This is a genomic window from Flavobacterium reichenbachii, assembly GCF_002217435.1.
Classification (GTDB): domain Bacteria; phylum Bacteroidota; class Bacteroidia; order Flavobacteriales; family Flavobacteriaceae; genus Flavobacterium; species Flavobacterium reichenbachii.
Map to the genome: position 1 here is coordinate 346029 of NZ_MUHF01000019.1, position 57457 is coordinate 403485.

The following is a 57457-nucleotide window of genomic DNA, read 5'->3' on the forward strand; positions in this document are numbered from 1 at the left end:
TCGCAGCCATTCAGTTAACAAAAGACAAAGAATATTTTTTTACCGTGAACAGCGACGACTGGATCAACAGAACAAAAACAGACGGATCTGCAGCAACTTATCCTATTGTTGCAGGAAATATAACAATTACAGGATACGCTTATATCTCAAGCACTGCTTCAGAAACTATTTTTCCAACCAATGCTCGTAACACCTATTACGCAGGAGATATGACTTTTAAATTTCAACAAACTGAATAATTTTATTTTTGGATAGTTTGAATTAGTAAGTGGAAAAAGGTTTGGCAAAAGTCAAGCCTTTTTTTGTTGTTTAAAGCTGAAAAGTTTTTAAAAGCTATTAAGCTTGCGTCAAAGTAATTCGGGAATTCATGGAAAACTTTTTAGAATGGACGTTTTTTTCTATTTTTAACGAATCTTATATTCTCCTAAATATGAAAATCAGTTCCAGCTTTCTTGTCTTTTTTATGTTGATTACAATCGGTTATTCTCAATCCAAACCAAAAGAAAGTGTTATTTTAGAAAATGGTGTTTCAGAAGCATTGGCTCAATTCCGCAAAAAACAGATTTCAGAAGTTCGATATGATTTGTCCTTTGAAATTCCGAATCAGAAAAATCAAGATATTAATTCTCAACTGACCGTAAATTTGAATTTGTCAGATTTAAGCCAGCCCTTAGTTTTAGATTTTAAAGAGAAAACTTCCAACATAAAATCTATTAAAGTAAACGGAAAAAATGCTGAAATTCTTCATGATAAAGGACATGTTGTTATTACACCAAAAGATCTTATTTTAGGAAAAAACAGCATTTCGATTTCTTTTATTGCCGGCAATTTATCATTAAATAGAAATGATGATTTTCTATATACACTTTTAGTTCCCGATCGCGCCAGTACATTGTTTCCTTGTTTTGATCAGCCGGATATAAAGGCAACTTATAAATTGAGTCTTTCTGTGCCAAAAGATTGGTCTGTTTTGGCTGGAGCCGATGTCAAAGAGAAAGTTGAAAAAGGTGATTTTACTTCTTATACTTTTGGAGAATCAGACAAAATGAGCACTTATTTGTTTTCGTTTGCTGCAGGGAAATTCAAAAGCGTTACGCAAAAACCGGGCTTAGAAATGACAATGCTGTATCGCGAAAATAATCCTGAAAAAATTCAAGTCAGCACCGATACCATCTTCAAACTGCATCAGCAATCTTTAGATTTTTTAGAAAAATACACCAATTATAAATTCCCTTTCCAGAAGCTTGATTTTGCTTCGATTCCGGTTTTTCAGTATGGCGGAATGGAACATGTGGGCGCGATACAATACAGAGAATCGACTTTGTTTCTGGACAACAGCGCAACCGACAGCGAGAAATTAAACCGTGCAAAACTTATCGCACACGAAACTTCGCACATGTGGTTTGGCGATTTGGTCACCATGAAATGGTTTGATGATGTCTGGATGAAAGAGGTTTTTGCCAATTTTATGGCCGATAAAATCATGAATCCGATTTTTCCTAAAGTCAATCATAATCTGCAGTTTTTTACCGCGCATTATTCCAGCGCTTACGCGGAAGACCGATCGTTGGGAACACATCCGATAAAACAAAAACTTGCTAATTTAAAAAACGCAGGATCGCTTTACGGAGCTATTATTTACAATAAAGCGCCAATCATGATGCGTCAGCTTGAAGCTTCGATGGGAAAAGAAGCTTTCCAGAAAGGAATTGAAAAATACATTAAAAAATACGCCAACGACAACGCTGACTGGAATAATCTGGTAGAAATCCTGGATGCAGAAACACCTTTAGATTTGAAAAAATGGAGTGAAGTCTGGGTAAATAAATCTGGAAGAGCAATTTTTACAGATAAGATAAAATATGATTCTAAAAACAGAATCGAAGCTTTTGAAATTCAGCAAAAAGCAGAAGATAAATCAGGCAATATCTGGCCTCAGATTTTTCAGATTGGTTTGGTTTATAAAGATAATGTAAAGGTTTTAACAGCAAATATTAAAGATAAAAGCCTTATTTTAAAAGAAGCCGTTGGACTCGAAAAACCGTTTACTATCATTTACAATTATAATGGATTTGGATATGGTGTTTTTCCGCTTGACGGGAATAATTTAGATGTACTTTCAAGTTTAAAAGATGAGGTGGCAAGAGCATCTTCTTATAGTAATCTTTATGAAAACACGTTGATTGGAAATGTTTCTCCGAGCAAAGCTTTTGATTGTTTTGTAAAAGCAATTCAATCGGAAGAAAATGAATTGGTTTTGCGAACGGCCTCAAATAATCTGAATACTATTTATTGGAGATTTTTTACCGAAAAACAGCAGAATAAAGTTCAGAAACAGCTTGAAGACCTGCTTTATAATCGTTTACAAACAAATTTATCGGCCAATATCAAAAAGACACTATTCGGATTGTTCAGTTCAATTGCCTATTCTGATTCGGCGAAAGCCAAATTGTACCAGATCTGGAATAAAGAAATTGTGATTTCAGGTTTAAAACTGAACGAAGATGATTTTACGAATATGGCGATGAATCTTGCTATTTTTAAACATGAAAAGGCAGATGAAATCTTAGAAAAAACCAGAACAACGATTGCAAATCCAGACAAAAAGAAACGATTTGAGTTCCTGCTTCCGTCATTATCAAAAGACGAATCGGTTCGATCTGCGTTTATGGAATCTTTAAAAGACGACTCGAATCGTGAAAAAGAATCGTGGGTTTCTGTTGGTTTAGCCAATATTCATCATCCGCTTCGTCAGGAAAGTGCGCAGAAGTATATCAGATTTTCATTAGATTTGACAGAAGAAATTCAGCGTACGGGAGATATTTTCTTTCCAAAAGACTGGCTGGACAATACAGTTGGGAGATATTCGTCTAAATATGCTTTTGATGAAGTACAGCGATTCTTAAAAGAAAACCCTAATTTTAGTCCGATCTTGAAGCGTAAATTATTTATGGCGGCAGATTTGCTTTATAAAGCACAAAATAGTAAAAAAGAAACCGAATGAAAATTGAGTCAGAAATAGAGAAAGTTTCCAGTTTTCAGCATCTCGAAATGCTGGCGAATCAAGTTGTAGAAGGTTTTATATCCGGAATGCACAAAAGTCCGTTTCATGGATTTTCTGCAGAATTTTCGGAACATAAAGTATACAATGCCGGCGAAAGCACCAAACATATCGATTGGAAATTGTTTGCCAAAACCGACCGTTTGTATACCAAACGATTTGAGGAAGAAACCAATATGCGCTGTCATATTATTGTCGATAATTCGTCGTCGATGCATTATCCTGAACTAAAATCGAATCAGCCGTTTTACGAAAAGAAGATTGGTTTTGCTGTTTTGGCTTCGGCAGTTTTAATGAATATTTTAAAGAAACAGCGTGATGCAGTCGGTTTAAGTGTTTTCTCAGATAATTACGAATATTACGCTCCAGAAAAAGGAAGCGATCGCCATCATAGAATGCTGCTCAACAAATTAGAGCAATTATTAGAACAGCCAAAAGTCAAAAAAACGACCGATACCATTACTTATCTGCACCAAATCGCAGAAAAAATGCACCGCCGTTCGATGATTATTTTGTTTACCGATATGTTTCAGTCTGCAGATGACGAGAAATTGTTTAGTGCCCTGCAGCACCTTAAACATAATAAACATAAAGTCGTACTATTTCATGTGGTAGATAATAAAACAGAACTTCAATTTGATTTTGATAATACACCGCGTAAATTTATCGATGTAGAAACTGGAGAAGAAGTTTCTATTTATGCCGATAATGTTAAAGAAGAGTACGAGAAACGAGCAGAAGCGTACTTTAAAAATTTAGCTTTATCCTGCGCAAAGAACCAGATTAAGTACGTTTCGGTAAATGTGGGCGATAATTTTGAAAAAATATTGACGACTTATTTGGTTGAAAAACAAAACTTTGGGTAATTTTTTAAAGAAAAATTTCATTTTTTTTATAAAAACACTTGCAGAAACGAAATTCTGTTATATCTTTGCAACCGCAATAACGCAGAGGTTTGGTAGTTCAGTTGGTTAGAATACATGCCTGTCACGCATGGGGTCGCGGGTTCGAGTCCCGTCCAGACCGCAATATTGGGAAAAGCCTTTCTTAACAGAAAGGCTTTTTTGCCCAAATACGGTATCTAAGATTAGTTGTGTTGTTTTGCTGCGACTTTGTAACTCGCAGCTGGTTTAGTAGTTAGACCAATGAAAAGCTTTCCACTTTTGTGGATGGCTTTTTTGATTTACGACACTTTTGATTTTTTGTATTTAACCGCAAAGAACACAATCCCGAAGTCTCGGGATACGCAAAGTCCGCAAAGTTTTTTTAAGCTTTGCGGATTTTTTGTTTACAATGATTTTTGAATTGAATTTTAAACATAACCCTTGGTCTCAACCACGGGTTTACGGATTGTGATTTGTATGGTTATTATGATTGTGCCCCCGTGGTTGAAACTATGGGCTATGTTTGACAAGAAGATTTATTTTTTTTCTGTACGAAAAACCTTTGTCAAAGTTCGAAACTTTGACAAAGGTGTGCATATTTAATCTAAATTTCAGATTTTAAAATATTGGCATTTAACCAATTAAAAATTTCTTAAATTTTATTCCTAAAAACCCTTGCAGAATCCAAGTTCTATTGTATTTTTGCACTCACAATAACGCAGTTGGTTTGGTAGTTCAGTTGGTTAGAATACATGCCTGTCACGCATGGGGTCGCGGGTTCGAGTCCCGTCCAGACCGCAATATTGGAAGAAGCCTTTCTTAACAGAAAGGCTTTTTTGTTTTTTGGTCTAACCGCAAAGAGCGCAATCCCGAAGTCTCGGGATACGCAAAGTTCGCAAGGTTTTAATGCAGCTTTGCGAACTTTGCGCTTTTACCTTGTGTGGTTTGCGGTTAAATTTCTTTCTTATCTTTATAGTACGAATCATCGTATCACTTCAATGGAACAATCAAGTTTTAAAGTAGACCAATATTACATTACCAAAGTAGATGCCGATAAAAAGAGCATTTATTGCCATCATGATGTTATGGGCGAATTACTGGTTCCTACTCATAAACACGATAAAGCACAAATGCTGTATGCAGAAGGTGATGTGGTTTTTGTGACAACAGAGACTAAGACTTATTTTTTGCCGGCGAGACATTTTATCTGGATTCCGAGTGGAGTCGCACACAGTATTCATCCCAAATCTGAGAATGTGATGATGCGAAATTTATATTTTCCAGTTGAAAAAAATGAAGATGAATTTTATCAAAGCGAAGGCATTTATCCGGTAAATAATTTACTTCTTCAAATGATGCTTTTTACAAATCAGTGGAATGGAGATTTGAAAAAGGGTTCTCCAAATTTTGTAATTGCTAAAGCTATAAAAGCGATTCTTCCTCAAATATGCTTAACAAATCTTCCTTTAGAATTGCCTCTGCCAAAAGATGCACGTTTGGGAAAAATTTTGCGTCATGTCGAGAATAATCTCGGAGAAACAATTTTGTTTGCCGATGTAGCGCATGAATTTGGTTACAGCGAACGTTCTTTATATCGCTTGTTTCAAAAAGATCTTAAAATGTCTTTTATTCAATATTATACTATTCGAAGAATCTTAAAAGCGATTGAACTTTTATTAGAACGAAAACTTTCGGTAAAAGAGGTAGCCCAGGAAGTTGGTTATAATAGTGTTCCCACTTTTAGTAATACGTTTTTCAAAATTTTAGGACAAAGACCTTCCGATTACTTAAACGGTGAAGAAATTTTAGAACGAAAATGATCTGTTTTTCTCTCGCAGATTTAGCAGATAATTTTAACACATAGAAACATAGTTTTTCGTTGCGTTAAAAGGCGTTTCACTTTGTATTAATGCACATAGCTGTGTGTAAATGATGTGTCATTTATTTTAATCTTTTATCCAATTAAAATAAACCTATGTTCCTATGTGTTAATAATATTTATTTTGCATAGAAAAAATATAATCTGCGTTCATCTGCTTAAATTCTTTTAAATCTGCGTGAAACATCTCAGATCAAATCAATTTTATAATAAATTGTTTTTCAGTGTTTTAATATAACGTTTTCGGAAAATGCAATTTTAACATTTGTCCGAAATGAATATGTCATTGACTTTTTAGAATTATCAGTCAACAGAAAAATGCAGGAACTTTGCAGTATAAATTATTTAATATTCATGTTCCTTAAAACAACACATTCTACAGAAAATTGTTTTCTCAAAATCCTACTCTTATTTCTAATCGCCTTTGCATTCAATAATGTACAAGCTCAGGAAATTCATTCGGTTTCGTTAAAAGAAGCGGTGAAATTGGCGAAAGAAAACAATAAAAAAATCCTTAGATCTCAACTAGAGGCTGCGCTTTCTGAGCAAAACATCAAAGAGAGAAAGGAACTCCGTTTGCCGGATATCGAATTAAACGGCGAATATTCCAGAATTACCAATATAACGGAATTTAAAGGAAACGGTTTCTTAAACGGAAAAGAAGTAACGAAGGCTATTCCAGAAATCTATAATGTTAATTCGGCCTTTAAAATGCCAATTTATGCTGGAAACAAAATTAATAATGCCATTAAAATTGCGAATCAGGAAAGTGAAATTGCGAAAATAAGAACTGAAAAAACTCAAAATGATGTTGAGCTTGAAGTTGTCGCAAATTATCTGGCGATTTATAAAATGATGGAACTTCAGAAAATTTTTGAAGAAAACATTAAAGAAGAAAAAAACCGCTTGAAAGAAGTGCAGTCGCTTCAGAAACACGGAACAATTACTAAAAATGAAGTTATTAGAGCCGAATTACAGCTTTCGGATCGTGAATTAAATGCGCTTACAAATTCCAAAAACATTAAAATTGCGCTTCACGATCTGAAAACTTTAATTCAACTTCCGGAAAATGAAGAAATAGCAATTGATACAACTTCCAGTCTGGACGAAATGAACGGTTTGGATCCGTATGATTTTTATTTAGAAAAAGCTTTCGCTAATGAAGAAATGCGAATCGCAAGTCAGGAATTAAATATCAAAAAAACAGAACTGCAATTGGTTAAAGGAAATTATCTGCCAACGGTAAACTTCTTTGGTAACTATGGTTTTTATTATCCAAACTATAAATTTTTTCCGCCAAATCCGTATTTGTACACTTTAGGGCAAGTAGGCGTTGAAGCGAGTTTTGATATTTCGGCTTTATATAAAAACAAAACCAAAGTACAGCAGGCCAATACCAAAATCGAATGGCAGAAAATGCAGTCTGAAATTATAAAAGATGAAATTCAGGATCAGCTTTTTAAGGAACATACCCAATATCAGGAAATCCTTGAAAAATTTGTGGTTGTCGATAAAGCCTTGGATTTGGCCAATGAAAATTACCGAATTGTAAAGCTGAAATATTTTAACCAACTGGTTTTAATAACCGAAATGGTTGATGCAGATAATGCGTTGCTTCAGGCAAAATACAATAAAATTTCTACCCGATTGGATGCGGTTTTAAAACATTACGAATTGCTTCATACAGCTGGAATACTTCCGCAGAGTTAGATTTTTAGAAGTTAGAAGAAAGAGGCAAGAAGAAAGAGGCAAGAAGCAAGAGGCAAGAAGAAAGAAAATAGAATATAGAGAATAGAAAATAGACAAAAGATATAAAGTTTATGGTTAAGATAAAAAATGAAACTAGAGCAAACAGATCGTTTCATATCATAATAACAATTATTGCGTGTGTGCTTATAGTAAGCGGGATCACTTTGGGAATTTGGTTTTATGTATTCAACAGAAATCACGAAGAAACCAATGACGCGCAGGTAGAACAATATGTTACGCCAATTATGTCCAGAATTACGGGTTATGTTCAGGATGTTCGTTTTGATGAAAATCAGTTTGTTCATAAAGGTGACACTTTGGTTGTAATTGATAATAGAGAATATCAGTCGAAACTAAATGTGGCGCTTGCAGATGTTCAAAGTGCGAAACAAAGCAGTGTTGTGGCTCAGAAAAATGTGGCTACAACAGCAAGCTCAACCGCAATTGGAGAATCACAATTGGCTGGTGCAAAAACTAATCTTTGGAAAACAAAATTAGAATACGACAGATACAAAGCTTTGGTAAAAGAAGAAGCAGCGACTTCGCAGCAACTTGAAAAAGTAAAAGCCGATTACGAATCAGCGCAAGCTCATTTTCAGGAAATGCGAGACAGAATTCAGTCTTCAAACTTGAGTACTTCTCAGGCTCAGGCAAATGTTCCCGCGATGCAGACCAATATTGCGGCTAAACAAGCTGTGGCAGATAATGCGGCTTTATTTCTTTCGTACACCATAATAACTGCGCCTTATGATGGCTGGATTGGAAAAAGAATCCTGCAGCCGGGACAAATGGTAAAAGAAGGGCAGTCGTTACTTTCGATAGTAAGTAAAGAAAAATGGATTACGGCCAACTTTAAAGAAACGCAATTGCAGTATTTAACAGTTGGTCAGGAAGTTAAAATTCATGCTGATGCAATTGACGGAAAAGAATTTAAAGGAATTGTAATGTCATTGTCTCCGGCAAGCGGCGCAAGGTTTTCGTTATTACCTCCGGATAATGCAACAGGAAACTTCGTCAAAATCGAGCAAAGGATTCCGGTTAGAATTCAATTAAAAGATACCGACAAACAGGCTGATTTTTTAAGAGCCGGAATGAATATTACCGTTATTGCCGAACACCAATAAAATGGAAGATAAAAGTATTTTTAAATCCTGGGTTCCAAAATGGGCAATCATTATTATTTTGTTTGTCTGCCTTTTACATTCCATGATTTTATTGGGAGTTTATACGTCAAACGTAACGTATGCAGCAAGTTTTCTGGATATCGAGCCAGAAGATCTGCAGTTTGCAATGTGCGTAACCTACGGAACTTTACTCGCAACGATTTTGATAGAAAGCCGATTTTCGAGTTTTTTCCCTGCCAAAAATTATCTGATGGCAGTATATTCCCTAATCGGAATTACAATTATTTCATCGGCTTATATTACCAATTTTTATCTCTTTTTATTACTGCGAGTTGCCGAGGGAATTTTAATGGCGCTTCCGGTAATCACAATCAGACAATTATTGATTGAGCAGTTTCATTCTAAAAATGCCATTATAATTGGTTTTTCCTTCTATTACGGTTCGTTGTTATTGTCAACACCTTTTATTATGAATATTGCGGTTTGGTTTCTGGATCATTACGATTGGAAATACATGCTGTATGTTTCGGGCGGATTGCAGGTTTTGAATGTTTTTTTGATTTTGGTGACTTTTCGCGGACATAGAATTACAAAGAAAATTCCGCTGTATCAAATCGACTGGATCAGTTATATTTTGGTTTTAACGGCGATTCTTTGCGGCGCTTACTTTTTTGTTTATGCCGAAAAAAAGTATTGGTTTGAATCTTCTCATATGGTTGTAATGCTCATGATTGCGCTGATTACGGGAGGTTTATTTGTTTTTAAAGAACTCTTGGTAAAAAGGCCGACTTTTAATTTTGAAGTTTTTAAATATGCCAATCTGCGCATTGGGTTTTTATTGTTTTTTCTTTTTTACATCAGCAGAGCCACGCTGAGTCTTTGTCATTCGGCTATGTTTTCCATTTGGAATTGGGATCCCTCGCGTCTTGCGGGCGTGCAATACATAAACGGATTAGGAAATGTAATTGGATTAATTTTAGCTGCATTTTTTCTGATGAAATCCGTTTCGACGAAAATCATTTTTATCATTGGCTTTTCGTTGATTGCGTTATTTCATTTTTGGTTTACCTTTCTTTTTGTGCCCGATGTGGCTTTATCAGATATTATTATTCCATATATTTTACAAGGCATTGGAGTTGGATTTTTATTTGTGCCTTTAATATTATTTACAACATCTTCGGTTCCGGCAAAAATGGCAGTTTCTTCTGGAATTGTTGGTGTTTCCGGGCGTTTTTGGGGAAGTACAATTGGGTTTTGTGTGATGCAGAATGCGACAGTATTTTTAAATAAAAAACACTTCTTAAAACTAAGTCAGTTTGTAACCGGCGAAAATCCCGAAGCACAGCAAACTATTGCCTCTACAGCACAGAGTTTTATAGCAAAAGGATATTCGGCAGATAATGCGAATACCTTGGCTCTAAAAAAAGTATTCGGAACAGTGGCCAAACAAGCCACTTTATTGGCCGATATGGAGATTTATACGATTGTTGGTTATGGTCTTGTGGTTTTAATTATTCTAATTGCGTGTAATCAGCATTTAAGACAAACGATGACTTTGGTAAAAAGTAAAATTTGGATTGGCTAGAACCAAAATTCCAAAAATGGATTGTATTTAATCCCGAAAAAGGCGAAAATTTATTCTCTCGCAGATTTGACAGATTAAGCAGATTTAATTTTTTAAAATATGATAATAATAATCCGCATAATCTGCCAAATCTGCGAGAGTAAAAAAAAACCTTAGCGAATCTCTGCGAAAAATCTCCGAGCAACTCTGCGGAAAAACTTATCTTGCGACCGTTAAAAAAACAAAAATAAATAATGAAACAGCAATGTGTAATTTTTGATATGGATGGCGTGATTTCTCACACTAATCCGCATCATGTGAAGGCTTTTGAGGCGTTTTTCGATAAATATAATGTCCCTTATACCAATGAAGAGTTTGAAGAACATATGTACGGAAAACATAACAGCTATATTATGACGCATTTTTTTAAGCGTCCAATTGAGGGAGAAGAACTTCTAAAACTCGAAGACGAAAAAGAAGGAATGTTTCGCGAAATTTATAAAGACAAAGTCGATACGATTCCGCATTATTTGGATTTTTTAAGCGAATTAAAATCTCGCGGATTCAAAACGGCTGTTGCCACATCAGCGCCGCGTGCAAATTTAGATTTGATTGCAAACGCCTTAAAAATCTCAGACAAAATGGATTCGATGATGTCCAGCGAAGACGTTACGTTTCATAAACCAAATCCCGAAGTTTATCTAAAATCGGCAGAACATGTTGGCGTTTCTCCGTCTGATTGCGTGGTTTTCGAAGACTCTTTTTCGGGCGTTACAGCGGGACTAAATGCAGGAATGAAAGTCGTTGGTGTTTTGAGTACGCATACAAAAGAACAGTTGCCGCCATGTGATTTTTACATCAATGATTACAGCGAAATCAATGTGGATAAGATAATTGAGTTATTAAACAGCTAGGATTTTTAAACCATATAAGTGATATAAGTTCATTTAAATACAGCCTTTGTCAAAGTTTTAAACTTTGACAAAGGTTTTTTCATATTATAGTCGCAAAGTATTGTCATTTTTAGGAAGGAGAAATAACAAACTAATGAATTGCCTCCAGTTTTAACTGGAGGTTTTTAATTTTTTCTTAAGAAACAAACCGTTGTCTCCTATTGCAAATACCACATTATCTTTGGCAATAATTTTTACGATTGGTTGAGTAGTTTTATTGTAAACTATTTTCCAATCTAAGCCAGCATTTGTAGTTTCTAAAATCTGCCCGTCATAGGTTGAAAGGTATCCCGTATTTTCATTAATAAAACAAACAGATAATGGAGAACCAGTCAAGTTTGATATTTTTGTCCAACTATTAGAGCCGTTAATGGTTTTGTATAATTCGTTTTTAGCATTAATGTAATAACCAATATTATCTGATATAAAGGAAATTGATAAAATGTTTGAATTTGAATTCAATATTTTAGTCCAGGATTGACCACCATCTGTAGTTTTGACAATTTCACCTGCATCTGTATTGTCATAGGTAGCTCCGCCTGAAGCGTATGAAACCAAATCCGAAGTTATTTGTAAATTTTTTAAAGAACTGAAACTTTCATTATTGTACTTTTCTGTCCAATTATTTCCAGAATCGGTTGATTTTAAAATTGAATTTCCTCTTAATAGTAATCCCTGAGCAGGATTATAAAACTTAATGGCAAAAATACTTGAGCCGCTTGAGAGATTTTCATTTTTTTTAAACGCAGTACCAGAATTTGAAGTAGCAAACAGGTCAAGTCTTGCGGTGTAGAAATTTTGTTCGTTTAGCATAAAAGCACTCATAAATGTTTGAGTAGTTCCTACATCTAATTTATTCCACGTTTTTCCTCCATCATTAGTTTTTGCCAAAAATCCTATACTGCCGCAAATTATTCCTTGATTTTTATTTATAAAGGAAATGTCAGTTAAGCTTTGAGTGGTATTGGTATCCATTTTTTCAAATGCATCTACAATTTTATCTTCATCAGAAGAACAGCCAAGAATTCCTAAAGTTAGAATCAAAAAGCAAATCAATTTTTTCATAACAATCTTTTTTAAGAAGATGATTGATTATCAAAACGGTTGCGTAGAATTAGGAAGAATTTTTTTGTTTAAATACTATTTCGAGATATTTTTTATTCTAATATTTTTAAAATCAATCGGTGAACGCTCATAATTTAAAGAGATTTTGCCTTCTGTCGAAGAAGCTTCCGTGCATTCGTTTACTAATTTCCCGTTTAAATACTGCGTGATTTTTCCGTTTAAGGATTTAATGACAATCGAATTCCATTCGCCATACGGATTTTCATTTTCTAAAAATTTAGGAGAAACCACACTGGCACCGGCTTCAACCAATTTTCCGTTTACTTTTGCCGTTACTTGATCCAAAAAGATAAAATCTCCTGTAGTCTTTTCTTTTATTTGAAATTGAATTCCTTTTGGCCAGATTTTGTCAGAAGCGTCTAACGGAATATTATACATTACACCGCTGTTTTTGGCGCCTTTTGTTTTGTATTTCTCTTCAAGATTCCATCTGTATTCTAGAGTAAGTTCAAAATTTTTATAGCTTTTATTCGTCATCAAACAACTTTGATCTTCTCCGTGCATGCGAATGATTCCGTCTGCAAATTCATACACGTTTGACGGTTCCTGCTGCGCTGTATTTGTTTTCGAAAAAGCATACCAATCGTCTATTTCTAAGCTTTTTGGTTTAATAGCACATGAATTTAAGACAACAAGAAAAACAATGGCAAAAGTTGATTTTTTGAACATGAGTATAAGTTTAAAACAAAGCCGATTAACCTGATTGAGATTTATTAAAAAGTAAAAATAATGATACAGGTTAATATAAAAAATAGGTAATTCTGGTTTTTTGTTTTGAAATTTTTAAACACTCAGTTATTTATGAAAAACGAAAATGAAAAGGTGAGATTTTAAACCATATAAGAAATATAAGTTCATTTAAATAAAAGAACATAATTTGAATAGGCTTTAGTTTTAACTTGAGGTTTCAAAGAAAGTCTTTCGTTGAAATTTAAGATTATCTGTTCTTTATTTTCAAAAAAACATTGTTTCTAAACCAATTTTCATCTTCTGTAGTTTCAAAAATTCGTTTTGGAAGAAAAAGTGTCTGACCTTTAGAAAGGTATAAAAGATAAAGATCTTTTAACTCCAAAACTTTTATGAAATTCTGTACAGCAATTGTGCTTTCTGATATTTCACCCATATTAGTAATTATTCTATCAGGGAAAATTTCGTGTTGTCTTTCGTTGTAAATAATCTTGTTTTCATTTGAATTTGCAAAATTCCAATATTTATAAATAGTAAGAATAGGATATATAAATCCAAGAACTATAATAAAAACGCTAAGAGAATCATTCTTTCCGGTAAAAAGAACTACAGAAGAAAACATCCACATAAAAGCAAATAACCATCCTCGTCTTTTTAATTCAAGTCTAGTAAGGAACATGAAATATTCTTTTTTGGTAAGTTGAAATTTTTTGGTTTTAATCATTGAAGGTTGTTGAAATTGGATTTAAGTTTTCTATTTCAAAGGAAAATCAAGCAATTCTTTAGGTTCAATATCTAAAGCATTTGCAATTTTTACAAGAGTTTTTACACCAGTATTTAATTTAGCTACTTCTATTCTTGCTATTTGAGATTTAGTAATATTACAATCATCGGCTAAACCTTGTTGGGATAAGCCTTTCTTTTCACGTAACTGTCTAATGTGAATTCCGAGATTTACAAGAAAAGTTTCTTCTGAAATATTCATATTTCAAAAGTCACAAGATTTATTTTGTTCATGTAAGCAAATTTGCCTACAAATTATTATATTTGAAGAATATAAAAAATAAGACAATGACTACAGAAAGCTTTTCAAAAGAGGTTGAAACAAGACTTAAAGATTTTTTTATTGATGTTATGGATCCCAAAGATATGGCAAAGACAATTCGACAAGTAAATTATGTTCTTTCTTTATGTTTAATGCGGGGCTGCGAAACTGCAGAATCTGAAATAAAAAATATTGAAGATAATTTTTATTGGCTCAATAAATTAGCTGAAGTCTTAGATCCTTATTTGGATGTTGATTAAATAGAAGATTTGGTTTTCTGTAAAGTTTGTCATTTCGACCGAAGTATTCTAAACCCGACAGGTTTTTAAAACCTGTCGGGTTTGATGCAAGCTTATCACTTCTATAAATTGCGATATTGTGATTACCTTGCGCTTCAAGGGATTGAAATCCCTTGCTACAAAATAAATCATTCCTTCGGAATTTTACATTTAGCGTTACGTAGGAACAAATTATATTGTAGGGATAGATTTTAATCCATCTGAGCAATCAGAATCGTCATTCCAACTAACGAGCGTACAGTATTTTTTGTTTTAAAGATTAGTAAAATCTAAATTGTTTCAATCGATTTAAAATGTAGTAACATTTGATAATGTTCATTTTCTTGCACGGGATAAATTATATATTGGAATTCATCTACTCTTTTTGCTTTTGGAGCAATATATTTAATGAAATCGTCAAAAGCTACTTTTACAATTGCTTCATTTTTTTTAATCAAAAATATATAATCAGCTTTAGGTAATAAAACTTTAAAGTTCGCAGGAAATATAGTTATTGATTTTTCTTCTTTTTCATCTGGAAAATCCATTATGCGTACAGAAGGAAACTCTATGTCATTTTCTTGGTCTTCTAAGTATTGAATTTTTCTGATTTCTTCTATCAATCTGTCATTTAACATTTCTGGAGAATGAATATTCTGAGAAAGTTTATTAATTATGTAGTCACCGGCATAATAATGTCTTATGCATCCCATAAAAGTTAATGCTCCACCAGTTTCTTGTATCATGTGGATAAAACTTTCCATTGATAAATGCTTTACTTCTTCAATCCATTTTTCATTGTAATTTTTTTCAAATTTATCAAGAGAAATTTCATCATCAAATTCCGGTTCTATTGTTGAGTCATTAATTTCTCCCAATGCTAAAGAAATTTTAACGGCCAATCTCCAATCATCTTTTGTTGCTCCAACATTAACTTCAACATCATATTTATCAGGATTTGTTGTAACGGCAACTCCTCTTGAAGATAGTTTTGGCAGATAAAACTTTGAGTATCCATCTAAAGGTTCTTGAGGATTTATTCCAAATGAAATTTTAGTTTCGGCTGGTAAGTGTTTATTATTTAATAGTTGATCGTACTTAATTTTTTGTTTGTTCTTGATGTAAATATGGAAGCTCATTTTTAATAAGATATAAGATAATTGATTTTTACTTTAGCTAAAGAATCAAATATAAAAAATTTCTTAAAACGGATAAAAGAGCTTTTGTCTGTTTAAGATTTTTATAAAAGAATAAGTAGTAGATCAAATAAAAAATACTCAAAAACAAAAAAGCTTCTGATTTCTCAGAAGCTTTTTTCAGTGCGGATAATAGGACTCGAACCTACACGCCTTGCGGCACCAGATCCTAAGTCTGGCATGTCTACCAATTTCACCATATCCGCGTAATTGTGGGTGCAAAGATAAGCATACTTTCGAATATTCAAAGAAAAATATCAAAAAAAATATTAATTCTCTTTTTTGTACATTTGGGTTTGTATAAAAATAATTTAAATGGAAAATATTAAATCCTACGTTCAACAACATAAAGATCGGTTTATCAACGAATTGATCGAATTATTAAAGATTCCGTCGGTAAGTGCCGACACTGCATACTCACAAGATGTTATCGATACTGCCGAGGCTGTAAAAGAAAGTTTATCAAAAGCAGGGTGCGATTTAGTAGAAGTTTGCGACACTCCGGGTTATCCAATTATTTATGGAGAGAAAATAATCGATCCAAATCTTCCGACGGTTTTAGTTTACGGACACTATGATGTGCAGCCGCCAGATCCTTTAGAATTATGGACTTCACCACCGTTTGAACCTGTTATTAAAACTACAGATATTCACCCAGATGGTGCAATCTTCGCCCGCGGTGCCTGCGATGACAAAGGTCAGATGTACATGCACGTAAAAGCGCTTGAATATATGGTACAGAACAATGTTTTGCCTTGTAACGTAAAATTCATGATCGAAGGAGAAGAAGAAGTTGGTTCGGCAAGTTTAGCGTGGTTTGTAGAACGCAATCAGGAAAAGCTAAAAAATGATGTAATCCTGATTTCAGATACTGGAATGATTTCTAATCAGCAGCCGTCAATTACGACAGGTTTGAGAGGTTTGAGTTATGTAGAGGTAGAAGTTACGGGGCCAAACCGCGATCTGCATTCTGGTTTATACGGCGGAGCAGTGGCGAACCCAATTAATATTTTGGCAAAAATGATTGCTTCTTTGCATGATGAAGACAATCATATTACGATTCCGGGATTCTACGATAAAGTTCAGGAATTATCTGCCGAAGAAAGAGCCGAAATGGCAAAAGCGCCTTTTAGTTTAGAAAAATATAAAAAAGCTTTAGACTTAAACGATGTTTACGGCGAAAAAGGATATGTAACAAACGAACGTAACTCCATCCGTCCGACATTAGACGTAAACGGAATCTGGGGTGGTTACCAAGGCGAGGGAGCAAAAACAGTAATTGCAAGCAAAGCTTTTGCTAAAATCTCAATGCGTTTGGTTCCAAATCAGGATTGGCATGAAATTACCGATTTGTTTACAAAACATTTCACAAGCATTGCGCCAGCTGGAGTTACGGTAAAAGTAACGCCTCATCACGGTGGCCAGGGTTACGTGACGCCAATAGACAGTATTGGTTATCAGGCAGCAAACAAAGCGTATACAGAAACGTTTGGAGTTCCTGCAATTCCGGTTCGTTCTGGAGGAAGTATTCCAATTGTGGCTTTGTTTGAGAAAGAATTAAAAAGCAAAACAATTTTAATGGGATTTGGTTTGGACAGTGATGCAATTCATTCACCAAACGAACATTTCGGAATCTTTAATTACTTAAAAGGAATCGAAACTATTCCGTTGTTTTACAAATATTTTGTAGAATTAAGTAAATAAGTTTTTTGCTCTCAAAGGCAAAAGGCCGCAAAGTTTAATTTTTAAGATATAGAATCCGTTCAGAAATGAGCGGATTTTTTTTGTTTACTATCGAAGTAATCTCTTTAGTTTAATTTAGTATTTTTATCACAAAACAACCCAAAAACCATCATTATGCTTTTTAAAATTAATTCAGGATTTAAGATTACTATAGTTCCAATTTTGGTTTTACTGCTTCTGTTTAGTTCCAAAAGCTTTAGCCAGGAAACAAAAATATTAGAGACTTATTATGCCAAAACTACTTTTAACATTAAAGATGAAAAAGGCGATATCACAGGCGAAAAAAGATTTGATGCTCTCACTATAAAAGAAATAAAAACGCTCCAAAATATTTTCTATAAGGATATTGACGAAGTTAGAAAAAGTGTATTGCATTCAAATAAAGGGATTGATAAAAAGATTGATGAAAAGATTAATGAAAAGATTGCTAAAAAGATTAAAGATGGAGGACCAAATGTTGTCGAAATAGACGTTTATAAAATAAGAAAAGGGTTTGATGCTGTAAACGGAGTATATCCTGCGGGAAATCTAACAGTGAAACCAACATATCCGGGAGGAATGGAGGAGTTTTATAAATTTGCTGGTCATTTTTTTAAAGTTCCTAAAACCCCTGACGGTGTCTTGCTAAAAGGAAAGATATATGTCACTTTTGTGGTAGAAGAAGATGGTTCTCTAACCGGTTTTAGAGTCTTGCGAGACTTAGGTTACGGAACAGGAGAAGAAGCATTGCGTATTTTGCGAATGTCTCAGAAGTGGATTCCGGGAGAAATACACGGCGAAATAGTGGCAGCTCAATATACTTTGCCTATAAGTATTCAGGATGCTAAATAAATTTTTTTAAAAAGGGGCAAAGGTGCAAAGTTGCAGAGGGACAAAGGTTTCAAAATAGTTTTTTTTAGTTTAGCTAAAGACTATTTCGAAACCTTTGCTTTAAAAAAAAAACTATGAACCTTTGATTCTCTGCAACTTTGCACCTTTTTTTTCCTTTTTATTTGTTTATTAAAAATTAAACTCTACATTTGTAGAACAACATCTATAAATGTAGAGTAAGAAATGAAAGACCTTTTTTTAATATTGTTTTGCGGGTTATTGCTTTTGGGATGTAAAAGCAAACCGATCAATCAGAAAATTGATCATAAAAAAGAAGGTGTCTGGATTGATAATTATACACAAGACAGTACCAATTATAAATCTTACGAATATTATAAACATGATGTTCCGGTAAAAAAGTGGAAATCTTATATTAATGGTAAAATCTACAAAACAGAGAAATATAAAAACGGAATCTGTATTGTAAAAAGTTATTACGAAAATGGAAAACTAGAATCAAAAGGAAAAACAAAATTAGAAACAAATTCGGTTGAGACCCATTGGTTTTATTTTGGAGAATGGAAATTCTATTCAGCAAAAGGAAAATTAGTCGAAATTAAAAATTACAATAAAGGAGAATTAGTCTCGGAACAAGAAATAAAACATTAGCTTTAAATTTATGAGAAAAATAATTGCTTTCTTTTTTATCGTAATTAATATTAGCTTCTTACAAGCCCAAAGTTATAAAGACTGTGTTGCAAAAGCAGATTCCTGTTATAGGGCAGGGAACTATAAAATGTCTGTTAGTTATTACGAAAAAGCCTTTAAAATTGAGCAAAAATCATCAAAAGATTTTTACAATGCAGCATGTTCCGCATCTATGGCTAAGGAAAATGAAAAAGCATTTAAGTGGCTCAATCTGGCAATTGATAACGGATATGAAAATATCGCACACATACAAGTTGAGAGTGATTTGATGTCTTTGCATACAGAAAAAGAATGGAAAAAGACAATTGATAAACTGCAAGAAAAAGCAGATAATCTTAGTGCGGATTTTGATAAACCGCTGCAAAAGGAACTTTTAGATATTTATACAGATGATCAGAGCATTCGTGGAAAATTTATGGATGTTTATAAAGATCCTAAATCAGATAAAAGGAAAATTGACAGCATTGGTCAATTAATGAATAAACAAGACAGTATAAATCTCATTAAGGTGATGAAAATACTTGACGAAAAAGGCTGGATTGGAAAGGATGTTGTGGGTGCGGAGGCAAATAAAACCATATTTTTGGTTATTCAGCATTCTCCTTTAAAATATCAGCAAAAGTATTTACCTATGATGAGAGAGGCGGTAAAAAAGGGAAATGCAAATAGGGTTAACTTAGCCTATTTGGAAGACAGAATAGCTTTAAGGGAAGGAAGGCATCAAATTTACGGAAGTCAAACAGCAAAGAATAGAATAACGAATAAATGGTATGTATCGCCTTTGATAGATCCGGATAATGTAGATAAGAGGCGTGCTGAGGTTGGACTTGGTCCTATGTCCGAATATGCGGCAAAAATGAATATCGAATGGAATGTGGAGGCTTATAAAAAAGAATTGCCTGAATTAGAAAAACTTGAAAACATTAAAGAATAAAGAATAGATTTTATTATTCAGGAAAAAATAAACAGGAGAGAAAACCTGAGACCCTTAGAATCTTAGCAACTTAGAACCTTAAAAAAATGCAACTGTCAAACTCAGAAGAACAATTAATGGAGCATCTTTGGAAGCTTGAAAAAGCTTTTATGAAAGATTTGCTCGAAGCATATCCAGAACCTAAGCCGGCAACGACAACTGTTGCAACGCTTTTGAAGCGAATGATTGATAAGAAATTCGTAGCCTATACTGAATTCGGCAATTCCCGGGAATATTATCCGCTGGTAAAAAAAACAGTCTATTTCTCTAAACACGTAAACGGACTCATCAGCAGTTTCTTTAATAATTCGGCATCACAATTTGCTTCTTTTTTTACCACCGAAACCAATTTATCAACTTCGGAATTAGAAGAACTTAGAAAAATAATTGATTCAGAAATTCAAAAAAAGAAAAAATGATAATCTATCTTTTAAAATCAGGAATACTGCTTTCGGTTTTTTATTTAGTATATAAATTCTGGCTGGAGAATGAAAAAATGTTTCGCTTTAACCGCGCGTATTTGTTGGGGTGTTTAATCTTTAGTTTTGTAATTCCGCTTCAGATTTTTTCGTTTGAATCTACTTTTTCAAATAAAATAGGATTGATTCAGCTGAACGAATTGGTGATTCAGAAAAGCAATAAAAATCTGTTGTTGATTTCATTTAATGATTTTGTAATGATTTTAATTGGAGTAGTGTATGCTTCTGTGGTTTTGCTGCTAACGGTTCGGTTTCTTTTGAGTTTAAATACATTTTATAAGAGAATTAGAAATAGTGAAGTACAGTTTATCAAAGGAGAAAAGATAATTCTGATTGAAGAGCCGATTTTACCGCACTCGTTTTGGAAATCTATTTTTATCAATAAAAATGAATTCGAAAAAGGTAAAATTCCATCAGAACTAATAGCGCACGAAAAAGCACATTTAAAGCAAAAACATACTTTAGATATTCTTTTTGTTGAGGTTCTGCAAATTGTATTTTGGTTCAATCCGCTGGTTTTACTTTATAAAAAAGCAATCAGACTAAATCATGAATTTCTCGCCGATGAGGCAGTAAATAAGCAGTTTGGCGCTGTTGAAAGTTATCAAAATCTATTATTGGATTTTGCTTCTAATAAAAATACGATCGCTTTGGCGAGTAATATCAATTATCTAATAACTAAAAAACGTTTACTTATGATGACTAAAAAAGAATCTCCGATTAGAGCTGCATTAAAAGTATTTAGTGTAGGAGTAGTGTCTGTCTTATTATTGTTTGTTTTTAGCACAAAAACAATGGCGCAGAAAGTAATTAATAAATCAGATGTTAAAGAAAAAGATCTTTATGAACTGGATGGTGTCGAAAAGTTGCCTGAATTTCCCGGAGGTACTGCAGAGTTTTATAAATTTATAGGTGAAAATTTTAAAATGCCGACAGCAATCGGAAAAAATAAAATAGATGGCAAAACTTACATGCAGTTTATCATTGAAAAAGATGGAAGTTTATCTGATATTATTACGCTAAAAGATGCTGGTTATGGAATAGGTGATGAAGCCATTCGCGTTTTGAAACTTTCTCCAAAATGGACAGCAGCAACTCATAAAGGAAAACCAGTTCGGGTAATGTACAGTCTGCCTATTACGTTTCGTGCTGAGAAATAATAAGATAAAATAATTTAAAAATACATTTATGTCGATCTGTTTAAATTCAACCCTAAAATTAAAAGTGTTTACTTTTCTCTTTTTTTCTCTTGTTTTAAAGAGTAATGTGTATTCACAAAAACAATTAAGTACTGATAGAGAAGATACTATAACCTTTAAGACATTGGCGGAAGTTGAAGTTAACCCAGAATTTCCGGGAGGTATAGATAAATTTTACAAATTTGTAGGGAATAATTTTAATAGATCTGATAAAGAACCTTATGGAAAAATAGTGGCTCAGTTTATCATTGAAAAAGATGGAGGATTGTCTAATATTGAAATAATAAAGAATGAGGTTGGAGTAATTTCGGGAGCAGAATATATTCGTGTTTTAAAAAAATGCCCAAAATGGATTCCTGCATCTGATAATGGTAAGTTGGTCAGGGTAATTTATAAGTTACCAATTACATTACAAGGTGGTAAATAAAAAAAATCCGCTTCTGGAGATAGAAGCGGATAAAATTAAAAACTAAAAAAATCTCAAAAAAAAACTAATCAGATTAAAATAAATCTGGATTGTATCCAAAGTAAGGCATGGTTTGTTCATTAAAAATGACGCCATACTCTTCTAATTCTTTTAAAATGGGCAGATAAACTTCTTTGTTTATAGGAAGTTGTACGCCGGGAGTGGTAATCTTGCCGTTTAAAATCAATAATGCAGCCATCGCAACAGGAAGACCAACCGTTTTTGCCATAGCAGTATAAGTCTGATCGTCTCCAATACAAACCATTTTCGAATCTATTTGTTCTTTTTTACCATTAAGTTCGTATCCGAATTTATGGTACATTACAATCATATCTTTGTCGTCTGGTTCTAAAGTCCAGCTGTCAGAAAGTATTTTTTCTAAAATTTGAGCTGGTGTAGCATTTTTTAAATTTACTTTCTTATTTGGGTTAAATAAATCCAATTCCAGAAGTTTATCCCACATAATATCGTCTTGGTCAATTTTTAAAATCAACCTTGTTTTTATCTCTACAGAATCTGTTGGATGATAAGGCAGAAAAGAATTTACAAACTGGCGGTAACTCATATTTTCAGAATCTTCCATAATATAACTGTCGTCTGTCATTCCGAGCTGTACAAACATATTCCAGGCTTTAGAAAAACCAACCCTTCTGATTGTTCCCCTGTATAAGGTCAGAATGTCATCCAGACCATAAATCGAGCGGTATTTTAGAGAATCACGATTCGAATAAGCTTCAAATTTTCCGTAACCTTCAACTTCAAGAAATTCAGTTCTTCTAAATAAATTGCAATAAGGAATATATTTGTAAGTTCCTTCCTGAACAAATTTAGCCGCACCGCCTTGTCCTGCCAAAACTACATTTCTTGGTGCCCATGTAAATTTGTAATTCCACAAGTTATTATCACATTCGGGAGCTACTAAACCACCGCAAAAAGATTCAAAAAGCAGCATATTACCGCCTTTTTCCTGAATCTCGTCAATAACTTTCATGGCGCTCATATGGTCTATTCCGGGGTCAAGACCAACTTCATTCATAAAAATCAGATTGCTTTCTTTGGCTTCGAGATGAAGCGCCTGCATGGCATCGCTGATGTAAGATGCCGTGACAAGATGTTTTTTGAACTGCAGACAGTCTTTTGCAATTTCGATATGCAGATGTGCCGGTAACATCGAAATCACAATTGATGCTTTTTCGACAGCAGCTCTTCTTTCGTCGGCATTAAAAATATCTAAAGCAAGCGGAGTTGCGTTAGGATGTTTTTGTGTTTTTTTTTCGGCCAAAGCCAGAGAGAGATCTGCCACAACAAGATGCAGTCTTTCGGTTTCTGATTTTGATAACAAATACCGAATCAACGAAGATGCAGATCTGCCTGCTCCAATTATTAAAACACTTCTCATAATTTAAATATTTAACACAAATATATTGAAGTGTTATAAATATAACAATTAAAATAAGATTAAGTTGAATTATTTTTTTCGTAAAAAATGAATTCAGCATTATATTTTTTCCGAAAAAAATTAGAAAGTAAAATGATTTTAAAGCAGATTGAAGTATTTTTGTGTGAAATTGAATCTAATATATTATGAAAAGAAGAATCGTTTTGACGGGAGCTTTTATTGGCATGCTGGCTATTATTTTTGGTGCTTTTGGAGCACATCTTTTAAAAAAATATCTTTCTGTTGATCAACTAAATACTTTTGAAGTTGGTGTTCGCTACCAGATGTATCATGCCTTTTTTTTATTCTTTCTTTCTACCAGAAAAGACATTGCCGAAAAGACTTTAAAAACAATATACAATTTGGTTGTTGCAGGTGTTTTGCTTTTTAGTGGTTCAATCTATTTACTAGCGACAAAAGATGTTACTGTTTTTGATTCGAAAATTATCGTATTCGCAACACCTTTAGGAGGTTTTCTATTAATTATAGCTTGGGCGGTATTATTCTTTACAATTTTGAGGAGAAAATCATAAAATCCCGAATAAAAAATTCTATCTGAAAATTAATTTTTAATTTTGTGTCATAAATAACATATAACGTTGCTTATGTGAATTTTTATTCCTTTTTGCTAAAAACAGAAAAGAATCTAACAAATTCATTTTGTGAGTTATAACAAACAAAAGAGAAGATCAATGCTTACCTCTTTAAAAACAACATCACACACAACTTAAAAATTATGGACACTAACACAGTTTTCGCGCAATCGATTTCGTTGAAAAATTTAGGAATTGAAAATGCAAAAGTTCGGTATCAATTATCTGCAGATGAATTGCATGCGATTACTTTGCAGTCGGGTCAAGGCGTTGAGAATTCTACAGGAGCATTGGCAATTAATACAGGTGAATTTACTGGTCGTTCTCCGCAAGATCGTTTTATAGTAAAAGATAGTATTACCGAAGATAAAGTATGGTGGGGAAATGTAAACATTCCTTTTGAATCTGAAGCTTTTGATAAATTATACAATAAGGTAACAGCATTTTTATCAAACAAAGAAGTTTTTGTTCGTGATTCTTATGTATGTTCCGACCCAAATTATAGATTAAATGTTCGTGTTGTAACAGAAACAGCTTGGTCTAATTTATTTTGCTACAATATGTTCCTTCGCCCGGAAGAGTCAGAATTGACAAATTTTACTCCAGAATGGACTGTGATCTGCGCACCAAGTTTTATGGCAGATCCTGCTGTAGACGGAACACGTCAGTCTAATTTTGCTATTTTAGACTTTACTAAAAAGATTGCACTTATTGGCGGAACTGGGTATACAGGAGAAATGAAAAAAGGGATTTTCTCTGCTTTAAACTTCATTTTGCCAGTTTTTGAAAATACACTTCCAATGCATTGCAGTGCCAATGTTGGTGAAGCTGGAGATACAGCAATTTTCTTCGGATTATCCGGAACAGGAAAAACTACCTTGTCTGCAGATCCCGATCGTAAATTAATTGGTGACGATGAGCACGGATGGACCAGCGAAAACACTGTTTTTAACTTTGAAGGAGGTTGTTATGCTAAGGTTATTAATTTGACTGAAGAAAACGAGCCAGACATTTTTAGAGCCATTAAAAAAGGAGCTCTTTTAGAAAATGTAGTTTTTAAAGCAGGAACAAACGAAGTAGATTTTGATGATGTTTCGATTACTCAAAATACACGTGTAAGCTACCCAATAACACATATTGACAATATTCAGCCGGATTCTATCGGGCACAATCCAAAAAATATATTTTTCTTAACGGCAGATTCTTTCGGTATCCTGCCTCCAATCTCAAAACTGACTCCAGGTCAGGCTGCGTACCATTTTATTTCAGGATATACTGCAAAAGTTGCCGGAACAGAAGCAGGAGTTACAGAACCACAGCCTAATTTCTCGGCTTGTTTTGGAGCACCATTTATGCCTTTGCACCCAACGCGTTATGCCGAAATGCTGACTAAAAAAATGAAAGATGCCGGAGTAAAAGTTTGGTTAATCAATACAGGCTGGACAGGCGGAGCATACGGAACAGGAAGCCGTATGAAATTAAAATATACTCGTGCAATGATTACTGCTGCCTTAAAAGGAGAGTTGGACAATGTAGAGTATGTAAACCACAAAGTGTTTGGAATTGCAAAACCACAATCTTGTCCTAATGTTCCAAGCGAAATTCTGAATCCTAGAAATACTTGGGAAGACAAAGATTTATACGATAAAAAGGCAGTGGAATTGGCTCAGAAATTTAAAGCTAATTTTGCCAAATTTGAAGAATTTGCCAATGCCGAAATCTTGGCTGGCGCACCGATTACAGAATAAGGGGCAATTACTAATTCAAAGTGAAAAAGCTGTTCAGTGATGAACAGCTTTTTTTTGTTTCAGGTTTCAAGTTTCAGGTTTCAAGTTCCAGTTGGAACTTGAAACAAAAATAACTATTTCCTACCTTCGTCAATACGCTTTTGCATCAAATCCCAAGTATAATAATGAAACGTCATTCCGTTGCTCATCGCTATAAAAAGTCCGTTTTTGTATTTTGGACCTAAGTTTACATTTGTAACATCAGCACCGTCGCACTCCACCGTAGAAGTAGGAATTTCTGCCAATAATGGATACTCGTTTGGATTTCCTTTAGCGCCTTCTCTCGGATAAACCATAAAAGTATTTGCCTGCTGGTTAGATACTAAAATATATCCTGTAGAATCTGTTTTTTTGTAAATCGCGATTCCTTCGTTATCTGCTTTGAAACCCGTTTTTCCAAAAAGAGCTAATTCTTTATTATCGTTTAATGCAGGATCGGCTTTGTATTTTCTGATTCCAAACTGCTCGTCACAGTATAAAACAGTTCCCAATTCATTATCAACTGCAATTGCTTCTATTTCTTTCTTTCCGCTGTAGGCACCAAATTTACGAACCACTTTTGCTGTCGCCGCTTTTCCGGAACCCGAAAGTTCATACTGCCATAAATAACTTCCTGAAGGACCTGATTTTCTGCCTACGATTGCAAAAATCTTTTGGTCGCCAGGACGCGTGTATAAGGCAATTCCCATTGGGTCGCGTAAATCTTCGCCTTCAAAAACTGCTATTCCGCCATTATCAATCGGTTCTAAATCTGGCAGACTAAAAATTCTGATTTTGTTAGTTTCTCGTTCTGTGGTAACTGCAATGTCTACTTTTTTTCCGTCAATCAATAATCCGTACGCGATATCAACATTGTTTGGCCTTTTTAAAACAATTGATTTTTTAAGTATTTTTCCATTCAAATCAAAAGCATACAACGCTCCGTCTGTATCTTTATCGGTTCCTACAATAATACTTTTTGAAGCATCAGTTGGGTGAATCCAGATCGAAGGATCGTCTGTGTCATGAGGCAAAGCTTCTGTAACGGTAGTTGGTTTTACTGCATTTGCTGCAACCGGTGCTAATTTATCGTCTTTACAGCTTGTAAATAAAAGCCCTAAAAGTAAAAAAGATAGAATAGATTTATTTTTCATTATGATTTTTATTTAAAATGAAATTAGACAGAACCGCTAAGTTCTGTCTAATTTAAGAAATTTATAAATGGATTATTACAAATCTAATTTCAATCCTAAATTGTAACGAGCCTGGTAATATTCAGCTTGTTTAGTATGCGCTTCAACACCTTGATAGTAACGCAATGGCTGATTTGTTAAATTATTGGCTTCTGCAAAAACACGAAGTTTTGGCGTGATTTTATAAGAAGCATTTGCATCAAGAAAAAATTGTTTGTCGTAATAACTGTCTTTATAAGATTCAGAACCCAATTCGTCTAAATAATCAGATGTAAAGTTTGTCGAAACTCTTGCAGAGAAACGTTTGTTCTCCCAAGACAAAGATCCGTTAAACATGTGTGGAGTTGTTCCCGGAAGGCTGATGTCGTTTCTTTCGTTTCCGTCTTCATCGGCAATTCCTTTTGCTTTAGATTTTGTGTAAGTATAGTTTAAATAGATACCAAAACCTTTAAGGAATTTTCCTGGAAGAAAATCTAACTGACGTTGAAAAGCGACTTCAAATCCGTAAACATCAACATTGTCACCGTTTCTAGATTGTAAAAAAGACCAGTTTTCTCCTGCTGGAACCGGGTTAACCTGATTTGGAAAATCATTTGCAAATTTCTCGGCAGTATATTGATTGTCGCTGTAGTTGTAAATGAAATCATTTAATTTTTTATAGAAAACACCTCCGGAAATTAAACCAACAGATTTGAAATAATTCTCAACCATAAAATCATAGTTATAAGAATACGTAACATTTAGACCTGGATTTCCAGCAGTTATCTCTTTGTCTGCAGCGATATTATTTACATAAGGTGCCAGTGCATAATAATTTGGTCTTGCCAAAGCTGTTGTAGCTGCAGCTCTTAAAACTAAATCTTTTGTGGCGTTGTATTGAAAAGAAATACTTGGCAGTAAATTAGTATAAGAATTGGTATTATTAATTTTACTTTCTAATTCTTCTTCATCCAAAACGCGGTTTCCTGTATAATCAATATGTGTATTCTCTAAACGGAAACCTAAAACCATAGAAAGTTTATCGTTAAAATCCTGATCCCATCTTACGTAAGCTGCATAAATACTTTCTTTAGCATTATAGTTTACTGCTAAGAATTCTGCCGGATCCGATTCTTTATCGAATAATGCAGCGTTATTTAAGTCTAAACTCCCTAAAAAAGATGCCGATGCAAAGGCTCCGGGAACATATTGACTTCCAGGATTAAAACCTTTTCCGTCGTAATAGCTTGTTGGAATATCAGATAATAAATCCATTCCGCCATTAATTGATTCATAAGAATAGAAATTATTATTTCGCTCTTTTTCTTTCAAACGAAGTCTAAGACCTGTTCTCAATCTTCCTTTTTCTCCTGGAATTACAGAGAATGGAAAACGGATATTTACTTTTGCACCAAATTCGCTTTCGCTTGTTTCATCTGTGTTTTCTGTAACCGAATCAAATTCGAATTGGTCAAGAGATTCTCCTGCTGTTGTAACCAAAGGAAATCTCTGATCTGTAAGATTTTCAAAAACCTCTAATCCTTTTTGACGGTATTCAATATAACGTTCACCGGGACGATATTCTCTGGCTTTAGCATAATTTGCAGACCAGTCTAAATCTAATTTAGAGTTGATTAAATGCTCTCCTCGAATAGAATAATTCTGCACACGCTGATCTTCTAATCTTCTGTTTTTATTTCTGCTGCTGTCCAATCCTCCTTTTGTCTGACGTTTTGCGCGGCCTTCAAAACCAATGATTTCTTCGCCATTATAAAGCGGTTCAATATCATCGTAAGTCGTTCTAAAACGGTTTTCTCTATCGTCTCTCCAGTTGTAAATTGCGTTAGCAAAAATGGTGTTGTTTTCGTTAAATTTATAATCTAAAGCTACAGATCCACTGCGGCGAATACGTTGTACATCATATTTTCTAACTTCGGCAGCTTGTATAAATTCGTTTCCGAAATCATCTTTTACCCATTCGTTCTCGATGTTATCAGAACCATAATCTACATTATTATAAGAACCGCTTACAACGACACCTAATTTATTATCAATAAATCGATTTCCGTATACTAAACCTGCAGTGTAAGAAGCATGATCACGAATTGGTAAGTAACCTCCGGCAAGAGTTGCAGAGATTCTTTCGCCGTTTGGAGTTGCTCTTGTGATTAAGTTTACAGAACCTCCAATCGCATCTGCATCCATATCAGAAGTTAAGGTTTTGTTTACTTCGATAGTAGAAATCATATCAGACGGAATTAAATCCATTTGTACGTTTCTGTTATCACCTTCTGCAGATGGAATTCGGTCTCCATTTAACGTAACCGAGTTTAATGACGGTGCCAAACCTCTAATGATAATATTTCTGGCCTCGCCCTGATCGTTCTGCATTGTGATACCCGGAACACGTTTTAAAGCGTCTCCCACGTTTGCATCTGGAAAACGTCCCATTTGGTCAGACGAAATTACGTTTCCAATGTTTTTATTATTTTTCTGCTGATTTAACGCTTTGGCCTGACCTTTTAAGATGTCTCCAACCACAACTTCATTCAACTCAGTTCCAGAAGTTTTCAGTGCAAAATCAATTACATTATTTTTTCCTTGTTCAACTTTAATTTCTTGTACAGACGACTCGTATCCAATATATTTAACTTCAACTTTATAAGTTCCTTCGTTAATATTAAGAAGTTCAAAACGTCCGTTGTAATCCGATACAGTATATTTTTTTTCTCCCACAATCTGGATCATTGCGCCAGGCAGGGGCAGTTTGTCGTCAGCGTCTAATATCTTTCCTGATATTATCGCTTTTTGAGCAAAACCAACTACTGTAGCTAGTAAAAATACTGCTAATAGAAATAATTTTTTCATTGTGTGTTTTATTTTTTACGAAACTAAAGCCTGCACATTATTAAACTCTTCAAAAAAAATTAACATAGTGTTATGATTGGCAAGATATATTTAGAAATGATTAATGTTAAAATAACATACGAAGCATAGGGTTTAGCCGAGTGTTAGTAAAAACAAAATCAACTATTTGTATGAGAATCAAAATTTTGGCGTTAAATTTGCCATATCAATCACAATCAAATCATCAATCATGTTAAAACAATTTTTCATCCTGTGTTCAGGAGCAGACCGCGATCTTCTCGACGGCTGTTCAGAAGGCGAGCAAACCAAATATGCTGGTATTGGCGCCACTGTTTTTTTTACTGCAGTTATGGCTTTTCTTGCCAGTGCTTATGCGCTTTTTACTGTTTTTGACTCTATTTATCCAGCTTTAATTTTTGGATTTGTCTGGAGTTTACTAATCTTTAATCTTGACCGTTTTATTGTTTCGACAATTAAAAAGCGCGATCGTTTTATGGATGAATTTCTACAGGCGACTCCTCGTATTATGCTGGCCATTATTATTGCAATTGTAATTTCGAAACCATTAGAAATTAAAATTTTTGAAAAAGAAATCAATACCGTTTTATTAAAAGAAAAAAATGAAATGGAATTGGCCAATAAAAAGCAAGTTGGTAATTATTTCAAATCGGATCTTGATAAAAACAAATCTGAGATTGCAGCATTAAAAGCAGATATTCTAAAAAAAGAAAAAGAAGTAAACGACTTATATTCGACTTATATTACTGAAGCCGAAGGAACTGCCGGAACTAAAAAATTAGGAAAAGGTCCGGTTTACAAAGAGAAACGAGAAAAACACGATGCCTCTTTAAAAGAATTAGCGGCTTTAAAAACAGCGACCGAAGTTAAAATTGCCGAGAAAGAAAAAATAGGCATACAATTACAAGCCGATTTAGATAAAAAAGTTTCGCAGACACAGCCAATCATCGAAGGTTTTGATGGTTTAATGGCGCGTATAAATGCACTAAACAAACTGCCTTGGTTACCCTCATTTTTTATAATGTTATTGTTTCTTGCTATTGAAACTTCTCCAATTATTGCAAAATTACTAGCTCCTAAAGGCGAATTTGATTTTAAACAAGAAGAAGCCGAAACTGCAATGCAAGCAACTTTGGAGCAAAATAAATATCAACGCGAATTATTAAAGAAAACAAGTGCTTCTATGCATGATAAAGTATATGCAGATATCTCAGAAGATAAAAGTCTCTACGATCTGCAGCGCAAAAATGCAACTGAATTATTAGAACTTCAATCGCACAAATTTGTAGAAAAGCAGAAAGCTACGCTTTAGTCTGAAAATCGAAAGTCGAAAGCTTTGAGTATAAAAAAAGCCAGAATAGTGTTTTTCTATTTCTGGCTTTTCTATTTTAATGAGTGAAAGACTTTCAGACTTTATGACTTTCAAACTTTAAGACTACACTACATGTAGCTCAATATTTCTTTTTTGTAAGCATCGTATTCGCCTTGCATGATCAATCCGTTGTCAAGGAGTTTTTTGTAATTCTGCAATTTATCAAAAAGTTCTTCTTTAGATAATTCGCTTAATTTACGATCTCCGGATGGTGCTGGCGCCTGAGGCGGAATTTGCTCATAAGTTTCATAAACAGGAGCAGCTGGTAAAATTTCGGCAAAACTGGTTACTTCTTCCGTTTCAACCTCTTCAATTTCTTCCACTTCTTCAATTTCGTCTTCAACTAGCTCTTCTGCTTGTACAGTTTCAACTGCTGGAGCTGCTGCCGTAACGGGATTTTTTAAGATATCCAATTGTTCTTTAGCATAAGTATAAATCTTTCTTGCCTGGATTTTTGGAATATAATCTATTGAAACTGCTAAATCTGTTTTGGTGCCAAATGAAAATTCAGAACCCAAAATGTTTTCTTTTACAAAAGTACTTGCAATATCATCCCAGGTATAATCTGTAAAATCCATAGAAAGACCTAAATTTTTAGGTTTACAGATAATGATTCGCTTATTTGTTAAGACAATACTATCAGGAAAAACAGTAATTGCCGGTTTTTTCTGCACAGCAATATAGCCAACTTCTTCGCCTCTCATCAATAAATCGTTGAGTTTTGAAGTAATTTTTTCAATTGCTTTTGGATCTTGTTCTTCGTTTAAAAACTTTTTAAATTGTTCTTTCATTTTTGATAAAGTTGCTAAAATTACAATCCCGAAACCTCGGGACTGAGTCCTAAGTTTTTTTACTGACGTTGCAAATGTAATGCCTAATTTTCTAATTCAATAATTTCATTCTGAATTTTCTTGGTCAAACTTTTAAAAACCAATTCATACGAATGATCAATTAATTCTTTTATCATTTTGAGCGGAAGATTTCCGTTTAAAGCAATGGTATTCCAGTGCACTTTACTCATATGAAAGCCCGGTTTTATCTCTTCGTATTCTGCTCGAAGCTCCTGCGCACGATCAGGATCACACTTTAAATTGACAGAAGCCTCATTCTTTTCCCATTGGGACAAAGAAGAAAGCGCAAACATTTTCCCGCCCACTTTAAACACCAAAGTATCTTCGTCAAAAGGAAAATGCTCTGTAACTCCTTTTTTGGACAGGCAGTATTCGTAATACATCTCTAAATTCATAAAATAAAAAATTGTTACATTTTAATTTTTTCTTCGACTTTCTCTATTGGTTTTGAGATAAAATTTGGCGCACCAAAACGATATCCAAAATATAATAAGCCGTAAAGTTTGTCATTTTCGGTACGTGTTTTTCGGTCAGAATTATACCAATTTGCATTAAAATTAAAACTCGCACCAAAAAGTATCCTGTTCGAATTATAACCCATCTTGATACCGCCTTCTAAAAATCGGGTAAAATAGGTTTCCTTTTCTATCGTTCTTATCTGGTTTTCGTTTGTTATATCTTTAGAAAAACGGATCCCTAAAGAGGGTGTAAAATTTGGGGCAATATAAAACTTTTCGGCGATGATAAAATTATAAAAATAACTCAAACCCAACCTAAAATTAAAATTATCTTCCTGAGATTTAATATTGTTCTGATCAAATGAAAAACGACTGTAATCGTACCATAGAGTTGGAATAAAACTTCCGGCGCTCTTTTTTTGCCATTCGGTAAAGGAAGAAATGCTTTTTAAAGAAAACTTAGGATTAAAAACATAAGAAGTTGACATTCCGAATGTCTCATTTTTAAGGTTCGGAAATTGCAGATACGGGTCTTTTCCTTTTGTCCAGTCCGGCAAAAAATCGGCTGTATTTTCTACGTAATAACCGCGGACTTTACTGTAATTAAAGTTTTGAAGCCAATGCCCAAGAAAGAGACGAAAGTTATAATCTGAGAAAGATGATTTTCCTTTTAAGCCGTTATCGTTATTGCCGCTAAATATTTTTGGAAAAAAGCCGTAACTAAAACCAATAAATTTATAATCGACCGTAAAGAATAATTTGTAATCGTTATTGGGACTCAATTTAAAATTCGTACTCCCTTTTGATTTCAGAAAATAAGAATCGGTTTGCGTACTTAAGTTCGCTCTAACCATTATTTTATCCGGATAATAAATAAAATCTGCGGTATCTTTTTTTGTAAAGCCTTGCGAATATATCAGTTGGAATTGAAAGAAAATTAAAAGCAGAAACAAGAATGATTTAAAAAAACCTACACAATTAATAGTGATATTTAAAAAGGTTATGGTCTTCATTCTTTTGAGATAAAAACTTTTCTTACAAAGATATCATTTATTTTGAATATTATTTTTTGCCCACTTCACCCAAATGTGTGTACTTAAAACCTGTTTCATATTTTAAACCATAACCAAAAAAACGATCCATTGCGGCGTGAGAAAATAAAATCAAACCAGCCAGCTGCAAAGCTTCATTCTTTAAGAAACATCCCAGAATATAAACTAAAACAGCAATGCCGCGATGATGAAATAGATTGTACGAAAGAGCTCCAACTTTGGCATTAAAAGCATAGCCGATCATAGAAAAGTCTGGAGCCAGAATCCACACTAAAAACCAATACCACTGATAATCTAAGAGACTGAATAAATAGATCCCCAGAGCAAATAAACCGAATTCTTCTAATTTTAGAACTGTTTTCATATAATTACTTTTTCCATCATTTTTTCTGGATGCGCGAGTGCTTTAAAACCAAATTTCTCATACAAAAAATGAGCATCAGTTGTAGCGAGACGCCATATTTTTACCTGCTGTAATTCAGGTTCATTCATCATTTTTTCGATCAATAACGAAGAATAACCGTTTCCGCGGAATTCCTCTGAAATAAAAACATCCATCAAATAAGCAAAAACCACATAATCTGTTATAACACGCGCAAAACCAATTTGTTTTTCGTCAAGATAAATTCCAAAGCAGACTGAAGCGTCAATTGTTTTCTGAACTTCTTCGATCGTTCTTCCTGCCGCCCAATAAATATCTTTTAAAAAGTTCTGTATAAACGGAACATCGAGTTTGCTCTTGTCTGTTGAGATGCTAATCATATGATATTGTTTTTTTTCCACTAATTACACGAATTTACACTAATTTTTTTTGCCCCAGATTAAAGAGATTCTCACAGATTAAATCATTTTTGATCCTTTAATATTTGGCAAAAAAAGAAATTCGCAAAAATTAGTGTAATTAGTGGCAATCTCATTAAATCTTATATAAGATAGGTTTGCTTGGACTGGCATCATTTTCAAACGAAGCAATTTGAAGATTTAGTATGTAATCTGCATCTTCAATTTCTTCCGGAACATAAATCATCTCGGTAATGGTTGCACTTAATCGCGCGTCAGGATTTAAATGAAGCGTGTCTTTTACATTCCAAAAAGCTTTATGCGCTAATAATTTTCCTTCGTCGTGTTCTCTGTCTACACTTGGAAGATCGATTAATAAATGCTGAATTTCGCTTTCGCGGATGAAAATTGCAGCATCTTCAGCCAGATAAGGCGGATTTGTATTTGAATATTTACGTGATTTTTTGTCTTTCTGATTAGGCAGTGTTCTTATAATTAAAGCTTCGGTTTTTTCATTTAGCAAAGCTGAAATTTGATTTTTGGTAATAACGAAATCCTCTCCAATCTTTTCGGGTTCAACTGTAATTAATTTTGCAAAAAAGAAGAACTCTTTTAAAGATTGATTAATGCTGTAAAAATCATTCGTAATATGTCCTAAGCACTCTGTATGTGTACCGTGCCCGTGCGGATTAAAGAAAATATTATTAAAATTTGTAGATGATTTTCCCTCCGAAACTTTTCCGATCCAGTCGCCAAAAACTACAGGTTCAATAATTGGTTTTTCAATATACCACGCAATCGGGTTTTCGTCTGTATTGGTTAACGGAATGGAGATATCAATAGGTTTTGATAAGTCGATTTGATATTTATTGATTTTTGCTATCATGTTTATTTAACCGCAAGGTTCGCTAGGATTTACGCAAAGGGCGCCAGAATTTTTAAAGATTGTTTGCTATTCTTTTGATTCCATTCTTTATTAAAGAGACATTAAAGTTTATCAATAAACCTAGTTTGCAATTTGTTAATTTTAAATAAGTCAATAGCTGAGCAAAGTGAACTTCATTTAAACAATCTACAGCTTTTATCTCCAAAATTAGTTTATTTTCTACTAAAATATCTAATCGATACCCAATATCTAATTTTACTTCTTCGTAAATTAAAGGTAAAGCTTTTTGTTTTTCGATCGATAAGCCAAGCTTTTTTAATTCATAAAAAAGACATTCTTCGTAAGCACTTTCTAGAAGTCCAGGTCCTAAAGTTTTGTGAACTTTTAAAGCACAATTAAATACAATTTGGGATAATTCATTTTCTGACATGAGTAATTAACTAAAATTAAAAACTCAAATCTACTGTTTTAAATACATATTTATAGGTTTATTCTTGTAAATAAAAATAGCGGTCATTGCGTAAATCTTAGCGAACTTTGCGGTTAAACTAAACTTCAGAATCTAAATAAAACAAATCACTCGCAATTCCATCCGTTAAAAATTTTCCTTTCGGAGTGGGTTTTAGAATGTTATTTTCAATAGAAAGCAAATCGTCATTTAAGAATTTCTGAATTTGTTTTTTCAGATAATTCAAATATTCCTGTCCAAATTCATTTTCGATTCTTTCTAGAGAAACGCCCCAAATTGTTCGTAATCCCGTCATAATATATTCATTATAACGATCAGATTTTGTCAGGATTTCAGTTTCTATTGGTAATTTATTCTCTTGAATTGATTTTAAATAAAGAGAATTATTGGCAATATTCCAGCCTCTTTTTTCTCCGTCATAACTGTGTGCAGAAGGTCCGATTCCGATGTATTTTTTACCCAGCCAATACGCCGAATTATTCTTCGAGAAATAATTCTCTTTTCCAAAATTCGATAATTCGTAATGAATAAATCCATTTTGCTGCAGCATTTCAACCAAAATCAGAAAGTGGTTTGAAGCTGCGTCGTCTTGAGGTTCAGCAATTTTTCCGGTGTCAATAAGTTTTCTTAAAGCCGTTTTTGGTTCCACTGTCAGAGCATAACTCGAAATATGCGGAATCCCAAAGTTCAAAGCAGTTTGTATGTTTTGTTTCCACATCTCGTCGCTCATTCCCGGAATTCCGTAAATCAAATCAAGCGAAATATTATCAAAATATTTTGTTGCCTCTTCCAGACATTTTTTAGCTTCCGCCGAATTGTGAGCACGGTTCATCAGCTTTAAATCTTCTTCATAAAAAGACTGAATCCCAATGCTCAAGCGGTTTATTGGGCTTTTGGATAATTCCAGAATTCGATCTGAAGACAAATCATCCGGATTTGCTTCTAGTGTAATTTCAGGATTTTCCGCAACATTATAATTTTTGTAAACTTCTGAAATTAGAAAGTTGATTTGATCATTACTTAAAACAGATGGAGTTCCTCCGCCAAAATATATGGTTTCAACTTCTGAGAATTCGGGATCATTCTCAAACTCATTTTTGCGCAAAGCAATTTCTTTGGCTAAAGCCAAAACCATCTCGTCTTTCTTTTTCATTGAAGTAGAAAAATGAAAGTCGCAGTAATGGCAAGCCTGTTTGCAAAATGGTATGTGAATGTAAATCCCTGACATTAGTCTAAATCTCGATTTTCTTTAAAAACGCCATCAGATACAGTTACATTTTCATTTGTTTCTGGATTAACAGCTTTAAGTGAAAAAGTACCTGCAATATAACTGCCGCCTTTTATATCTGTAATTTCTAGTTCTCCTGTGGTAACAAATTCTTTCGGGCCAATAAAATAATCGTCTGGACCTATATTGTTTTTCGCGTATTTGAATAAAGTAACAGTGTAATCTTTATAAATGTCTGAATTCTTAGTAAAAGAATATTTGCCAATTTTTAAACTTCCTTTAGGAAAAACAATAGTAATACTGTATTCGTTGTCGCCGCTAATTTTTAAAATATGGCTTTTTTCACTAAATACATGCGTCCAGATATACCCAGATCCTCTCCAATTCTGGCCATTAACCTTCATTGTCGTTCCATAAGTTTTTTTAGAATTGATAGGATTCTTTTCTGTATAAGGAATAGATATTGTACCGCTTAATTTTTTATTAAATTGATAAATCTGGTCCCAGTAATGCTCGTACACATTGCCATTAAATTTTATGCTTACTGTTTTATTTGCTTCATCAAGTTTTTCAATTTGAAAGGCGAAATGATCTTTTGAAAAATAAAATGGAGAAGAAAGGATTTCTTTTGTTTTATAATCCTGAATTGAAGCGCCTAATAAAGTTCCGTCCTTATGAAAGTAAAAAGTGGGTGCGCTCGCAGGAAGAGATAAATTTTGAGCGAAGTCTATTTGATGTATCGAAAAAAAGTCTCCATCTCTTGTGGCTTCTAAATCTGAAATAATAAGGGGTTTGTCGTCATAACTAAGTGTGTATTCTACTTTTGGAGTTTCTGTTTCAGTCTCAGAAGAACATGAAAAAATAAAAGTAGAGAGTAATAAAAATAAAACAGGTTTAATTTTTGTCATTGGTTAATGATTTTTAAAATGGGGTTTATGGGAGTTATTTATTTTCTAATTTTGTCTTCATTTTGTTTCACAAAAGCATCCCAGCCAGAATAACTTTTTCCAGCTACTATTTTTCCTGAATTAAAGAAATGACAAACCGCAGCCGCCAAACCATCTGTTGAATCCAGATTTTTAGGCAGTTCTTTTAGACCTAAAAGCTGTTGGAGCATTTTTGCAACCTGTTCTTTACTCGCATTCCCGTTTCCGGTAATGGCCATTTTTATTTTTTTTGGTTCGTATTCCGTAATCGGAATATCTCTCGAAAGTCCCGCTGCCATAGCAACGCCTTGTGCGCGGCCTAATTTTAACATCGACTGTACGTTTTTGCCAAAGAAAGGCGCTTCAATCGCAATTTCGTCCGGATGATGCGTTTCGATTAATTCTATTGTTCTTTCAAAAATGATTTTTAGTTTTTGATAATGATTATCGTATTTGGACAATTGCAATTCATTCAGCTGCAAAAATTCCATTTTTTTATTGATGACTTTGATCAATCCAAAACCCATAATTGTAGTTCCTGGGTCAATACCTAATATGATGCGTTCTTTTGTCAAGTGGTTTTTTGTTTCAAGTTTGAAGTTTATCGGCTTAGATAACCCTTTGTTAATATTACATTTTGTTGTTTATTCAGTATTTCTATTGATTGACAAATACTGTTGTATAAATTCCAAAATTTATCTTCGAAATAATCTTCTTTTTTTAATATATTTCCAATTTCAGAATTTCCATCGTTATTTAAAATTTTACCGTGACTTTCATAATATGATGCCAAAAGATTTCCTTTATCTGCTAAAACCCATCTACAAGTAGCTATCCAAGGATCTACGAAAAAATAATAAACCTTTGTGTTAAGTTCTTTAGAAAGAAACAAAGCCATTTGTTTTGTTTCTTCAAAATCCCAAACGTTCCATATTAAATAACTCCATTCATTTATTTCAGTAAATAACAGAAATGGTTTTGTGGTATTATTAGAGTTTTCATCAGATAAAAAGGACCAGTCAAATTTTTCATCAAATTCTAGAACTTCAGTATTTGATACTTTTAAAACTTCTAATACTGAACTTTTAGTTACATTTTCTATACAAAAATGATGGTTAACCAGAGCGCTAATTAAATTGCGATTTTTATTTATAGATTCTAACATTTCATTTTCTCATTTTCAAATTGCCACATTTTCAAATTGATTACTTTTGCGGCATGATTTCAATTCCTCACAAAGCTAAGCAATTCCTTGTTCTCCTAATCAAACTTTTGATTGTTGTCGGTGCGTTTTATTTTATTTACGATCAGCTGGCCAACAACGACAAACTAGACTGGCAGAAGTTTATAAGCTTATTTCGCAAAAACCAGTCTGTTTTAGGAATTGGGTTTATTTTGCTTTTGAGTGTTTTAAACCGATATTTCGAAATTTTGAAATGGAAGAATTTAGTAAAAGTAATTCAGGAAATTTCTTTAAGTGAAGCCACAAAACAAGTTTTAGCAGCTTTAACAGCCGGAATTTTTACACCAAACGGAGTAGGAGAATATGCCGGAAAAGCACTTTATTATCCAAAATCTGATGCTAAAAAAGTGGTCTTCTTAAACTTAATCTGCAACGGAATCCAAATGATTCTCACTATCATTTTTGGGGTTTTTGGTCTTTTGTATTTCAATACAGTATATAATGTTATTACCGGAGAAAAGGTTTTGATTTTATTTGGCGGTTTTGTATTCCTTCTGATCTTATTATTTTCAGTTAAAAAGATAAAAATAAAAGGATATTCAATTGAAAAACTGATTCATAAAATCAATGAAATTCCAAAGCCAATTCATCAAAAGAACATCTTTTTAGGAATCTGCCGTTATCTTGTTTTCTCACATCAATATTATTTTTTGTTTTTAGCTTTTGATGTCGATCTGCCTTATTTAACTTTAATGGCCGCCATTACTTCGGTTTACTTTTTGGCTTCGTCACTGCCGACTTTTCAGTTTTTGGATTTTGCTGTAAAAGGAAGTGTTGCTATTTATTTCTTCGGAATACTTGGCGTAAACGAATGGATTGTTGTTTTTATTTCGACCTTAATGTGGTTCTTAAATGTAGTTTTACCCGTAATTTTTGGCAGTTATTATGTGTTGAATTTTAAAGCTGAGACTGTAAAATGAGTTTTGCAATATTCATCATATTAAGTATTTACATCATTACAATTGGGTTGCTTAGTTATGGTTTTTTTAAAGTAAAAAAATATCATAAAACCAATTTAAAACCAAAGACAAGCTTTACAGTTATAGTTCCGTTTAGAAATGAAGCAGAGAATCTGCCGCGTCTTTTAGAAAGTTTTTCTAACTTAAATTATCCAAATGATTTATTTGAAGTTATTTTAGTTGATGATTCATCAAATGAAAAATTTCATATTCCACATTTTACATTTCAAGTTTCACAGATCGACAATATTCGCAGGTCCAATTCACCAAAAAAAGATGCGATTTCGACCGCAATGAAAGAGGTAAAAACCGATTGGGTTATCACAACAGATGCAGATTGTGTAGTATCTGTAAATTGGCTGCTTACATTTGATAATTACATTCAGGAAAATAATATCTGGATGCTTGCCGGAGCGGTAACTTACGAATGTGAGAATTCTTTCCTGCATCATTTTCAGCAATTGGATCTTATAAGTCTTCAGGGAGCAACAATAGGAAGTTTTGGAATCAAAAAAGCTTTTATGTGCAACGGAGCTAATTTTGCATATAAGAAATCATTTTTTGAAGAAATAAATGGTTTTGAGAATAATAATAATATTGCAAGCGGAGACGACGTTTTTTTACTCCAAAAAGCTGTAAAATTACACTCCAATAAAGTTTTATATCTAAAATCTGAAGAAGCAATTGTAAGCACAAAACCAACACAAGATTGGAAATCATTGTTTTATCAACGCGTTCGCTGGGCGGCTAAAACAGGTTCTTACCAAAGTCTTTTCGGAAAAATTTTAGGATTTATTGTCTTGATCGGAAACCTGGATATTGTATTCGGTTTTGTATTCGTAATTTTTAGAATTTGGCCTTGGGCATTTTTGGTTTTGCTTTTCTTTCTAAAGTTTATAACAGACTTTGTACTGCTTTATATCACAAATAAATTCTTAACAAAAACACCAATTAAAAGTTTGCTTTTAAGCAGTCTGCTGTATCCCTTTTTTAGTTCAACTGTGGCCATCTACAGTTTGTTTGGCTCTTATGAATGGAAGAATCGCAGGTTTTCAAAATAAGCAAAGACTGCTTATTTTATTTTTTTAGATTTTATAATTACAGGAAGAATAAATTGCGTTTTTACAGGAATACCGCGTTTTATAGCAGGATTTACTTTTGGAAAATCTACCAAACGAGCGCGCAGCACGCTATCAATTTTTATAGTGTTGTACGCAACAGAATCACTAGGGAACTGTGGTTCAAATTTTAACGCAGCGTTTGGAAAAACAGTTACTTTTACAGAAATAGTATCCAGTTCCGGGTACATAATAGACAGTGTATCAATATCTAGTTTTTGCTGGATAAGTGATGTCATAAACTGAAAAAAACATTGCTGGCGAAGTTTTTTATCGGCTACTTTTTCGCAGTCTGCAACACTTGGATATTCATCAACTTCTTTCCAATTTATAGATTTCAATTCTTTTTGCAGTAATTCTTTTTCAGACGGAACTTTCTTATCAAAATATTGACAAGAATTTAAAAACAGAAAAATTAAAAGGATAGATAAGTACTTCAAGACTATGATTTTGGATTAAAAGTGAACTGTGGTATAAAAATACGATTATTTTTTTTGAGAAGCTTTGTATTCCAGATAATCTTCATAACTTTCAGAAAGCCATTTTTCTTTATTCTGTGCAGCAACTTCTTTTTGATTGGGATATAACGTCGACAATCGATCCGAAAATGCGGCGATTTGAACAGTATAATTATAAAACTCGGTTTTAGTAAAAGTAATATTTAGATCATTTTTGCGATTAAAATATTCAAAGAAAAGTGTGTCAAAGTCTTTCATAGAAAAATTTAAAACCTTTTTCTTATTACTTTTATAAATGCTGTCTTGAAGCAGTTGATCATCAAGAGAAAGTTTTTTATTTTGGGCAAAAGAAAAACTGCTGATCAGGAAGATCAGAAGAGAAAAACGAAAAAATTGCAAAACACTATACATGATTAAGTTACTGACTTATTTGTAAGTGCAAAATTACAAAATATATGGATTCATTACTGTTGCTTTTAGGTTTTGTTTGTATGATTGTTGGCGTATTTGGCAGTTTTCTGCCGGTACTGCCGGGCTTATCCAGCTGCTGGGTCGGATTATTACTGTTGTATCTAACAAAAGCAGTCGAAAATAATTATTGGGTTTTAGGAATAACTCTTGTTATTACCATAATTATCACTGTTTTAGATTATATAATTCCAGCAAAGGGTACAAAGAAATTTGGCGGAAGTTCTTATGGGGTTTGGGGAACTAATATTGGTTTAATAATAGGTATTATTGCTCCTATTCCTTTTGGTGTAATCATTGGGCCATTTGTTGGAGCTTTTGTTGGAGAATTGATTTACGATTCACAAAACCACAAACGCGCGCTAAAAGCTGCTACCGGATCATTGCTTGGTTTTTTAGCATCAAGCTTTATAAATTTTATGTTTTGTATTATTTTTCTTGGTATTTTTATAAGTATCACATGGGAATATCGAAAAATATTATTTTAATTATGTAACAATTATTTTTGTTTTTTCTTATTTTTCTTATTTTTTAAGAAAAGTTGAAATATTTTTAAAAATAATTTTATTTTGATTTGATAACTAAAGGGTTATGTTTATTGGCTCCAAACGATTTTTATGTTTTAAATGCTCTAAATGACCCCGCAAAATTTTAACTTATCTTTTGGAAATGTTAATTTATTTTATATTTTTATCCTGATTAACGATAAAAAGCCTCACTTTATCGATTATTTTGAACGGATTTAAATAATTTAATAAGTTAAAAGTATGACCCCAAACCTACAAATTGAACTTAGACGTTTTATATCTTCTAATGTTGTCTCCAAGTTAAATAAATTTTATTTTGAAAATGATGCGCTTTTAATAAAAGGAATTGATGTATCAATAGGCACAATTTTAATGGGACTTTACAATAAAGCCGATGATTCTGGCTTTTATAAAGAACTTATTTCATTGGTCAACGCCGAATCAACTTTTTATCAGGAAGTAGATTTTACTTCAGGAAGAATTTTATCAGTAGATGATTGTTATCGCATAGAAGGAAACGCTTTACTGAAAGAAATTTTTTCAAACAAAAAAGGCAGAATTTCCGAAATGATTTCAAACGAAGTGGGAATCAAAAGCGAAACAGCCAGAGAGATACTTAACTTCTCAGCCTTATTAGTTGTTTCTTATCTTAAAAACAACACAGCACTTTTAAAAAGTTTAAAACTTCTTTTGGAAGATCAAAAAAGAGATGTTTTAAATAGTATTCCTCCAGGAATCAAGATTATACTAGGTTTTTCATGTTACGAAACAGTAGAAGATAAAAACCAATCTATCGGAAGATCAATTTTTACTTTATTTGGACATAATTTTTTTAGCTTCTAAAAAAAAAATCCCGCTTTTAAAAAAAAACAGGATTTAAATTTAAATTAATTTGAATAGCATTTTTATGCATTTTTCAAATTGATAATTTCTTGATCAGTTAGAAAACGCCAGTTGCCTCTAGGTAAATTCTTTTTGGTTAAACCCGCAAATGCAACACGATCAATACGTAAAACATCATAGTCAAAGTGTTCAAAAATAGCACGTACTACTTTTACATTTGAAGATCGTAATTTTAAGCCGACTTCACTTTTAGCTTCTTTCTCAATGTAGCTTATTTCTTCAACAAAAACGCGGTGTCCATCAAGAACTAAACCTTTGCTGATTTTTTCTAAATCTTCAAATTTTAGATTTTTATCCAAAGAAACCTGATATATTTTAGATGATTTCTGATTCGGTAAAGTAAATTTTCGAATCATATCTGTATCGTTTGTAAACAATAACAAACCAGTTGTATTTTTGTCCATTCTGCCTACAGGACCAATTTTGGATGTAGTAGAACCACGAACTAATTCTAAAACATTACGAAACTCCTGACCTTCATCCAGAGCAGTAGTAAAGTTTTTAGGTTTATTCAGCAAGATGTATTCTTTCTTCTCAGGCGTTAGCACAACACCGTCAAAATTAATAACATCATTCAATTTTACTAGATATCCCATTTCGGTAACTGGAACGCCATTTACTTTAACATTTCCAGACTGGATATATATATCTGCATCACGACGCGAACAAACACCAGAATTAGAGATGTATTTATTCAAACGTATTTCGTCTGAAGCCTTTTGTCTTTTTGGCGCCTGATTTTGTTTCTTAATTTTTTGCGCAGCTTCTTCCTCGGCTGCCTTAACAGCTGGTTTCACTTTTTTTGGCCCTTGAGCGCGTTTTGCCATAGGAGGTTTTGGCTTGCTGGAGTTTGATCTTGAACTATTTGGTCTCGATCCGCCTCTTTTATTATTGCCTTCCTTATTGTTCATAAATTCTGTAATTTGTGCAAAGATAGTTTTTTCCTGCTAATAATCGTAAGTTCAATGTTCTTAGATTGATAGCGATTAATTTTAAGACGATCAGGAGCATCACAATTGGCTTTTTTTAGGCAGAATTCCCGCTTTTGTTCCAATCTTTTATTTTTTGACGAAAAAAAAATAAAAGGATTTCCACGCTATCGGGGCTGTTTTCAAACAATTGGCTTCTTTTAAATATTTTAAAATAACTTTTTAATACTGAGAAAGTAACTCCCGTCCATGCCACAAAACACTAGGATTAATTAAGACAATGCAGAAAACGCCGGAAACAATCAAAAATTTCAAAAGATTATGCAACAATAAAAATTGTCCTTTAGAATTGGATCTCCATAAATACAGCAGAAAAAAAAGTAAAATGATAAAACAGGCATAAAAGTAAATATCCATATAGCCTACATCATAAACATCTACCAAAACATAAACCGGAAATACCGTTAAAAACGTCAAAATTGTAATAGTTTGTTTTGAAACCTTTTCGTTGTAAATAATCGGAATGGTTCGATAATTATTTGCAAGATCACCTTTTAGATTCTCCAAATCCTTTATCATCTCGCGAATCAAAAGCAATAAAAATAAAAACATGGCATGTGCAGATATTACCGCAAAATGACTTCTGTGGTTTTCAATTTCTTCAAAAGAAATGGAATTGTAGAAATACAATAAAATTGCAAAAAATGGAATTACAGCCATAAATGCAGCTGTTAAATTGCCAACAATGGGATACTTCTTTATTTTATGAGAGTAAAACCAAATCAGAAATATATAAGCAGAAAAGAATAAAAAAGCACGCCAAGAAACAATGGAAGCCATTAGAACCGCGAGAAAATTTAAACTGAAATAAACCGTTAATTTGGTTTTCTGACTCACCAATCGATCCAGCATCGATTTGTTTGGACGATTGATTAAATCTTTCTGGCTGTCGTAAAAATTATTGATGATATAACCTGAAGCAATCGTAACTGCCGAAGCAAAAACGATCAAAAATAAATAAAAATCCAGCAATATATCAAGCGCCCTTTTTTCTGGTGCCAGGATAAAAATAGCCGATAAATACTGCGCCAGAATTATAATAGGTATGTTATACCCGCGTACCACAGAAAACAAACTAACAATTTTCATTACTAAAAGTTTGTGCTGTCTGCTTAACATAAATTATAAGTTGTGGTTGATTTAATAGGGAAAGTTAAAGGATATTTTTTGATTGTAAAGGTTTAGAGTTTATTTTTTAACAATTCTTTAGAGCCGTAACCTAATTTTCTGATACAAGCCAAAGCTTCTTTTTGAGTAATCCCAATTTCTTTTATATCTTTCTTTTCAACAAAACAAACAGAACCGCTCCACGGATTTGGCGCATCCGGAATAAAAACTGAAAAGTTGTTTTCGTTAATCTGTTCTATTAAAAAAGCAAATTGCCATCCGGCATCTGTAGGAACTAAAACGACTTTTAAATCTTCATTCGATTCAAAACCCATGATATTTTCATTCGTTTTTTTTATAAAAGAATATCCGGGGATAAAGCTTAAAATTCCGTTTTCTAATTTCTGAATCAGTTTTTGTGCTTTTGCTGTTCTGCCCAATAACCCGGCAATAAGGCAAATAATAATTATAATTAAAATTCCAATCAGTTCCTGAAGTGCTAATCCTAAAAAATGTACTCTTGGTAAATGACTAACCAGCGGAACCGTTATTTTTTGTATCAGAGTAAATCCTTTTTCAAAAATAACAATCAGTAAAATCAGCGGTGCTAAAAAAAGAATTCCTCCTAAAAAAGTTGCTTTGATTATTTTTAAAATACTTTTCATAATAAATAACTTTTTATAGTAAATAATTTTAGAAAAGAATATTCAATAAGCCCAGATTTTTTATAGAGGTTTTGAATTTAGAACTGATAAACAACCTCTAATTTGTAATCTTTTAAGGAAGCTTTTGCGCGTTCTAAATCTTCAGTAAAACCAAGAATATAACCGCCGCCACCAGAACCACAAAGTTTTAAATAATAATCATTTGTGTCAATTCCGTTTTGCCAGATTCCGTGAAATTGTTCTGGAATCATGGGTTTAAAGTTATTCAAAACAACTTTAGAAAGCTTTTTAGTATTGGTAAACAAAGATTTCATGTCGCCGTGCAGAAAGTTGTCTACGCAGGCGTCTGTATATTTCACAAATTGGTTTTTAAGCATCGCACGGAAACCTTTGTCTTTTAGGTTTTCCATGAAGATGTTCACCATCGGAGCCGTTTCGCCTACAATTCCAGAATCTAATAAAAATACAGCACCTTTTCCATCAAAACTTTGAGTCGGAATTCCTGTTGCTTCAATATTATCTTTAGAATTAATTAAAATCGGAATACTCAAATAACTGTTTAAAGGGTCTAAACCAGAACTTTTTCCGTGGAAAAAACTCTCCATTTGAGAAAATATATTTTTTAATTGTAATAGTTTTTCGCGCGTTAAATTCTCTAAAACGGTAATTTTATGTGCTGCATATTTGTCGTAAATAGCTGCAACAAGAGCACCGCTGCTTCCGACACCGTATCCTTGCGGAATACTTGAATCGAAATACATTCCAGAATCAACATCATTTTTTAAACTTTCCAAATCAAAAGCAACCAAATCGGGCTGTTCTGTCTGTAAGGTTTCAAGATAAGTGGTGTAACGTTTTAAACTTGCATTTGATGCTATAGCTTCAGCAGAAGGATCTTCAGACTTTTTTAAAGCACCATTGTAAAAATTATAAGGAATAGAAAGTCCTTTAGAGTCACGAATGATTCCGTATTCTCCAAAGAGTAATATTTTTGAGTAAAATAATGGTCCTTTCATGTTTGTTTTATGTCTTTCTTAATTTTATTTGGGTCTTGTCTTGTGTCGAAAATGGTGTGAATTCTAATTTCATTTGAACCAAAACTATACAATAGAGTTGATTGTTTTGTTATAACACATTTTCGATATTTTTTATTTACTGATGATTTAGGGAAAATTTCAGGATTCATACTTATTATTGAAACTGCTTTTTGAAATTTCACTAAATATAACTCTTTCGATTTTTTTGACCATTTGGCTTCAATAAAATTTAAAACGTCATCTAAATTCTTTTCAGCTGTTTTTGAAAAATTTACTTTGAGATTCACTAACTGTATTTTTTCATCACATCTTCATAACTTGTAAATTCTCCTCTTTCAAATTCTAATTCACTTTGAGCAATATCTTCTTTTTGCTCATCAGTCAAATCATCCCACCAATCTTTATTCTTTTTCGAAAAAATTTCCTTGATAGAATCTATAATAGTAGGATCTTCAGTTTCTACTAATTTTTTTATCAACTCAAGTTTTTCTAATTGAATGTTCATAATCAAAATTTTAATTAAAGATACGAAAAATTACAATGCAATTGAGCCGTCTCCAATTTGGTCGCAAATATACTGACGATTCTGACAAAATACAACTAATTCGTCTTGAATAAATTGTAATACTTTCACGCTAACGTTTTCGGGATAAAGGACATGCACATTGGCACCGGCGTCCAGCGTAAAACAAACGGGAATTTGAGTTTCTTGTCTAAATTTCCAGATTGCGTTTATGATCTGCAGCGTATTTGGTCTCATCAAAATAAAATACGGCATCGAGGTCATCATCATGGCGTGTAATGTCAAAGCTTCACTTTCTACAACTTTAATGAATTCTTCTAAATCTCCGTTTTCAAAAATCGCAATTAGTTTATCTAAATTTTCATGAGCCTGAGCAAAACGTCTTTCTGCATAAGGATGATTGTGCATTAAATCATGTCCGACTGTGCTTGAAACTTGTTTTTCACCTTTATCGACTAATAAAATAGTATCCTGATAATTCTTGAAATTTTTGTGAATTGAATAAGGAAATTCAACTCCAAATAAATCGGTGCTGCCTTCAATATTCGCTTGATTTCCCCAAACTACAACATTTCCTTTTACGCTTCGGCAGGCACTTCCAGAACCTAAACGCGCTAAAAATGATGCTTTTTGATAAAAATAATCCTCAGTCATTTCAGGATTTAGTAGTTTTTCCAAACTCATAAAATTCATTGCCAACGCCGCCATTCCAGAAGCCGAAGAAGCAATTCCTGAACTGTGCGGAAATGTATTCTGCGTGTCAATCGTAAAATGATAATCCTTCAGAAACGGGAGATAAACTTCAATTCTTTCTAAAAATTTCTGAATTTTTGGTTTAAAATCTTCTTTTGGTTTTCCTTCAAAAAGTAAATCAAAAGAAAAAGAATTTTGGTTTGCTCTTTTTTCAAAACCTAATTTAGTAATCGTTTTGCAATTGTTTAGAGTAAAACTTACAGAAGGATTTGCCGGAATCTGGTTGTCTTTTTTCCCCCAGTATTTTACTAATGCAATATTGCTGGGAGCGCTCCACTCAAAGTTTCCGTTTTCTATTGTTGAAGTATATGGATTTGGAATAAAATCAGCTGCTGTAAACATGAATTATAAATTTTGGCAAAGATAGCTTTTTCATCATATAAGTTATATAAGAAATTATAAGCAGCTTTTACTAAAATGAACTTGTATAACTTATATGGTTTAAAACTTTCTTTTTGACTATTTTTGACTACAAAATTTAATAAAATGAACAAGTTCGTCAAAATCGTAATTGCTTTAATCGTTTGTTTAGCAGTAGGATATTCTGCCAGTATGGTAACAAGACCAAGTGTGGAAAGCTGGTATCCAACAATTGAAAAACCATTTTTTAATCCGCCGAATTGGATTTTTATGCCGGTTTGGACTTTGCTTTACATTTTTATGGCTGTTGCCGCGGGATTGGTTTGGGATAAAATAAAAGAACAAAACGAAGAAGTTAAAAAGGCATTGCTTTTCTTTTTAATTCAATTAATATTAAATGCAATTTGGTCATATTTATTCTTCGGATTAAAAAATCCGATGTTAGCATTAGTAGAAATTATGCTTTTATGGCTGATGATCTATGAAACGTATTTAAAATTCGTAAAAATCAATAAAATTGCAGGTTATCTATTGATTCCCTATTTAGCGTGGGTTGGGTTTGCGGCAATTCTGAATGCTAGTATTTGGTGGTTGAATAAGTAAAAATTTTGTTTCAGGTTTCAGGTTTTTCTTTGTTTCAAGTTTAATTCTATAATGGATATATTGAAGTGTTTATGTTATTTAAATTTCTTAAATTCTTCATTTTTAGCATATAGAAAGTCTATCAATTCCAAATCATTTGATTTTTCTAAAAGTGTTTTAGATTTTGGATCGGCATTGCAAAAGTTTAAGAAAATTTCTTTTTCTTCGGGTTTTATTTTTAAATTTTTGATAAAAAAATCTGAAGGACAAGAAGCGATGGCAAGTTTCTTAAAGCGGTCGTCACGCGGCTCAATTTTTTTCTTCGGCTTATCAAAAATGGGGTAACTGAAATTTATAGCATTTTTAATTGTACCATCGTAAACAGTAACCTTTGTAGTAACATCATCAAATTGCTTGCGGATGATGATTTTATTTATTTCTTCTTTATTATTGGCAATTTGTTTAAGTTCAGTTTTATTAAAAACAGATCTAGAAACTACGACATTCTCCAATTCTTCGGCTTTTTGATTCATTTCAACAATGAGATAGTTTTTTTCCAGATCTTTCAAAGTTACCTTCAGTCTTGTAAATAAGTAATGCTTTGAAAAAAACAATAAACTGTCCTGCTCTTTTGTTAAAATTAAAAATTCCCCCAATTCATTTGTTCTAGTGCTGGTTTTGGCAGTTTTATTTATGACTTCAACTTTACTAAGTGCAGTATTATTAGTGAGTACTTTTCCTTTAAGGAGCTTCTCTGTTTGAGAAATACTTAATTGATACGTGAAAAAAGAAATTGTGGTAAGTAATTTTACTCTCATACAGAATTAATTAGTTGAGAGTAAAATTATTAGAATAGTCTTAATGAAAACTTACCGAATATGTAAATTCTTGTTAATTATAATTTGATTGCAAGTTTTCGGGACTCGTTATTTAATAATAAAAGTTTGTTGAGTATCAAATTTTTCATACTGAAAACAATAAACAATTGCCTCCATTTCATTTTCAGAAAAAGAGGCAATTGCTGTGATTTGTTTATGTAATCAAGAATATTATTCTGTCATTCATAATAGAGATAATAGATTATTTGACACCTATTTTTTCTATTGCCCATTCTTTGGCTAAACCTGCTCCTGTTGCTTTTACAATTACATATAGATTATTTCCGACAGAATTACTAAAGACAAAAAATGGTTCGGCATCATAAAATACTTTATTTGATTCACTTTTTGATACAAGAAATTGCTCTAACGGAATCTTGCTTTTAAAGCTAAGATTGGAGTCATTATAAACATAAATATTAGGAAGTTTCTTTTGATTCCAATTATCATCAGCTACAAGTAATAGATAGAGATTGTTTTTTATTGATGAATGATCTAACCATTGAATAGGTGTGTATGGGTTCGTTTCAGTATTGATTGTGCCGTTATATAACATATCCTGACTTCTAAGTTCGGAGGTTTTAAAAACAGTTTTTCCATTGGTAAATATCCTATTGCCATCTTCAGAAAACCACAGATTTCCGTTCATAATATAATCTCCGTGATAAGGGGAATCGTAGCCATATTCGGCATTTCCATTTTGAATGTCATATTTCTCTATATCCATTGGGGATATACCATTTTCTGCACCATATATATATTTTCCAGATGGATGCAATCGGGCTTTATTTCCTTCGTAAATTTTTTCACCAATATGTTCATATTCATTATCATTTGTCAAGCTTAAATTTATAGATCTTATAAAGGTCGATTGACCTTTTGCAGGGAAAACATATGCCCATTTATTGTTTCCAAGTACAATATCATTTGCATAACAAGATGCAGGATAAGTTTTGGTAATAGTTTTGCTGGTTAAATTAATGTAAGAAATATGTTTGTCATGCCCAGCAACTGCTGTTTTTCCATCAGGAGATATTGAGATGCATGTAGGGGCGTATAATAAAGGTATACTTTCAATTAAGCCTGTACTTGTAGACAGAATATTTACTGCAGCAGGACTTGCCGACACATACACAAGCTGATTGGTAACTTTAGAAAACTCTGCATCGACAACATCAGAATTTAAAATTACTTTCTGTTCTACAAAATTAGTTACACTTACAACTATAGAATCTTTTTTATTATTGATATTTAGATATAATTTTGAATAAGATTTACCATTTGCTAAGTCTTTTTTATCAACAGTAACCGTAATTTCATCGTGATTAAGAGAAGTTATAGAGCCCTCTTTTTTAGAAATGGCTACATAGTTTTTTGAACTTGAGAGCGTATAATTTAAAAGTGTTTCACCTTGATTTTCAATATTAAGAACAAGTTTGTTATTGAAAACAGTAAAATTTAATGTGTCAGGTACCGAATAATTCGCCTCTTTGCTTTGTTCATTCGAATCATTGTTTGAACAGCCAATAATCGTTAACAATGTAATTAATGCTAATAGAATTTTTCTCATATTAAATTAAAAAGGAAATGTGAATATTAAGTGATTTTAATTAAAAAAGATATTAGTTGATATTGATTTTTTGAATTGCCCATTCATTAGCTAAATCAGAATCAAATGCTTTTGTTATTATAAATAATCGATTTCCAGTTGAGCTGCTAAAAACAAAATAAGGAACAGCATCATAAGTTTCTACACTGTTTTTTTTTGTTTGATTGGAATATTTTTCCAAATCAAATTTATTTAGATAACTAAGATCTGAATCGTTAAAAACATAGATGTTATTTATTTTAGTCGGATTCCATCGATCACCATTTGAAAAAATTACATATAGTTTTCCTTTTGAAGAGGAATGATCCAGCCAATCAATCTTATAATTGTTTTCAGAAGTAATTCTACCATTATATAAAGCATCTAAATTATTAATTTCAGAGGTCTTTAACACGCTTCTTTCTCTAGTAAAAAGCCTATTCCCGTCTTCTGAAAACCATATACTGGGAATAGTGTAGTCTTCTTCTTCAAAGTTAGATTCGTATCGATCATCAATATTTCCATTTTTAATTGTTAGGCGTTGAATCTGACCCCTTGATAACGGACTTTGTGCATAAATATACTTACCTGACGGATGTAGTCTTCCTTTAGTTCCAGCGTGTAATTGATTATATATACTTATGGGCATTTCATAATTATATTCTAAATTCATATTAACACTTTTTATATACGTCCATTGATCTTTTTCTGGAAAAACGTATGCCCACCTATTATTTCCAAGAACAACATCAAGTGCAGAACAAGAAATATCATAGGTTTGGATTATAGATGGATTTTTTAAATTAACATGTGTGATGTGGCCATCATGACCTACCACAGCTGTATTACCATCTTGGGAAATGGAGATACATGTAGGGGCATAAGCCAGCGAAATTTTTTGTAATGATTCAGTATTGGAATTAAAAATGTTTACTTGCGCAGGATTCGATGAGATATAAACTAATTGATCAGTCTTTTTGCAATACTCAGCGTCGATAACATTTGTCTTTAGCAGTATTTTGTTTTCTTTGAGATTTTCAGAATCATTAGAATCGCAGGCAAATATCATAAAAAGTAAAACAGTTGCCAAGAGTATTTTTTTCATAAATAAATATAGTTCATATTTGTAAGGGGTAACTTATATAAAGTAACAAATATAGAAAAAGTATTTAAAAGAATCCTTATAGTAAAACTACTTGATTACAGTATTTCAATTAATTCTGAAGCATTGTTAATAACCACTTTTGCACCGCTTGTTTTCAGTTCCTCTTCGGTTCTGTATCCCCAAGAAACCCCAACCGGAAACATATTAGCATTTACTGCCGTCTGCATATCGATATCAGAGTCGCCCACAAAAAGGATTTCTTCGGTTTTTAAGTTCCATTTTTTGCTTATTTCTATGGCTTCAAACGGATTTGGTTTTTTAAGAGCTTCGGTACTTAAACCAACTGCATCATCAAAATAATCAGGAAATATTTCTGATGCTATTTTTTTAGTAAGTTCATCTGCTTTATTAGAGAAGACTGCCAGCTTAATATTTTGTAAAGCCAAATTATCTAATAATTCTATAATGCCTTCGTATGGTTTTGTTTTAATTGTACAAACTTCGCGATAGGTTTCGATCATGCATTCAAAACATATTTCAATCTGTTCTTCATTATTATCAGAAGCCGGCAAAGCTTTACTTACTAAATTTCGTAAACCGCTTCCAATAAAATATTGATACGTATCGTAAGTGTGAGTAGGGTAATTTAAACCTTTAAGAACAGTGTTCATGGCGTCTGAAATGTCTTCCAATGAATTTACCAATGTTCCGTCTAAATCAAAAATAATTCCTTTAAATTTCATTGTATTTTAAATATTATTAGCCAAAATAAACCCGCTTGTCCAGGCATTTTGGAAATTAAATCCTCCCGTAATGGCATCTATATTGACGATTTCCCCAGCGAAATAAAGATTTTGATGCAATTTGCTTTCCATCGTTTTAAAGTTGATTTCTTTTAAATCGATGCCGCCTGCGGTTACAAATTCTTCTTTGAAAGTACTTTTTCCGTTTACCTGAAATTTGGCTTTTGTTAATTGAGAAGCTAAATTCTGCAATTGAATTTTAGACAAATCTGCCCATTTGGTTTCTGCTTCGATTTCAGAGGCTAAAACCAAACTTTCCCACAAACGATTTGGAAAATCAAACGGTGATTTTTTGGAAACTGCTTTTTTAGCGTGTTCTTGTTTTAAATCTTTTAGGATTTTTTCGGCATCTTCGGTATCGACATCATTTAACCAATTTATGAAAATTGTAAACTGATAATTTTTATCGAATAAAGTGCGTGCGCCCCAAGCAGAAAGTTTTAATATCGCTGGGCCGCTCATTCCCCAATGCGTGATTAACAAAGGCCCGGTCGATTCGAGTTTGGTATCTTTTACATTTACGGTGACTTGCGCCGCAACACCGGGTAATTCTTTGATTCTAGAATCTTTGATGTTGAAAGTAAATAGAGAAGGAACGGGACTCACAATGGCGTGCCCTTTTTCCTGAAGCATTTCCCAAATTTTCGGATTACTTCCTGTTGCCAGAACTAATTTTTCTGTGGCGTAATTTTCATCCTGAGTGTCAATTTTCCAATGATTTTCTGCCTTAAAAATCGACTGAACGCTTTGACCAGTCAACACTTTTACACCTAGTTTTCCAGTTGCTTCCAGAAAACAATCGATTATAGTTTGTGACGAATTTGAAACAGGAAACATTCTTCCGTCGTCTTCAATTTTTAATTCTACACCATGTTTTTCAAACCATTCAATAGTATCGCCAGAACAAAACTGATGAAAAGGTCCACGAAGTTCTTTTTCGCCGCGTGGATAAAATTTTACTAATTCGTTTGGTTCAAAACAAGCGTGCGTTACATTACATCTTCCACCACCAGAAACGCGAACTTTAGAAAGTACTTCTTTTCCTCTTTCTAAAATGGCAATTTTCAGTTTTGGATTTTTCTCTGCAATATTAATCGCTGTAAAAAAACCTGCAGCGCCTCCGCCAACGATTATTATATCGAAATTTTTGATCATATTTTATTTTTTTGCCACAAGTTTTTGCCACGAATTTGCTTCGCCTGTTCGCTATCGCTCGGGTCACGAATTGGCACTAATTTTTTTTGCCACAGATTAAAAGGATTTTTAAATCTGTAAACTCGCGAACTTATCTTTGTCAAAGTTTAAAACTTTGACAAAGATTCTAAGACTTCTTTTTTTACTACAAATTTTTATTTCGCACAGATTTAAAAATCGTTTAATCTATTGCTATTTTAAACTTTATATTTTATCTGGATTATCAGAGATAATTCCGTCTACTTTATAACTTTTTACTTTTTGAATGTCTTCTTCTGAGTTAATCGTCCAAGGCAGAACCATAAATCCTTTCTCTTGAATTTGCAGAACATTTTCATTGTTTAATAAATGAAAATCAGGATGAATGGCTTTTGCTTTTATATTTTCGGCGAAAGCCAAAGCGGCAGCTATATTTTCTTCTGTTAAAACACCAATGGGGATTTTTGAATTTAAATTTGAAGTTTCCTCTAACATATTCCAATCGAAACCAGAAACAATGAAATCTTCGTAATTCCAGTTTTTTTCCGAAATATATTCTTCAATTATCTTAACAACTTTGCGGGCCGTTCCTAAGCCTTTTAATTCGATATTAATCAGGCATTTTTTATCAACCAAATCAAAAACTTCATTTAGAGTTGGAATTTTATACTTCCCATCAATCAAAAATGATTTTAATTCAGATAAAGAAAAAGAATTCACTAAACCATTTCCGTCAGTTGTTCTGTCTATCGTTTCGTCGTGAATTACGATAATATGTCCATCAGCACTAAGGTGAACGTCGAGTTCGATTCCGTCCGCATTTAAGTCTAGTGCTTTCTGAAAAGCTATTAAAGTGTTTTCTGGTTCGTAGGCTTTGGCACCACGATGTGCTATTTTTAGCATTTCTAAAAGTTTAACCGCAAAGGTCGCAAAGTTTTACGCAAAGGTTGCAAGGATTAGAAAAAAAAGTTAACCACAGATTACACAGATTAAAATGATTTTTGTTTCACGCAGATTTTAAAAAGATTTAAGCAGATTCCGCAGATGAATTTTAAAATTTAAATCTGCAAAATCTGCGTGAAACAAACTTTGCGACTTTTTTTCTATTAAGCAAGTTCCAATAAAACAAGTCCGAATTCAGAATCGATTATTGCTTTTCCGTTTTGAACTTCAGTTTCTGTTCCTGAAAAAGCATCTTTTAGTTTGGTTCCATTTTCAAAAACAGATTCTACTAAAAGTTCTTTTGTTCCAACTCCTAAATCTAAACCAACAATAACTTCATCAGAAAAAATTTCTTTATGAAATTTTCTTGAAAATATATAGGGTTTATCTGAAATCATATTGTGAATTCCGGCGCCCACTGCAGGATGATTTCTGCGAAATTGACCTAGTTTTTGCCAATGCAGTAAAATTCTGTGGGTTTCAGGATTCGACTGAATGTCTTCCCAATTCATGAAAGATCGTAAAGTCGCATCGCCTTCTGTACCTTCGATTTTTAAGGAACGACCAGATTCATCACCGTAATATACTTGCGAGATTCCAGGCGAAAGCAATAATTTAGTTCCAGATTCAAATGTTCGGTTTCGATTCGCGTCAAAAGGCTCAGGATCATCATGTGAGGATACGTAATTTAGAATGCTATACCCTTTTAAATCATTTTGAAGTTTCGATGAATATTTCGAAAAAATCAATTCATAATCATTTTGAGCGTCAAGTTTAAATTCAAAATTGATCATATTATTGAAACCATTCTGAAAATAATTTACTTTTCGATCTCCAAAATCATAATCTAGCCCGCCACTGATTCCGTAACCGTAAACTTCGGCAATCGTATAAAACGGATTTTGATCGAGAACTTGTAAAGGATGGTGTTTTTTCCAGGTTTCAAAAGCATAATCACATTCTTTTTTAAAATCTCCCCATACATTTTCTTCGGTATGTTTTACGGTATCGGCTCTGTAAGCATCAATTCCGAATTCTAAAATGTAATCTGTGAGCCATTTTATGATGTAATATTTTGGCGTTCTGGGATATTTTGTTCTTTTGAAGAATTCATCGAGAGAAGCAATTTCTTTATCGTAACGACCTTCATTTTTCCATTTTTCGATTAAAAAAGAAGGTAATTCCACTTCCTGATTGCTTTCGGTTCTAACGTCTGGAAGATTGTCTACCAACGTGCACATTGTGGTATTTTCGAATGATTTGTAATCGCAGACAACGCCGGTTCTAACCCAGTCTTGCGGCCAAATAGGATCTTCTGGAGTTACAGGCCCAGTATGATTTATCACGCCGTCCAGAATGATTCGGATGCCTCTTTCGTGTGCTTTTTTAACCAAATTACCTAAGTCTTCTTTTGTGCCAAAGTTTGGATCTAAAGCGGTCCAGTCTCTTGCCCAATAACCATGATAACCGTAAGTA

59 protein-coding genes and 3 tRNA genes (2 of these 62 only partly in view) are annotated in these 57457 nt (G+C 33.1%); 26 read left to right on the forward strand and 36 right to left on the reverse strand.

From position 1 onward, the window contains the following. From B0A68_RS16620 to B0A68_RS16665, 10 genes are all read left to right on the forward strand, one after another. Window positions 1-239, forward strand: the 3' portion of a protein-coding gene (locus tag B0A68_RS16620) for a DUF4082 domain-containing protein (protein WP_035686422.1). 355 nt of this gene lie to the left of the window's left edge; only the last 239 of its 594 coding nucleotides appear in the window; its start codon lies off the left edge, out of view; it ends in the stop codon at window positions 237-239. Between the two features lie 191 nt (window positions 240-430). Continuing rightward, on the forward strand, window positions 431-3004 hold the full coding sequence (locus B0A68_RS16625; protein WP_035688322.1) for a M1 family metallopeptidase: 2574 nt from the start codon (window positions 431-433) through the stop codon (window positions 3002-3004). Beyond that, complete coding sequence (locus tag B0A68_RS16630; protein ID WP_035686419.1) at window positions 3001-3927, forward strand: DUF58 domain-containing protein; 927 nt, start codon at window positions 3001-3003, stop codon at window positions 3925-3927. Before B0A68_RS16625 ends, B0A68_RS16630 begins: the two co-directional genes overlap by 4 nt. An 86-nt stretch (window positions 3928-4013) precedes the next feature. Continuing rightward, window positions 4014-4087, forward strand: a tRNA-Asp gene (locus tag B0A68_RS16635). Window positions 4088-4669: 582 nt separating this feature from the next. Then, window positions 4670-4743, forward strand: a tRNA-Asp gene (locus B0A68_RS16640). Window positions 4744-4943: 200 nt separating this feature from the next. Further along, window positions 4944-5765, forward strand: coding sequence for an AraC family transcriptional regulator (locus B0A68_RS16645; protein WP_035688320.1), 822 nt, complete (start codon window positions 4944-4946; stop codon window positions 5763-5765). Window positions 5766-6178: 413 nt separating this feature from the next. After that, window positions 6179-7534 carry a TolC family protein gene (locus B0A68_RS16650; RefSeq protein ID WP_035686415.1) on the forward strand — a complete coding sequence of 452 codons (1356 nt, stop codon included), beginning with the start codon at window positions 6179-6181 and terminating at the stop codon, window positions 7532-7534. A 110-nt stretch (window positions 7535-7644) separates the two neighbouring features. Beyond that, on the forward strand, window positions 7645-8697 hold the full coding sequence (locus B0A68_RS16655) for an HlyD family secretion protein (RefSeq protein WP_035686412.1): 1053 nt from the start codon (window positions 7645-7647) through the stop codon (window positions 8695-8697). 1 nt (window position 8698) lies between these two features. Next, window positions 8699-10282, forward strand: coding sequence for an MFS transporter (locus tag B0A68_RS16660; protein WP_035686409.1), 1584 nt, complete (start codon window positions 8699-8701; stop codon window positions 10280-10282). 233 nt (window positions 10283-10515) lie between these two features. Further along, window positions 10516-11175, forward strand: a complete 660-nt coding sequence (locus tag B0A68_RS16665; protein ID WP_035686406.1) for an HAD family hydrolase — start codon at window positions 10516-10518, stop codon at window positions 11173-11175. 150 nt (window positions 11176-11325) lie between these two features. On the opposite strand, the gene B0A68_RS16670 is transcribed toward B0A68_RS16665, so the two are convergent. From B0A68_RS16670 to B0A68_RS16685, 4 genes are all read right to left on the reverse strand, one after another. Continuing rightward, window positions 11326-12279 (reverse strand): WD40/YVTN/BNR-like repeat-containing protein, encoded by a 954-nt coding sequence (locus B0A68_RS16670; protein WP_035686403.1) that lies wholly within the window; start codon window positions 12277-12279, stop codon window positions 11326-11328. A gap of 75 nt (window positions 12280-12354) precedes the next feature. Further along, window positions 12355-13008, reverse strand: a complete 654-nt coding sequence (locus B0A68_RS16675) for a 3-keto-disaccharide hydrolase (RefSeq protein WP_035686400.1) — start codon at window positions 13006-13008, stop codon at window positions 12355-12357. Window positions 13009-13276: 268 nt separating this feature from the next. Beyond that, the gene (locus tag B0A68_RS16680) at window positions 13277-13705 is read right to left on the reverse strand and encodes a YcxB family protein (RefSeq protein WP_165571347.1); all 429 of its coding nucleotides are present in this window, start codon (window positions 13703-13705) and stop codon (window positions 13277-13279) included. Window positions 13706-13780: 75 nt separating this feature from the next. Next, complete coding sequence (locus B0A68_RS16685; RefSeq protein WP_035686389.1) at window positions 13781-14011, reverse strand: helix-turn-helix domain-containing protein; 231 nt, start codon at window positions 14009-14011, stop codon at window positions 13781-13783. Window positions 14012-14097: 86 nt separating this feature from the next. Between B0A68_RS16685 and B0A68_RS16690 the strand changes: the two genes are divergently transcribed. Further along, window positions 14098-14331, forward strand: coding sequence for a hypothetical protein (locus tag B0A68_RS16690; RefSeq protein WP_035686388.1), 234 nt, complete (start codon window positions 14098-14100; stop codon window positions 14329-14331). A gap of 308 nt (window positions 14332-14639) precedes the next feature. Here B0A68_RS16690 and B0A68_RS16695 read toward each other — a convergent pair whose 3' ends face one another. After that, window positions 14640-15488 carry a hypothetical protein gene (locus B0A68_RS16695; RefSeq protein ID WP_035686386.1) on the reverse strand — a complete coding sequence of 283 codons (849 nt, stop codon included), beginning with the start codon at window positions 15486-15488 and terminating at the stop codon, window positions 14640-14642. A gap of 181 nt (window positions 15489-15669) precedes the next feature. Next, window positions 15670-15751 (reverse strand) — tRNA-Leu (locus B0A68_RS16700). 109 nt (window positions 15752-15860) lie between these two features. On the opposite strand from B0A68_RS16700, the gene B0A68_RS16705 reads away from it, so the two are divergent. The 7 genes from B0A68_RS16705 to B0A68_RS16735 all read left to right on the forward strand — a co-directional run bounded on the left by B0A68_RS16705 (window position 15861) and on the right by B0A68_RS16735 (window position 21884). Further along, window positions 15861-17249 (forward strand): dipeptidase, encoded by a 1389-nt coding sequence (locus tag B0A68_RS16705; protein ID WP_035686385.1) that lies wholly within the window; start codon window positions 15861-15863, stop codon window positions 17247-17249. Between the two features lie 153 nt (window positions 17250-17402). After that, window positions 17403-18119 carry an energy transducer TonB gene (locus B0A68_RS16710; RefSeq protein WP_051892698.1) on the forward strand — a complete coding sequence of 239 codons (717 nt, stop codon included), beginning with the start codon at window positions 17403-17405 and terminating at the stop codon, window positions 18117-18119. A gap of 222 nt (window positions 18120-18341) precedes the next feature. Next, a complete protein-coding gene (locus B0A68_RS16715; RefSeq protein WP_035686383.1) occupies window positions 18342-18767 on the forward strand; it encodes a hypothetical protein in 426 nt (141 codons plus the stop codon). 10 nt (window positions 18768-18777) lie between these two features. After that, window positions 18778-19740: a DUF6624 domain-containing protein gene (locus B0A68_RS16720; protein WP_035686380.1), complete on the forward strand. Its 963-nt coding sequence runs from the start codon at window positions 18778-18780 to the stop codon at window positions 19738-19740. Window positions 19741-19826: 86 nt separating this feature from the next. Then, window positions 19827-20198 carry a BlaI/MecI/CopY family transcriptional regulator gene (locus B0A68_RS16725; protein ID WP_035686378.1) on the forward strand — a complete coding sequence of 124 codons (372 nt, stop codon included), beginning with the start codon at window positions 19827-19829 and terminating at the stop codon, window positions 20196-20198. After that, window positions 20195-21418 carry a M56 family metallopeptidase gene (locus B0A68_RS16730; RefSeq protein ID WP_035686374.1) on the forward strand — a complete coding sequence of 408 codons (1224 nt, stop codon included), beginning with the start codon at window positions 20195-20197 and terminating at the stop codon, window positions 21416-21418. The genes B0A68_RS16725 and B0A68_RS16730 overlap by 4 nt, the downstream gene beginning before the upstream one ends. Before the next feature lie 28 nt (window positions 21419-21446). Then, window positions 21447-21884, forward strand: a complete 438-nt coding sequence (locus B0A68_RS16735; protein WP_051892695.1) for an energy transducer TonB — start codon at window positions 21447-21449, stop codon at window positions 21882-21884. Window positions 21885-21957: 73 nt separating this feature from the next. On the opposite strand, the gene B0A68_RS16740 is transcribed toward B0A68_RS16735, so the two are convergent. Continuing rightward, window positions 21958-23322: a saccharopine dehydrogenase family protein gene (locus tag B0A68_RS16740; protein WP_035686372.1), complete on the reverse strand. Its 1365-nt coding sequence runs from the start codon at window positions 23320-23322 to the stop codon at window positions 21958-21960. A 185-nt stretch (window positions 23323-23507) separates the two neighbouring features. On the opposite strand from B0A68_RS16740, the gene B0A68_RS16745 reads away from it, so the two are divergent. Further along, window positions 23508-23894 carry a DUF423 domain-containing protein gene (locus B0A68_RS16745; RefSeq protein WP_035686370.1) on the forward strand — a complete coding sequence of 129 codons (387 nt, stop codon included), beginning with the start codon at window positions 23508-23510 and terminating at the stop codon, window positions 23892-23894. Window positions 23895-24097: 203 nt separating this feature from the next. Continuing rightward, complete coding sequence (gene pckA / locus B0A68_RS16750) at window positions 24098-25702, forward strand: phosphoenolpyruvate carboxykinase (ATP) (RefSeq protein ID WP_035686367.1); 1605 nt, start codon at window positions 24098-24100, stop codon at window positions 25700-25702. Window positions 25703-25815: 113 nt separating this feature from the next. Here pckA and B0A68_RS16755 read toward each other — a convergent pair whose 3' ends face one another. Both B0A68_RS16755 and B0A68_RS16760 read right to left on the reverse strand, forming a co-directional pair. Next, on the reverse strand, window positions 25816-26874 hold the full coding sequence (locus tag B0A68_RS16755; RefSeq protein ID WP_035686365.1) for a phytase: 1059 nt from the start codon (window positions 26872-26874) through the stop codon (window positions 25816-25818). A gap of 75 nt (window positions 26875-26949) precedes the next feature. Continuing rightward, entirely contained in the window at window positions 26950-29760 is a 2811-nt protein-coding gene (locus B0A68_RS16760; RefSeq protein ID WP_035686363.1) for a TonB-dependent receptor, read from the reverse strand. 229 nt (window positions 29761-29989) lie between these two features. Here B0A68_RS16760 and B0A68_RS16765 point away from each other — a divergent pair, with 229 nt between their 5' ends. Further along, a complete protein-coding gene (locus B0A68_RS16765; protein WP_035686361.1) occupies window positions 29990-31090 on the forward strand; it encodes a DUF4407 domain-containing protein in 1101 nt (366 codons plus the stop codon). Between the two features lie 128 nt (window positions 31091-31218). Here B0A68_RS16765 and B0A68_RS16770 read toward each other — a convergent pair whose 3' ends face one another. From B0A68_RS16770 to B0A68_RS16820, 11 genes are all read right to left on the reverse strand, one after another. Beyond that, window positions 31219-31941: a PH domain-containing protein gene (locus B0A68_RS16770; RefSeq protein WP_035686359.1), complete on the reverse strand. Its 723-nt coding sequence runs from the start codon at window positions 31939-31941 to the stop codon at window positions 31219-31221. Window positions 31942-32024: 83 nt separating this feature from the next. Next, window positions 32025-32396 carry an MmcQ/YjbR family DNA-binding protein gene (locus tag B0A68_RS16775; RefSeq protein WP_035686356.1) on the reverse strand — a complete coding sequence of 124 codons (372 nt, stop codon included), beginning with the start codon at window positions 32394-32396 and terminating at the stop codon, window positions 32025-32027. A gap of 14 nt (window positions 32397-32410) precedes the next feature. Then, window positions 32411-33472 carry a DUF4421 family protein gene (locus B0A68_RS16780; RefSeq protein WP_035686354.1) on the reverse strand — a complete coding sequence of 354 codons (1062 nt, stop codon included), beginning with the start codon at window positions 33470-33472 and terminating at the stop codon, window positions 32411-32413. Between the two features lie 49 nt (window positions 33473-33521). Further along, window positions 33522-33875, reverse strand: a complete 354-nt coding sequence (locus B0A68_RS16785; protein ID WP_035686353.1) for a DUF4260 domain-containing protein — start codon at window positions 33873-33875, stop codon at window positions 33522-33524. Next, window positions 33872-34273 carry a GNAT family N-acetyltransferase gene (locus B0A68_RS16790; RefSeq protein ID WP_035686352.1) on the reverse strand — a complete coding sequence of 134 codons (402 nt, stop codon included), beginning with the start codon at window positions 34271-34273 and terminating at the stop codon, window positions 33872-33874. The genes B0A68_RS16785 and B0A68_RS16790 overlap by 4 nt, the downstream gene beginning before the upstream one ends. A gap of 154 nt (window positions 34274-34427) precedes the next feature. Next, window positions 34428-35177: a cyclase family protein gene (locus B0A68_RS16795; RefSeq protein WP_035686351.1), complete on the reverse strand. Its 750-nt coding sequence runs from the start codon at window positions 35175-35177 to the stop codon at window positions 34428-34430. A gap of 52 nt (window positions 35178-35229) precedes the next feature. After that, window positions 35230-35607 carry a GxxExxY protein gene (locus B0A68_RS16800; protein ID WP_035686348.1) on the reverse strand — a complete coding sequence of 126 codons (378 nt, stop codon included), beginning with the start codon at window positions 35605-35607 and terminating at the stop codon, window positions 35230-35232. A gap of 118 nt (window positions 35608-35725) precedes the next feature. Beyond that, complete coding sequence (hemW, locus tag B0A68_RS16805; protein WP_035686346.1) at window positions 35726-36874, reverse strand: radical SAM family heme chaperone HemW; 1149 nt, start codon at window positions 36872-36874, stop codon at window positions 35726-35728. Further along, the gene (locus B0A68_RS16810) at window positions 36874-37782 is read right to left on the reverse strand and encodes a DUF6252 family protein (RefSeq protein WP_035686343.1); all 909 of its coding nucleotides are present in this window, start codon (window positions 37780-37782) and stop codon (window positions 36874-36876) included. The genes hemW and B0A68_RS16810 overlap by 1 nt, the downstream gene beginning before the upstream one ends. Window positions 37783-37820: 38 nt before the next feature. Then, on the reverse strand, window positions 37821-38375 hold the full coding sequence (ruvC, locus tag B0A68_RS16815; protein ID WP_035686340.1) for a crossover junction endodeoxyribonuclease RuvC: 555 nt from the start codon (window positions 38373-38375) through the stop codon (window positions 37821-37823). A 26-nt stretch (window positions 38376-38401) separates the two neighbouring features. Further along, a complete protein-coding gene (locus tag B0A68_RS16820) occupies window positions 38402-38965 on the reverse strand; it encodes a hypothetical protein (RefSeq protein ID WP_035686337.1) in 564 nt (187 codons plus the stop codon). A 53-nt stretch (window positions 38966-39018) separates the two neighbouring features. On the opposite strand from B0A68_RS16820, the gene B0A68_RS16825 reads away from it, so the two are divergent. Next, window positions 39019-39963: a lysylphosphatidylglycerol synthase transmembrane domain-containing protein gene (locus tag B0A68_RS16825; protein ID WP_035686334.1), complete on the forward strand. Its 945-nt coding sequence runs from the start codon at window positions 39019-39021 to the stop codon at window positions 39961-39963. Further along, entirely contained in the window at window positions 39960-41063 is a 1104-nt protein-coding gene (locus tag B0A68_RS16830; protein WP_035686331.1) for a glycosyltransferase family 2 protein, read from the forward strand. The genes B0A68_RS16825 and B0A68_RS16830 overlap by 4 nt, the downstream gene beginning before the upstream one ends. Before the next feature lie 11 nt (window positions 41064-41074). On the opposite strand, the gene B0A68_RS16835 is transcribed toward B0A68_RS16830, so the two are convergent. Together B0A68_RS16835 and B0A68_RS24355 are read right to left on the reverse strand one after the other, a co-directional pair. Then, window positions 41075-41560, reverse strand: a complete 486-nt coding sequence (locus B0A68_RS16835; protein WP_035686327.1) for a hypothetical protein — start codon at window positions 41558-41560, stop codon at window positions 41075-41077. 45 nt (window positions 41561-41605) lie between these two features. Then, window positions 41606-41836, reverse strand: coding sequence for a hypothetical protein (locus B0A68_RS24355; protein WP_123947520.1), 231 nt, complete (start codon window positions 41834-41836; stop codon window positions 41606-41608). 197 nt (window positions 41837-42033) lie between these two features. On the opposite strand from B0A68_RS24355, the gene B0A68_RS16845 reads away from it, so the two are divergent. Both B0A68_RS16845 and B0A68_RS16850 read left to right on the forward strand, forming a co-directional pair. Next, window positions 42034-42534, forward strand: a complete 501-nt coding sequence (locus tag B0A68_RS16845; RefSeq protein ID WP_035686321.1) for a DUF456 domain-containing protein — start codon at window positions 42034-42036, stop codon at window positions 42532-42534. Between the two features lie 279 nt (window positions 42535-42813). Then, complete coding sequence (locus B0A68_RS16850) at window positions 42814-43416, forward strand: DUF937 domain-containing protein (RefSeq protein ID WP_035686317.1); 603 nt, start codon at window positions 42814-42816, stop codon at window positions 43414-43416. Between the two features lie 62 nt (window positions 43417-43478). Here the strand turns inward: B0A68_RS16850 and B0A68_RS16855 are convergent, their stop codons facing one another. From B0A68_RS16855 to B0A68_RS16885, 7 genes are all read right to left on the reverse strand, one after another. Beyond that, window positions 43479-44387 (reverse strand): pseudouridine synthase, encoded by a 909-nt coding sequence (locus B0A68_RS16855; RefSeq protein ID WP_035686315.1) that lies wholly within the window; start codon window positions 44385-44387, stop codon window positions 43479-43481. A 240-nt stretch (window positions 44388-44627) separates the two neighbouring features. Beyond that, window positions 44628-45584: a geranylgeranylglycerol-phosphate geranylgeranyltransferase gene (locus B0A68_RS16860; protein ID WP_035686312.1), complete on the reverse strand. Its 957-nt coding sequence runs from the start codon at window positions 45582-45584 to the stop codon at window positions 44628-44630. A gap of 62 nt (window positions 45585-45646) precedes the next feature. Next, window positions 45647-46237, reverse strand: a complete 591-nt coding sequence (locus B0A68_RS16865) for a DUF502 domain-containing protein (protein WP_035686309.1) — start codon at window positions 46235-46237, stop codon at window positions 45647-45649. Between the two features lie 77 nt (window positions 46238-46314). Further along, the gene (locus tag B0A68_RS16870) at window positions 46315-47253 is read right to left on the reverse strand and encodes a mevalonate kinase family protein (RefSeq protein ID WP_035686306.1); all 939 of its coding nucleotides are present in this window, start codon (window positions 47251-47253) and stop codon (window positions 46315-46317) included. Continuing rightward, window positions 47250-47561: a type II toxin-antitoxin system RelE/ParE family toxin gene (locus B0A68_RS16875; RefSeq protein ID WP_035686303.1), complete on the reverse strand. Its 312-nt coding sequence runs from the start codon at window positions 47559-47561 to the stop codon at window positions 47250-47252. The genes B0A68_RS16870 and B0A68_RS16875 overlap by 4 nt, the downstream gene beginning before the upstream one ends. Continuing rightward, window positions 47561-47779, reverse strand: coding sequence for a hypothetical protein (locus tag B0A68_RS16880; RefSeq protein ID WP_035686301.1), 219 nt, complete (start codon window positions 47777-47779; stop codon window positions 47561-47563). Before B0A68_RS16880 ends, B0A68_RS16875 begins: the two co-directional genes overlap by 1 nt. Window positions 47780-47809: 30 nt before the next feature. Continuing rightward, on the reverse strand, window positions 47810-48892 hold the full coding sequence (locus B0A68_RS16885; RefSeq protein ID WP_035686298.1) for a diphosphomevalonate/mevalonate 3,5-bisphosphate decarboxylase family protein: 1083 nt from the start codon (window positions 48890-48892) through the stop codon (window positions 47810-47812). Between the two features lie 144 nt (window positions 48893-49036). On the opposite strand from B0A68_RS16885, the gene B0A68_RS16890 reads away from it, so the two are divergent. Beyond that, window positions 49037-49513, forward strand: coding sequence for a TspO/MBR family protein (locus B0A68_RS16890; protein WP_035686296.1), 477 nt, complete (start codon window positions 49037-49039; stop codon window positions 49511-49513). A gap of 74 nt (window positions 49514-49587) precedes the next feature. On the opposite strand, the gene B0A68_RS16895 is transcribed toward B0A68_RS16890, so the two are convergent. The 7 genes from B0A68_RS16895 to B0A68_RS16925 all read right to left on the reverse strand — a co-directional run. Further along, on the reverse strand, window positions 49588-50310 hold the full coding sequence (locus B0A68_RS16895; protein ID WP_035686293.1) for a hypothetical protein: 723 nt from the start codon (window positions 50308-50310) through the stop codon (window positions 49588-49590). A gap of 262 nt (window positions 50311-50572) precedes the next feature. Further along, entirely contained in the window at window positions 50573-51940 is a 1368-nt protein-coding gene (locus B0A68_RS16900) for a YncE family protein (protein ID WP_051892693.1), read from the reverse strand. Between the two features lie 52 nt (window positions 51941-51992). Further along, window positions 51993-53063 carry a hypothetical protein gene (locus tag B0A68_RS16905; protein WP_035686290.1) on the reverse strand — a complete coding sequence of 357 codons (1071 nt, stop codon included), beginning with the start codon at window positions 53061-53063 and terminating at the stop codon, window positions 51993-51995. Between the two features lie 95 nt (window positions 53064-53158). Continuing rightward, window positions 53159-53806 (reverse strand): HAD family hydrolase, encoded by a 648-nt coding sequence (locus tag B0A68_RS16910; RefSeq protein ID WP_035686287.1) that lies wholly within the window; start codon window positions 53804-53806, stop codon window positions 53159-53161. 6 nt (window positions 53807-53812) lie between these two features. Continuing rightward, on the reverse strand, window positions 53813-55021 hold the full coding sequence (locus B0A68_RS16915) for a BaiN/RdsA family NAD(P)/FAD-dependent oxidoreductase (protein WP_035686285.1): 1209 nt from the start codon (window positions 55019-55021) through the stop codon (window positions 53813-53815). A gap of 243 nt (window positions 55022-55264) precedes the next feature. After that, window positions 55265-55942: a glycerophosphodiester phosphodiesterase gene (locus B0A68_RS16920; RefSeq protein ID WP_035686284.1), complete on the reverse strand. Its 678-nt coding sequence runs from the start codon at window positions 55940-55942 to the stop codon at window positions 55265-55267. Window positions 55943-56145: 203 nt separating this feature from the next. Continuing rightward, window positions 56146-57457 carry the 3' portion of an alpha-amylase family glycosyl hydrolase gene (locus B0A68_RS16925; RefSeq protein ID WP_165571345.1) on the reverse strand. 278 nt of this gene lie beyond the right edge of the window, so only the last 1312 of its 1590 coding nucleotides appear in the window; its start codon lies beyond the right edge, outside the window; its stop codon occupies window positions 56146-56148.

What these genes read in the sequence shown, in the direction of transcription:
- B0A68_RS16865 (WP_035686309.1), bottom strand. Translation starts at nt 46,237, where the DNA reads ATGAAAAGTATTTTAAAAATAATCAAAGCAACTTTTTTAGGAGGAATT.
- B0A68_RS16775 (WP_035686356.1), bottom strand. Translation starts at nt 32,396, where the DNA reads ATGAATTTAGAGATGTATTACGAATACTGCCTGTCCAAAAAAGGAGTT.
- pckA (WP_035686367.1), top strand. Translation starts at nt 24,098, where the DNA reads ATGGACACTAACACAGTTTTCGCGCAATCGATTTCGTTGAAAAATTTA.
- B0A68_RS16770 (WP_035686359.1), bottom strand. Translation starts at nt 31,941, where the DNA reads ATGAAAGAACAATTTAAAAAGTTTTTAAACGAAGAACAAGATCCAAAA.
- B0A68_RS16885 (WP_035686298.1), bottom strand. Translation starts at nt 48,892, where the DNA reads ATGTTTACAGCAGCTGATTTTATTCCAAATCCATATACTTCAACAATA.
- B0A68_RS16795 (WP_035686351.1), bottom strand. Translation starts at nt 35,177, where the DNA reads ATGATAGCAAAAATCAATAAATATCAAATCGACTTATCAAAACCTATT.
- B0A68_RS16715 (WP_035686383.1), top strand. Translation starts at nt 18,342, where the DNA reads ATGAAAGACCTTTTTTTAATATTGTTTTGCGGGTTATTGCTTTTGGGA.
- B0A68_RS16685 (WP_035686389.1), bottom strand. Translation starts at nt 14,011, where the DNA reads ATGAATATTTCAGAAGAAACTTTTCTTGTAAATCTCGGAATTCACATT.
- B0A68_RS16745 (WP_035686370.1), top strand. Translation starts at nt 23,508, where the DNA reads ATGAAAAGAAGAATCGTTTTGACGGGAGCTTTTATTGGCATGCTGGCT.
- B0A68_RS16900 (WP_051892693.1), bottom strand. Translation starts at nt 51,940, where the DNA reads ATGAGAAAAATTCTATTAGCATTAATTACATTGTTAACGATTATTGGC.
- B0A68_RS16810 (WP_035686343.1), bottom strand. Translation starts at nt 37,782, where the DNA reads ATGACAAAAATTAAACCTGTTTTATTTTTATTACTCTCTACTTTTATT.
- B0A68_RS16650 (WP_035686415.1), top strand. Translation starts at nt 6,179, where the DNA reads ATGTTCCTTAAAACAACACATTCTACAGAAAATTGTTTTCTCAAAATC.
- B0A68_RS16880 (WP_035686301.1), bottom strand. Translation starts at nt 47,779, where the DNA reads ATGAACATTCAATTAGAAAAACTTGAGTTGATAAAAAAATTAGTAGAA.
- B0A68_RS16890 (WP_035686296.1), top strand. Translation starts at nt 49,037, where the DNA reads ATGAACAAGTTCGTCAAAATCGTAATTGCTTTAATCGTTTGTTTAGCA.
- B0A68_RS16905 (WP_035686290.1), bottom strand. Translation starts at nt 53,063, where the DNA reads ATGAAAAAAATACTCTTGGCAACTGTTTTACTTTTTATGATATTTGCC.
- B0A68_RS16720 (WP_035686380.1), top strand. Translation starts at nt 18,778, where the DNA reads ATGAGAAAAATAATTGCTTTCTTTTTTATCGTAATTAATATTAGCTTC.
- B0A68_RS16895 (WP_035686293.1), bottom strand. Translation starts at nt 50,310, where the DNA reads ATGAGAGTAAAATTACTTACCACAATTTCTTTTTTCACGTATCAATTA.
- B0A68_RS16920 (WP_035686284.1), bottom strand. Translation starts at nt 55,942, where the DNA reads ATGCTAAAAATAGCACATCGTGGTGCCAAAGCCTACGAACCAGAAAAC.
- B0A68_RS16630 (WP_035686419.1), top strand. Translation starts at nt 3,001, where the DNA reads ATGAAAATTGAGTCAGAAATAGAGAAAGTTTCCAGTTTTCAGCATCTC.
- B0A68_RS16825 (WP_035686334.1), top strand. Translation starts at nt 39,019, where the DNA reads ATGATTTCAATTCCTCACAAAGCTAAGCAATTCCTTGTTCTCCTAATC.
- B0A68_RS16845 (WP_035686321.1), top strand. Translation starts at nt 42,034, where the DNA reads ATGGATTCATTACTGTTGCTTTTAGGTTTTGTTTGTATGATTGTTGGC.
- B0A68_RS16915 (WP_035686285.1), bottom strand. Translation starts at nt 55,021, where the DNA reads ATGATCAAAAATTTCGATATAATAATCGTTGGCGGAGGCGCTGCAGGT.
- B0A68_RS16695 (WP_035686386.1), bottom strand. Translation starts at nt 15,488, where the DNA reads ATGAGCTTCCATATTTACATCAAGAACAAACAAAAAATTAAGTACGAT.
- B0A68_RS16675 (WP_035686400.1), bottom strand. Translation starts at nt 13,008, where the DNA reads ATGTTCAAAAAATCAACTTTTGCCATTGTTTTTCTTGTTGTCTTAAAT.
- B0A68_RS16820 (WP_035686337.1), bottom strand. Translation starts at nt 38,965, where the DNA reads ATGTTAGAATCTATAAATAAAAATCGCAATTTAATTAGCGCTCTGGTT.
- B0A68_RS16665 (WP_035686406.1), top strand. Translation starts at nt 10,516, where the DNA reads ATGAAACAGCAATGTGTAATTTTTGATATGGATGGCGTGATTTCTCAC.
- B0A68_RS16790 (WP_035686352.1), bottom strand. Translation starts at nt 34,273, where the DNA reads ATGATTAGCATCTCAACAGACAAGAGCAAACTCGATGTTCCGTTTATA.
- B0A68_RS16735 (WP_051892695.1), top strand. Translation starts at nt 21,447, where the DNA reads ATGTCGATCTGTTTAAATTCAACCCTAAAATTAAAAGTGTTTACTTTT.
- hemW (WP_035686346.1), bottom strand. Translation starts at nt 36,874, where the DNA reads ATGTCAGGGATTTACATTCACATACCATTTTGCAAACAGGCTTGCCAT.
- B0A68_RS16705 (WP_035686385.1), top strand. Translation starts at nt 15,861, where the DNA reads ATGGAAAATATTAAATCCTACGTTCAACAACATAAAGATCGGTTTATC.
- B0A68_RS16760 (WP_035686363.1), bottom strand. Translation starts at nt 29,760, where the DNA reads ATGAAAAAATTATTTCTATTAGCAGTATTTTTACTAGCTACAGTAGTT.
- B0A68_RS16830 (WP_035686331.1), top strand. Translation starts at nt 39,960, where the DNA reads ATGAGTTTTGCAATATTCATCATATTAAGTATTTACATCATTACAATT.
- B0A68_RS16785 (WP_035686353.1), bottom strand. Translation starts at nt 33,875, where the DNA reads ATGAAAACAGTTCTAAAATTAGAAGAATTCGGTTTATTTGCTCTGGGG.
- B0A68_RS16670 (WP_035686403.1), bottom strand. Translation starts at nt 12,279, where the DNA reads ATGAAAAAATTGATTTGCTTTTTGATTCTAACTTTAGGAATTCTTGGC.
- B0A68_RS16730 (WP_035686374.1), top strand. Translation starts at nt 20,195, where the DNA reads ATGATAATCTATCTTTTAAAATCAGGAATACTGCTTTCGGTTTTTTAT.
- B0A68_RS16860 (WP_035686312.1), bottom strand. Translation starts at nt 45,584, where the DNA reads ATGTTAAGCAGACAGCACAAACTTTTAGTAATGAAAATTGTTAGTTTG.
- B0A68_RS16690 (WP_035686388.1), top strand. Translation starts at nt 14,098, where the DNA reads ATGACTACAGAAAGCTTTTCAAAAGAGGTTGAAACAAGACTTAAAGAT.
- B0A68_RS16800 (WP_035686348.1), bottom strand. Translation starts at nt 35,607, where the DNA reads ATGTCAGAAAATGAATTATCCCAAATTGTATTTAATTGTGCTTTAAAA.
- B0A68_RS16780 (WP_035686354.1), bottom strand. Translation starts at nt 33,472, where the DNA reads ATGAAGACCATAACCTTTTTAAATATCACTATTAATTGTGTAGGTTTT.
- B0A68_RS16740 (WP_035686372.1), bottom strand. Translation starts at nt 23,322, where the DNA reads ATGAGAAGTGTTTTAATAATTGGAGCAGGCAGATCTGCATCTTCGTTG.
- B0A68_RS16660 (WP_035686409.1), top strand. Translation starts at nt 8,699, where the DNA reads ATGGAAGATAAAAGTATTTTTAAATCCTGGGTTCCAAAATGGGCAATC.
- B0A68_RS16855 (WP_035686315.1), bottom strand. Translation starts at nt 44,387, where the DNA reads ATGAACAATAAGGAAGGCAATAATAAAAGAGGCGGATCGAGACCAAAT.
- B0A68_RS16680 (WP_165571347.1), bottom strand. Translation starts at nt 13,705, where the DNA reads ATGTTCCTTACTAGACTTGAATTAAAAAGACGAGGATGGTTATTTGCT.
- B0A68_RS16645 (WP_035688320.1), top strand. Translation starts at nt 4,944, where the DNA reads ATGGAACAATCAAGTTTTAAAGTAGACCAATATTACATTACCAAAGTA.
- B0A68_RS16710 (WP_051892698.1), top strand. Translation starts at nt 17,403, where the DNA reads ATGCTTTTTAAAATTAATTCAGGATTTAAGATTACTATAGTTCCAATT.
- B0A68_RS24355 (WP_123947520.1), bottom strand. Translation starts at nt 41,836, where the DNA reads ATGAAAGACTTTGACACACTTTTCTTTGAATATTTTAATCGCAAAAAT.
- B0A68_RS16850 (WP_035686317.1), top strand. Translation starts at nt 42,814, where the DNA reads ATGACCCCAAACCTACAAATTGAACTTAGACGTTTTATATCTTCTAAT.
- B0A68_RS16725 (WP_035686378.1), top strand. Translation starts at nt 19,827, where the DNA reads ATGCAACTGTCAAACTCAGAAGAACAATTAATGGAGCATCTTTGGAAG.
- B0A68_RS16625 (WP_035688322.1), top strand. Translation starts at nt 431, where the DNA reads ATGAAAATCAGTTCCAGCTTTCTTGTCTTTTTTATGTTGATTACAATC.
- B0A68_RS16870 (WP_035686306.1), bottom strand. Translation starts at nt 47,253, where the DNA reads ATGAAAGGACCATTATTTTACTCAAAAATATTACTCTTTGGAGAATAC.
- B0A68_RS16765 (WP_035686361.1), top strand. Translation starts at nt 29,990, where the DNA reads ATGTTAAAACAATTTTTCATCCTGTGTTCAGGAGCAGACCGCGATCTT.
- B0A68_RS16910 (WP_035686287.1), bottom strand. Translation starts at nt 53,806, where the DNA reads ATGAAATTTAAAGGAATTATTTTTGATTTAGACGGAACATTGGTAAAT.
- B0A68_RS16655 (WP_035686412.1), top strand. Translation starts at nt 7,645, where the DNA reads ATGGTTAAGATAAAAAATGAAACTAGAGCAAACAGATCGTTTCATATC.
- B0A68_RS16755 (WP_035686365.1), bottom strand. Translation starts at nt 26,874, where the DNA reads ATGAAAAATAAATCTATTCTATCTTTTTTACTTTTAGGGCTTTTATTT.